Source organism: Gluconacetobacter takamatsuzukensis (assembly GCF_014174275.1).
GTDB lineage: Bacteria > Pseudomonadota > Alphaproteobacteria > Acetobacterales > Acetobacteraceae > Gluconacetobacter > Gluconacetobacter takamatsuzukensis.
The window spans coordinates 55,191-109,673 of sequence record NZ_JABEQK010000003.1 but is presented as its reverse complement, the minus strand read 5'-3'; the positions used below and the strand labels follow the sequence as shown (position 1 = coordinate 109,673).

Sequence of the window (54,483 nt, the reverse complement as noted above, 5' to 3'; positions counted from 1 at the left end):
ATCTTCGCCATCGGCGACGTGACGAACCGGCTGAACCTGACGCCGGTTGCCATCGCCGAGGGCCATAGCCTGGCCGATCGCCTGTTCGGGCACGGGCATCCGCGCGAGTGGTCGCTGGAGACGACGCCCAAGGCCGTGTTCTTCTCGCCGCCGCTGGCGAGCGTGGGCCTGACAGAGAGCGAGGCCGCGCGCGAGGGGAATGTCGATATCTATCTGGCGCGCTTCACGCCGATGCGCCACACGCTCAGCGGCCGGGCGCGCAAGACGGTGATGAAGCTGGTGGTGGATCAGGCGAGCCAGAAGGTCGTGGGCGCCCACATGCTGGGCGACGACGCGCCGGAGATGATGCAGGGGCTGGCCATTGCCGTGACGGCGGGGCTGACCAAGCAGGATTTCGACCGCACGGTCGGCATCCACCCGACCTCGGCCGAGGAATTCGTGACCATGCGCACCCGCACGCGGGTCACCGAACGTTCGAGCGACTAGGCCGGGCCCTCAGGCTCTGTCCCGAAAAACGCGTCGCTCCGAGGCTGCCTGAAAAGTCGGCCTGCCGAGCGAGAGTGCCGCAAAGCGGCACGCCCGGCAGGTGTGTTTCCAAGCATCGGAGCGGAGCGGCCTTGATGGCCGCGAGCACCGAAGTACAGGAGAGGCGCGTCGGATTGCCGGCAGGGTGGCTTCGCAGGTCGCCTCAGCGGGGAGTGACCCAGCCGTTGCCGGTGGCATCGCCGAGTTGGCCCTGGCCGTAGGGGCTGCTGCTCTGATAGGCGCTGCCGAAGCGCGAGAGATCGGTGCCGGTGACGGAGTCACGATGCACGCCGGCCTCGTGGTCCGGGTCCGCGCCGTGGGTGATGTCCATCGACGGGGCGTCCTGATATCCGGGCGGCAGGCTGCGGCGGCCCTTCACGGTCATGTCTTCGCCATGCTGGGCCTCGACCCCGTCCTGGTCCTGGGTGGGCTGCCGCTTGTCGTCGGGGGCGGCGAGGGCAGGGGCGGCAAGCAGGCAGAAGCCGGCCAGGAGCGGAAGCAGGCTGGTGCGGAATGTGGCCGGCATGGGGAATCCTTCCATTTATATGGAACGCAGCATGTCACGCGCACCGTGGCCCGTTAAGGCCCCCGCGCCGCATTGCGGACGGGATAGGGGGGCCTGGCCGGGGCAGTCCGCGTCATCGTGTCGAAGCGTCCCTGTATCAGCCGGGTCTAGCCGATTGCGGCGCTTCGTTGCACGCCCGAAAAACATGGCAGGCAGGCATGGAAAGCGGTGCATCCCTGTGCGGGGCGCACGAATATGTCGCCCGATCGGGATCAGGCAACGTTCCTCTTTGCGTTGAGGGGCGATTTTCGACATAAAGGCTGCCCCTTTGCAAGGCCGGCCATCGGGGCTCGGGCTGGGGAAGATGGCGGCGCGCATCGCTGGGATGTCGCGACCGGACGATCAGAGGAATTTTAGGAACCGACCATGAGTGCGACGCACAGCCACGACAAATCTTCCCGGCAGGCCTGGACGCCGGAAAGCTGGCGGTCGTTTCCCATCCGTCAGGTTCCCTCCTATCCCGACGCGACCGCCTTGCAGGCGGTCGAGGACCGGCTGCGCCGCTATCCGCCGCTGGTCTTTGCGGGCGAGGCGCGGCGCCTGAAGGCCAGCCTGGCGGCGGCATCGCAGGGCAAGGCGTTTGTGTTGCAGGGCGGCGCGTGCGCCGAGAGCTTCAGCGAATTCACCGCCGACATCGTCCGCGACACGTTCCGCGTGCTGTTGCAGATGGCGGTGGTGCTGACCTTCGGCGCCAAGGTGCCGGTGGTGAAGATCGGCCGCATGGCCGGCCAGTACGCCAAGCCGCGCTCGTCGGATTCCGAGACGATCGACGGTGTCAGCCTGCCATCCTATCGCGGCGACATCATCAACGGCGCCGCCTTCACGCCCGAGGCGCGGATACCCGACCCGACGCGGATGGAAACCGGCTATTTCCAGTCGGCGGGGGTGATGAACCTGCTGCGCGCCTTCGCCGGCGGCGGCTATGCCAACCTGCACCAGGTGCATCGGTGGAACCTGGGCTTCGTCGAGCGGTCGCCCCTGGCCCAGCGCTATGGCGTGCTGGCCGAGCGGATCGACGAGACGCTGGCCTTCATGGCGGCCTGCGGCGTGAACGGCGCGACCAGCCGCCAGTTGGACGAGACCGAATTCTATACCTCGCACGAGGCGCTGCTGCTGCCCTACGAGCAGGCGCTGACGCGCATCGATTCCACCAGCGGCGACTGGTACGATTGTTCGGCGCATTTCATCTGGATCGGGGATCGGACCCGCCAGCCGGATGGCGCGCATGTCGAGTTCCTGCGCGGGGTGCGCAACCCGATCGGCATCAAGGTCGGGCCGACGACGACGATCGACGATCTGGAGCGGCTGCTGGAGATCCTGAACCCCAAGGACGAGCCGGGCCGGATCTCGCTGATCTCGCGCATGGGGGCCGAGGGCGTGACGCGGCACCTGCCGGCGCTGCTGCGCAAGGTCGTGGCCTCGGGGCGCACGGTCACGTGGTTGTGCGATCCGATGCACGGCAACACGATCTCGACCGTCAACAAGGTCAAGACCCGGTCGTTCGATGCGATTTTGACCGAGATTCGCGGCTTTTTCGACGTGTTCCAGGCCGAGAACGCCCACCCCGGCGGGGTGCATGTCGAGATGACCGGGCAGAACGTGACCGAGTGCGTGGGGGGTGCCCACCGCTTGACGGAGGCCGATCTTGGTGAACGGTATGAGACCTTCTGCGATCCGAGGCTGAACGCCGAGCAGTCGCTGGAGATGGCATTCCTGCTGGCCGAGGAATTGACGGCGCGCCTGCGCGGCGGGGCCGGCACGAAAGGCACGGAGGCCGCGTAACGGGAAGACCATCGGAGGAACGATGTCGGCAGTCCAGTCCCCTACGGCATTCGGTCCCTACCAGGCGCTGGATGACGCGACCATCCGGGCCCGGACCGATGCCTATTTCAACCGGACGCGCGACATCGTCACCCGCTTCGGCGACCGGCGGGTGACCTATGCCCTGTTCGTCCGCCGCCCGGTCCTGTCCGCGACGCGGCTGATGACCGAGTGGCTGGACAATGTGGCGCAGGCGCGGGGGATCGAACTGTCGCACGAGGTGATGTTCCCCGAAGGCGCCTGGGTCGGTGCAGGGGAGCCGCTGGTCTATATCACCGGTTCGTTCGCGGCGCTGGCCGACCTGGAGACGCTGCTGTTGCAGAAGCTCGGCCCGCCCTGCGTGGCGGCGCTGAATGCCTACCAGATGGCGATGGCGCTGCCCAAGGTGCGCTTCCTGGCCATGGAGGCCCGCCATTGCGCGGGCTTCGAGATGCAGGAACAGATGGCCTATGCCGCCTCGGTCGGCAGCCTGGCGGCCCGCAACGAGGATGCGCTGGGCTTTGTCGGTGGTGCGAACGACGCCACGGCGGGCTATTTCGGCAAGACGGCCGGGCTGGGCACCATGCCTCACGCCCTGATCGGCTATGCCGGGTCGACCCTCCGTGCCGCCGAGATGTTCCACGAGGCATTTCCCGAATCCGACTTGGTGGTCCTGACCGATTATTTCGGGCGCGAGATCACGGACGGGCTGGCGGTCTGCCGCGCCTTTCCCGAACTGGCCGCGGCGGGGCGGCTGGCGGTGCGGCTGGATACCCATGGCGGGCGGTTTCTCGAAGGGCTGGACCCGCAATTGTCCTACGCCGCGCTGGAGCGCAATACGCCGGGCACTATCCGGCGCTACCGGTCCGAGACCGAGTTGCGCAACCTCGTGGGCACCGGCGTTTCCGCCGCCGCGATCTGGCGCATGCGCGAGGTGCTGGACGAGGCCGGTTTCCCCCGGGTGCGGATCATCGTCTCGTCGGGATTCAACGTCGAGAAATGCCTGGCGATGGCCGACGCGCATGCGCCGATCGACGTTGTCGGCACCGGCTCCTTCATCCCCGACCGGTGGTCGGAGACCTATGCCACCGCCGACATCGTGTCGTATGACGGCGAGCCGCGCGTGAAGATCGGGCGCGAGTTCCTGCTGCGCCGCGCGGGGGCCCGGACCGCCGGCGGCACTTGATCCCACGCGCCCGACGGGGCATGCCCCTTCGGGCATCATCACAGGGAATTGCGCATTTGACCGATACTCCCCCCATTTCCGATTCCACGGCCGACTCCGACGAGTCGGGCTGGCGCGTCCGGATCCTGGATCTGTCGGGCGGCGCCGAGGACGGAATCGTCGAGGAGGTCGGCGGTTTCGTCGACCTGTCCCATGCCAATGCCTTCGCGCGCGCCTATGTCCGCGACAGTATCGAGCGCTGCCGGGTGCCCGGTGCCTCGCCGCGCGAGGTGCTGCAATCCTGGCTGTCGTTCGGCGAGGATGCCGAGATCCAGGATGTGGGCGACGAGGGCTGGCGCTCGGCGAACGAACTGGACGATTTCACGGCCAACCCGGCCACGCCCATGGAGCGGGACTGGCGGGCGCTCGATCCGCGCCGGCTGGTCGAGGATGAGGACGACGACGTCGACGAATAAGGGGCCGACGAATAAGGGATAGCGTGCGGCGGCGTTCCGGCTGGTCTTTCCGGTGCGCCCGACGCATATAGGCGGCATGAAACTCCGCTTCGCGCCCAGCCCGACGGGCCTGCTCCATGTCGGCAACGCCCGTCAGGCGATTGCCAACGCCCTGTATGCGCGCCGCCATGGCGCCACGTTCCAGTTGCGCATCGACGATACCGACCGCGAGCGCTCGCGCGAGGACTATGCCGATGCGCTGCGCACCGACCTGACATGGCTCGGGATCGGCTGGGACGAGACGTTCCGCCAGTCGGACCGGCTGGACCGCTATGCGGCGGCGATCGAGACCCTGAAGGATACCGGCCGCCTGTATCCCTGCTTCGAGAGCGAGCAGGAACTGGCCGCCAAGCGCGAGGCGCGCATCCGCATGCGCAAGCCCCCGGTCTATGACCGCGCGATGCTGCGCATGACGGCCGAGCAGCGCGCCCAGGCCGAGGCGAACGGCAAGGTGCCGTACTGGCGCTTCCGCCTGTCCGACGGGATGGTGGCGTGGGACGACCTGGTCATGGGCCGGTCGCAGGTCAAGCTGCCCTCCATTTCCGACCCGGTTCTGGTCCGCGCCGACGGCACGGTGCTGTATACGCTGGCCTCGGTGGTCGACGATCTGGAAACCGGCGTGACGCATATCCTGCGGGGCGAGGACCATCTGACCAATACTGGCGTGCAGATCGACATCGCCGAGGCGCTGGGCGCCCGGCCGGGGCGCTTTACCTTCGCGCACCTGCCGCTGCTGCTGGACGAGGGCGGCGGCAAGCTGTCCAAGCGGTTCGACGGGCTGTCGCTGCGCGCGCTGCGGCAGGACGGGATCGATCCGGGCGCCGTCGTGTCCTATCTTGCGCGGCTGGGCAGTTCGGACGATCCGGCGCCGCTGTCTTTCGAGGAGCTGGCGGCGACCTACGACGTGCGGCGCGTCTCGCGCTCGGCCGCGCGGTTCGACATGCGGCAGTTGCTGGCGCTGAACCGCAAGGTCATGCACCAGAAGCCGTTCGCCGACATGCGCGACCTGCTGCCGGAAGGTGCGACCGAGGCGTTCTGGCTGGCCGTGCGCGGCAATGTCGACCTGCTGTCGGAACTGCGTCACTGGTGGGACGTGGTCGCCGGCACCATCGTGCCGCCGGTGCAGGACGATGAGGGCGGTTATCTGCTCCAGGCCCTGTCGCTGCTGCCTGACGACCCGTGGGATTCCGAGACCTGGAAGACATGGACCAGTGCGATCCGCGCCGCGAGCGGCCGCAGCGGCAAGGCACTGTTCCACCCGCTGCGCGTCGCCCTGACGGGCGAGGAGAAGGGGCCGGAAATGCGCGATCTGCTGCCGCTGATGGGCCATGCACGCGTGGCGGAGCGGCTGCGCATCGCCGCACGCTGACGGGCCGGCTCCGCCCCGGGTCGCTTTGCCCGGGGCGGCGGACCTCATGCGACAGGACTATCGCCGGAGGGGCGCGATGGCGGCATCGGCGACCACGGCAGGAAAGACGGGGACGGCGCGCAGCAGACGGACAGGCCGAAGGGAAAAGATCCTTCTGGCACTGCTGGACCGGATCGGCGGCGACAGGGCGGAAGAACTGGCCGAGCGGCTGCTGAAGGAACCCGAGACCCGGCACCATTCACCATGCGCTGGAGATCAGGTCCGTGCGGCCGCTGATCGGGCTCGGGCGGGAAGGGACTGATCGTGGACCAGTTCCTGCACACGATCCGCGCCGAGAATGCTGCATGCGGGCGACCAGGAGCTCTGGCCGATCCCACGGCTAGGAGTTCGCGGGCCCGGTCGCGCGTGCCTTGCGCCCGCGGGCCAGTTCGGTCACCACGCCATGCAGGGTGCGCAGTTCCTGTTCCGTGACTTCGCCCCGGGTGAAGAAATGGCGCAGGTTGCGGACCATGCCGGCGCGCTTCTGCTGGTTGCGCAGGAAGCCGCATTCGTCGAGCTGGCCGATCAGGTTGCGCATGAAATTGTCCAGTTCGCCCTTGGTGGCGACATGGGTTTCATTGGTCATCAGCGCGCGCGGCGGGGTGGCGTCTTCGGCCATCCACCATTCATAGGCCATGATCATGACCGCCTGCGCCAGGTTCAGCGACATGAAGGCCGGGTTGAGCGGGTAGCGGATCAGCGCGTCGGCGCGGGCCATGTCCTCATTGTCCAGCCCGGCGCGCTCGGGGCCGAACATCAGGCCGGTACGCAGGCCGCGGCTGCTCATCTGCCGCAGTTCGGCAGCGCCGCCACGGGCGGTCAGCACCGTCTTGACGATATGGCGCGGGCGGGGGCAGGTGGCGAAGACATGGTGCAGGTCGGCCACCGCGTCATCGACCGTTTCATGCACCGTCGCGGCTTCGAGAATCCGGTCGGCGCCGGAGGCCGCGCGCCAGGCGCGTTCCAGCGGCCAGCCGTCGCGGGGGGCGACCAGGCGCAGGTGGAACAGGCCGCCATTGGCCATGGCGCGCGCCGTGGTGCCGATATTCTCGGCCATCTGGGGGCGTACCAGGATCACGACCGGGCTGTTGCCGATCGGGCCGATATCGGCCCCGCCGTCGCGGCCGGTCATGCGCGCCTCCAGATCGTGCCGGTGGCACTGTCTTCCAGCAGGATGCCGCGTGCCGCCAGGTCGGTGCGGATGGCGTCGGCGCGGGCGAAATCGCGGGATTTGCGGGCGGCCAGCCGCTCGGCGATCAGGGATTCGATCTCGGCCTCGTCGACCCCGGCGCCGGCGCGGAACCATGTGTCGGCCGATTGGCCCAGCAGGCCCAGCAGGCGGCCGGCCGCACGCAGGCCGGCTGCGGCGGCGCGGTCGCCGGCCAGGGCGCGGTCGGCCAGGCCGTGCATCTCGGCCAGGGCGCGGGGGGTGTTGAGGTCGTCGCACATCGCGGCCAGAACCTCGTCGGGCACCGGATCGGTGCTGTCGGCCGGCAGGTCGCCGATGGCGCGATAGAAGCGGTTCAGCGTCTGCTTCGCCTCGTCCAGCCCGGCGCGGGTGAAGTTCAGCACCGAGCGGTACTGGGCATGCAGCAGCAGCAGGCGCAGGGCCTCGGCGGGGGTGTCGGACAGCACGTCGCGGATGGTCAGGAAGTTGCCCAGCGATTTGGACATCTTCTCGCCATTCACCAGCAGCATCGCGTTATGCACCCAGTGGTTGGCGAAGCGGCTGTGGGGGAAGCAGCACTGGCTCTGCGCCCGCTCGTTCTCATGATGCGGAAACAGCAGGTCGCTGCCGCCGCCATGGATGTCGAAGCTCTCGCCCAGATAGCGGTGCGACATGGCCGAGCATTCGATATGCCAGCCCGGCCGGCCCCGGCCCCACGGGCTTTCCCAGCCCGGCAGGTCGGGTTCGGAGGGTTTCCACAGCACGAAATCGCCGGCATCGCGCTTGTAGGGCGCGACCTCGACCCGCGCGCCGGCCAGAAGATCGTCGGGCGAGCGGCCGGATAGCGCGCCGTAATCGGGGAAGTGGGCGACGGCGAACAGGACATGGCCCTGGGCCTCGTAGGCATGGCCGCTGGCGATCAGGCGCTCGATCAGCGCGATCATCTCCGCGACATGGTGGGTGGCGCGCGGCTCCACGTCGGGCGGCAGCACGCCGACGGCGGCCAGATCGTCGTGGAAATCGCGGATCGTGCGGGCGGTCAGGGCGTCGATCGGCTCGCCGTTCGCGCGGGCGCGGGCGTTGATCTTGTCGTCGACGTCGGTGATGTTGCGGACATAGGTGACGCGCGGATACAGGTGCCGCAGCAGGCGCACCAGGATGTCGGCCGTGATCATGGCCCGCAAATTGCCGATATGCGCCAGGTCATAGACCGTGGGGCCGCAATAATAGACCCGTACATTCCCCGGATCGAGGGGCGCGAAGGGAACCGTCGAGCGGCTGCTGCTGTCGTGCAGGGTCAGTTGCGGCATGGAATCGGGCATGATGGCGCCTAGATGCGACAGGCAAGGGGCGGACGCAACACCCTTATGCGTGGCGGCGGCCGAATAGCGGGGTGCGGCGCGCGGCATCTGGTCTTTCCGGGGCCGATCTGCTCTGGATGCGCCCATGCCGGACCCAGCCTTGCCCCCTTCGGAACTTCGTCTCCTCCTGCGCGTCGCGGCCCCCATCGCGCTGGCGCAGATCGCGCAGATGGCCATGGGCGTGACCGACAGTGTGCTGCTGGGCGGGCTGGGGGCGGATGCGCTGGCCATCGGCGGCCTGTCCACGACCCTGTTCTTTACCGTGATCGCGGTGTTGCAGGCCATGCTGGGGGCCGGCGGGGTGCTGATCGCGCAGGCGCGCGGGCGCGGCGATCCGGCGCGCATCGCCCCGATCCATGCCATGCTGCTGGTGGTGGCGCTGCTGCTGTGCCTGCCGTGCCTGGCGATCCTGGACCAGGCGGGCACGCTGCTGCGGCTGATGCACCAGCCCGAATCCTTTGTCGGCCCGGTTTCGTCCTTTACCCATATCCTGATGTGGGGCGTGCCGCCGGCCCTGATCGGGACAGGGGTGGTGGAGGTGGTGCTGCCGGCGCTGGATGCGCAGATCATCCTGCTGCGGGTGATGCCGGTGGTAGCGGTGGTGAACGGCGTGCTGAACGCGGCGCTGATCCATGGGCTGTTCGGCCTGCCGGCACTGGGGCTGCGCGGCTCGGCACTGGCCACCACGCTGACCATGTGGGGCAGTGCGCTGGTCCTGCTGGCCATGGTGCATTCCCGGCCGCATCTGCGCCTGCTGCTATGGCCCCTGCGGCCGCTGGCGGCCGACATGGCGGTGCTGCTGCGGCTGGGCCTGCCGATGTTCGCGGCGGCGGGGGCGGAGATCATGCTGTTCGAGGTCACGGGATTACAGGCGGCGACGCTGGGGCCGCACGCGCTGGCGGCATTCCAGATCGTGCTGAGCGTGACCGCGACCACCTACATGGTGACGATGGCGCTGGGGCAGGCGGCCAATGTGCGGGTGGCCTACTGGACCGGTGCGGCGCGGCCCGAGCGGGTGCGGCGCGCGGCCCGGGTGGCAGTGGGGACCGCGATCACCGGCATGGGAATGGTCGGCTGCCTGATCTATCTGTTCCGCGCCCGGATCGTGGCCTTCTACCTGGACCCGTCGGTGCCGGCCAATGCCGACAGCGCGCGCATCGCCACGGCGGCGCTGCTGCTGGCCGCGATCTTCCAGGTGGCCGACGGGGCGCAGGCGGTGCTGGTCGGCGTGCTGCGCGGGCGGGGCGATGCCGTGGTGCCGATGGTGCTGGCGATTGCCGGCTATTGGGGCGTGGGCTTTCCGCTGGCCAACTGGCTGGCCTTTCACCGCGGACTGGGCGTGGTGGGGCTGTGGGGCGGGGTGGCGAGCGCGCTGGTGGTCGTGGCCCTGATGCTGGCGGTGCGGGCGGTGTATACGCTGGGCCGGGGCCGGCGGGCGGCAGCGGCGCCGCCCGAGGCTGAAATCAGCGGCTTTCCACCCCGATCTGCTTGATGTCGTGGAAGGTCAGGTCGGGGTTCATCTCGGCCGTGCGGCGCATCATGAAGGCCGATCCGGCCAGGAAGACCGGGTCGCCGTCCAGGTCGTCGGCCATGGCCGACCGGTTGGCCATGGCGAACAGTTCCAGCTTCGCCTTGTCGCCCACAACCCAGCGGGCGAGGTTGTAGGGGGTGGATTCGAAGCCGATGCTCACCCCGTACTCGCCGCCCAGGCGCGCCTGGAGCACGTCGAGCTGGAGCGTGCCGACCACGCCGACGATCGGCGGCGCGCCGTCCTGCGGGCGGAAAAGCTGGACCACGCCTTCCTCGGCCAGTTCCGTCAGGGCCTGACGCAGCTTCTTGGCCTTCATCGCGTCGTCCAGCCGGACGCGGCGCAGGATTTCCGGCGCGAAATGCGGCACGCCGGTAAAGCGCAGGTCCTCGCCTTCGGTCAGCGTGTCGCCGATGCGCAGCGTCCCGTGGTTGGGGATGCCCACCACGTCGCCGGCAAAGGCTTCCTCGGCCAGCTGGCGGTCGCGGGCGAAGAAGAATTGCGGCGTGTGGAGCGCGAACTGCTTGCCGGTGCGCGTGTGCTTCAGGCGCATGCCGCGCTCCAGGCGGCCCGAGCAGATCCGCGCGAAGGCCATGCGGTCGCGATGGTTCGGGTCCATGTTGGCCTGAATCTTGAAGACCAGCGCGGTCAGGCCGGTCTCGTCCGCGCGGACGGTGCGGTTTTCGGTGGCCTGGTCGCGCGGCGGCGGGCCAAAGGCCACCAGCGCGTCCAGCAGGTCGGTCACGCCGATTTCCTTCATCGCGCTGCCGAAGAAGACGGGCGTGAGGTGCCCGGCATTGAAGCTCTCGCGGTCGAAGGTCGGCAGCGCGGCCTCGGCCAGTTCCAGCTCCTCGGCCAGTTGCACCATGCGCGGGTCGGACTGGTCCAGCGGTGTCGAGACATGGAGCTTGCGCTCGCGCAGGTCGTAGGTGCCGACGAACTGCGCGGCACGGCCGACCGGCCAGGTGGCCGGCGCGGTGTCCAGGGCCAGCGCGGACGAGATTTCGTCGAGCAGCGTGAACGGGTCCTGCGCCTCGCGGTCCATCTTGTTGATGAAGGTGACGATCGGGATATCGCGCAGGCGGCAGATTTCGAACAGCTTGCGGGTCCGGTCCTCGATGCCCTTGGCGGCGTCGATCACCATCACCGCGGAGTCCACGGCCGTCAGCGTGCGGTAGGTATCTTCCGAGAAATCTTCATGGCCCGGCGTGTCCAGCAGGTTGAAGATGCAGCCGCCATACTCGAACGTCATCACCGAGGTGACGACCGAGATGCCGCGATCACGCTCGATGCCCATCCAGTCCGACCGCGTGCGGCGGCGCTCGCCCTTGGCCCGCACGTTGCCCGCCATCTGGATCGCGCCGCCCGCCCGCAGGATGCGTTCGGTCAGCGTGGTCTTGCCCGCGTCGGGATGCGAGATGATGGCGAAGGTGCGCCGCCGGGCGATTTCCCGGGCGATGGTCGGGGCGAGGTCGGAAGAGGGCTCGGCGTTCACGGCAAAATCCATGCGGGCTTGGAGGCTGTTTGCAAAGTCGCGTCGGGTCGCCGGCAAGGTGACTTTGCAAACAGTCTCTTATGGTTCGGGCGGCAGGTCCCATAAACGCAGACGCCGGGCGTGGGGGTTGTCCCCACGCCCGGCGCTGCGGTCGTTGGCCTGGAAGACCGGATCAGCGCGAGTAGAACTCGATGACCAGGTTCGGTTCCATCTGCACCGGGTAGGGAACGTCCGACAGCTTCGGCGCGCGCACGAAGCGGCCCTTCATCTGGCGATGATCGACTTCCACATATTCCGGCACGTCGCGCTCGCCGCTCTGCGCCGCGTCGAGGACGATGGCGAGCTGCTTGGACTTCTCGCGAACCTCGATCACGTCGCCATCACGCACCAGGAAGGACGGGATGTTGACCTTGCGGCCGTTGACCGTGATGTGGCCATGGCTGACGAACTGGCGGGCGGCGAACGGCGTCATCGCGAACTTCAGGCGATAGACGACCGCGTCCAGCCGGCGCTCCAGCAGGTCGATCAGGTTCTCGGAGGTGTCGCCCTTGCGGCGGACGGCCTCGTCATAATACTTGCGGAACTGCTTCTCGCTGATGTTGCCGTAATAGCCCTTCAGCTTCTGCTTCGCCATCAGCTGGACCGAGAAGTCCGACGGCTTCTGCTTGCGGCGCTGGCCGTGCTGGCCGGGGCCGTATTCCCGCTTGTTGACCGGCGACTTCGCGCGGCCCCACAGGTTGACGCCAAGGCGGCGGTTGATCTTGTATTTGCTCTCAAGGCGCTTGCTCATCGCGCGCAATCTTCCATCGTCGACGGGCGGCATCGTGGCCCGAAGGCCGGGCGCCGCCCTGTATTGCACCGGTAGGCCCTGTTCCGCATGAACAGGGCGGGCGCGAACCGCATTACCGGTGCCGGGGAGCAATCACCCGATCAGGCACCGGCCGGTCCGTCCACGTTCCCGGCAGTGGGGCTGGCCTATAGGCGGTTCGGCCCCGGCCTGTCAACCGGATGGCGCGGGGCGGCGGGGGCGAAAAAAGCCGGTGTCGCGGGCAGGGAAGTCCGTATACTCCACAATATCTTCTGTTTTCGGCATTGAGGAGAGGCCATGGCCACCCCGTTCACGCAGCGCTGGGGACTGTTCGTCCTGCTGGGCCTGCTGTCCATCGCGCTGGGCATCGTCGCATGGATCGATGCGATTTCCGTCACCCTGGCCAGCACCGTCATCATCGGCATCGTGCTGGTGATCGCCGGTTCGGCGCAACTGTTCCACGCCTTTGCGGTGCGCGACTGGGGCGGCTTCGTCCTGTCGCTGCTGGGCGGCGCGCTTTATATCCTGGGCGGCATCTCGCTGATGTACGAGCCGGTCACCGGTTCGATCGTGCTGACGCTGTTCATTGCCGCCTGCCTGATCGTGTCGGGGACCATGCGCATGCTGATCGCGGCGCGCCATCGCGAGCTGAACGGCTGGTGGATCATCCTCGGTGCCGGGCTGATCAGCCTGCTTGTCGGTGTGTGCCTTTACATGACGCTGCCCTGGTCGGGATTGTGGCTGATCGGCACCTTCATCGCGGTGGAACTGATCGCCGCCGGCGTGGGCTGGCTCCAGTTCGGCCTTGCGTTGCGTCAGGCGAACAGTTTGACGTCTCCCTGAAGCCCAGGGCAGCCGGGTGGACGACGGAAGCGGGGAGCATGGCCCCCCGTTTTCATGTCCGGGGCAGACCCAGGCGGGCGCGCAGGTCCGGGGCCGTCAGGCTGGCCTCGAACCCGTCGGAGCCGGGCTGGAACAGGCGCGCGCTGGCCAGCGGGCCGACCGCGACCGGGTCGAACCCGGCCTCGGCGATCAGGGTGCCGACCGTGCGCATGGCCGCCGGATCGTCGCCGGCATAGGGAATGCCCAGCAGCGGCGGCGCACGGTGGGCCTCGGCGGCAATGGTCGACATATCCTCGGAATTGAAGGCGCGGACGACATGCGCGCCCGGAAAGAACGACTGGGTGACGAGGCCCGCGCCCTGCTGCCGGGCCGTGCGGGCGACGCTGCCGTCGCGCCACGGATAGGGGTTGCAGGCATCGATCACGATCTTGCCCGCCAGCAGCCCGTGCAGGCTGGCACCCACGGCAGGCAAGGCGCCGTAGGGGACGGCCAGCAGGACGACATCGCCGAACCGGGCGGCATCCTGCGGCGTGCCGGCCTGCGCGTTTCCGCCCAGCGTCTCGGCCGCCGCGCGGGCCGAGCCGATATCGCTGGCCGAGAGCATGACCGGATAGCCGGCGCGCAGCCACAGGCCCGCCAGGGTACTGCCGACATGGCCGGCGCCGATAGTGCCGATCCGCAGGGGTTGCGCCGCCAGGGCAAGGCGGGCGGGCAGCAGGGCGCACAGCCCGGCCAGCAGGGTTCGACGGCGCAGGGGGCGGTTCATGCTTGGTGCCACAGGGCGGTCAGCGGACCACCCGCGCCTTTTGCCGGGTCGCTGGCGGGAAAGGGGACATGGTTCATGCGTGCGCGTTCCTCGGCCGAGAGCGCACTGCGGCGCAGGTCGAAATGCTGGTCGGGCGGGTAGGCGCCGACGACAAGGAAATCCTCATCCGATCCCAGGTTGCGGTGCCCGGTGCCAGCGGGCAACAGCACGACGTCGCCGGCCCGGACATCGACCACCCGGCCGCCGGGGCCGCCCAGCATCAGGCGCGCCGAGCCCGAGGCGACGCCCAGCACTTCGTGCGCCGTGGAATGGAAATGGTGAAAATCATAGACCCCCCAGCGCCATTGGGGCGGCCAGCCATTGGCGGTGAACAGGTCCTCGAACGCCGAAGCCGGATCGTGGGCGGGCAGCGCCAGCACGTTGCGGTAATACAGCACCGGTAGGTGGTCGTTGTTCGGCACCCAGTCATTGCTGGGCAGCATGAACGAATCGACGTCGTGATCGCCACCGCCCGCGGCATGTACCTCGGTCCCGGCCAGGGACAGGCCAATTCCGGCCAGGAAGGTCTGGAAAGCGCGTCGCGAGACGGTCATGTCCGGTATCCTCCAGCAGCGGGTGGAGGGGTCAGTATGTCCCGCCCGCGAAACGGGCGAACAGTGAAAAGCAGTTTATGAACCGGCCGGCGGCGCGTTCGCCGCGCTCAGCGCAGGGGCAGCGGGATGTGGTTGACGGTCAGGATGCCGCCTGCCCATTCGACATCCCAGGCCGTCTCGGCACTATCGGTATGGTGTCCGACCAGATTGGCCAGGATCAGGGCGGCAGCGGGACGGGTCTGGCCGGCGGCGCGCAGGGTTTCGATCAGTTCCGGCAGGTTGCGCATGCTCATATGGCCGCTGGCCGAGGCTGCGTCGGGGCTGCCGGTCAGTTCCGCCGAGCCGCTGCCTTCGAGCTGCATGTCGCCCCTTCGTGCCCGCAAGGTCCGGATCGTGACGGGCACGGCGACGCTGCGCGCCGGACGGCCGGCAGTCGCGGCCAGCAGAGGCCCCAGGGCCTGGGCCGGGATGGCGAAGTCCGATCGGGCGTCCTGCGGCAGCAGGGCCGCCAGCACCGTGTCGCCGTTCATGCCCGCGCCGCGCAGGTCCAGCGAAACGGCGATGGGCTGCGCGCCGCTGCCGCCGGACAGATGCAGGTGCATGGCGCCGAAGCGGATCTGTTTCGCACCGGTGCGCGCGACCGGTGCCGACCAGGAAATATCGTATGATGTGCCGGCCTGCAGCCCCGCCAGGACCGGCTGGAGCGTCGAGAGGAAATAATCCGCCGTGCAGCCGGCGCCATGATGGTTCACCAGCGCGCCCAGCAGCACCACCGATGCGGCGTCGATAATATCGCGCATGTCGCGCGCGCTGCCGCCGGCCCCGCTGACCGTGACCGATGCGGCATGCAGGGACGGGCCGCCCGCGTCGGGCAAAAAATGCAGCGCGTAATTGCGGGCGGTGGCTTCGGCCGGCGCGGCCGACAGGCTGCCGGCCGCGCCGACGGCGCAGGCCGGGGGTAGGGGCGCGGCATGCGCGCCCGACCCGGCTGCGGCCATCGCGAGAGCGGCGCCGAGGAGAGCCGGCAGACCGGGAATGCGCATGATCATCGACTCGCCCCGTGGATTGCGATCCTGTACCGTTCTTTCTTGGCACGGGATCGTGACCGAGGCGAGGCACGCTGCGATATTCCGGCGGCCATCGCGCCGGTCCATGGTGCGGACCGCCACATTCGTCCTTCATCCAGCGTCAGCGGACTCTTTCCGATGCTCAAGCCCGATCCGTTCCTGATCAGCCTTATCTGTACCGTGATCCTCGCCACCATCCTGCCCTGCCACGGGGCCGCCGTGCCGGTCTTTCAGGATCTGGCGATCGCGGTCATTGCCGTGATGTTCTTCATGCAGGGCGCGCGGCTGTCGCGCGAGGCCGTGGTGGGCGGCATCGTCAACTGGCGGCTGCACCTGGCCATCCTGCTGTGCACCTTCGCGCTGTTTCCGCTGCTGGGGCTGGGCCTGCGCGCGCTGTTTCCGCACCTGCTGCATCCGTCGGTCTGGCTGGGCATCCTGTTCCTGTGCTGTCTGCCTTCCACGGTGCAATCGTCGATCGCGTTCACCTCCATCGCCCGCGGCAACGTGCCGGCCGCCGTGTGTGCCGCGACCACATCCAATATCCTGGGCATCTTCATCACCCCGATCCTGACCGGGCTGGTGCTGGAGCGGCACGGCACGGCATCGGGCTCGGGCGGTGTGGTCGCCATCATGCTGCAATTGCTGCTGCCCTTCGTGCTGGGGCAGGTGCTGCAACCCTGGCTGGGCAAATGGGCGCATCGTAACAAGCGCCTTCTGTCCATGACCGATCGGGGGTCGATCCTGATCGTGGTTTATACCGCGTTCAGCGAGGCCGTGGTCCAGGGATTGTGGCACACGATGCCGCTGTCGCAGATCGGGCTGATTCTGCTGGCGGACAGCGTCTTGCTGGCCTGCGTCCTGCTGATCACCACGCTGGGCAGCCGGGTCCTGGGCTTCCCGCGCGAGGACGAGATCGCGATCGTGTTCTGCGGTTCGAAGAAGACGCTGGCCTCCGGCGTACCGATGGCGAACGTGCTGTTTCCGTCTGCCACCGTCGGCTTGGTGGTGCTGCCGCTGATGATCTTCCATCAGGTGCAGCTCTTCGTGTGCGCGGTGCTGGCCAGGCGCTATGCGCACGCCTGGGAGCGCCGGCAGGAGCCCGAGGCGTTGCAGAAAGCGTCCTGACCCGGGGCGGTCAGGACGTCAGGAAGGCCGAAAGCGCATCCAGAAGCGGCTGGGGCGCTTCCTCGGGGATGTAATAGCCGCACGCGATCTCGGCCTCGTCGAGCGGGCCGGTCGCGTAGGAGCGCCACAGGTCGGCGGGGTTGTACCACCCGCCCAGCCGCCCGTCGCGCGACCAGGCCACCAGCAGCCTGCCGGCGATGCGCAGGTCCCCCGGATAGGGGGGGATCCGGTTATGGCCGTTCGCGCCCGGGGTCTCGCCGGCCGGCATGGTTTGCAGATAGTCGGCCACCGCCGGCCGGCTGAACGGCGCCACGGAATGCGGCGCGGGCCGCGTCCATTCCTCGGGAACCGCCATCGTGGCCGATTCGGGTTTCGGATGAAGCTGGGCGAACCAGCAGCTGCTGTAGCGCGACAGTTCGAAGGCCAGGTCGGCGCGGCCGTAATGGCCGGGTGAGGGGATACATTCGATGGCGGCCATATGGGTCACGCGCTCCGGCGCCAGCCAGGCGGCGTAGGCGGCGATATGCCCGCCCGTGCCGTGCCCGGCCACGGCCAGATGCTCGTACCCCAGACCCTGCGTCAGGCGCAGCAATTCTTCCGCCTGGCGCCGGAAATCCAGGTCGCGCGGCAGGTCGGGGCACAGCACGGTATATGTGTCGGCCAGATCCGGCGCGACGGCATGCCAGGCCGCGTGGCTTTGCATCTGGCCATGCAGCAGGACCAGCAGCTTGCCGTGCCCCCCAAGTCTCGCCCGGCGCGGGCCGTCGCCCCACGCCACTTCCGTCAATTCGAGTTTGCCGAAGAACATGCAGGTTCCATTGAAGACTAGGTGCGCCCGATGGCACACATATAGGCACGCATCGTATTGTTCGACAGATTATCGGACAGAACCGGGCGACTGGCCAGCCCGCCGGCCGCCGACAAAAAAGGAAACGGACGCGCCCATGACCGGCCTGGACCCCGATAATTGGGACGAACTGCGTCGTCTCGGCCACCGGATGATCGACGATATGGTCGACCGGCTGGCGACCCTGCGGGATGGGCCGGTCTGGCGCCCGATGCCCGACGGGGTGCGCGACGCCCTGCATGAGACGCTGCCGACCGGCCCGACCTCGCCCGAGATCCTGTACGAGCGCTTTCGCGCCCTGATCGCCCCCTATGCCACCGGCAACACGCATCCGGGCTTCATGGGCTGGGTCCATGGCGGCGGCACCGGGATCGGCATGCTGGCCGAGCTGCTGGCGGGCGGCCTGAACGCCAATTGCGGCGGCCGCGACCATGCGCCGGTCGAAATCGAGCGCGCCGTGATCGGCTGGGCGGCCCGGATCATGGGCTTTCCCGACGATGCCACGGGCCTGCTGGTCACCGGGTCGTCGATGGCGAACATGATCGCGGTCGTGACCGCCAGCCGGGCGGCGCCGGACGGGCTGGGCCTGCGCCGGGCGGGCGTGGGCGGGCGCAGGCTGGTCGGCTATGCCGCCGCCACGGCCCATGGCTGCATCGCCCGCGCCTTCGACCTGACAGGGCTGGGTACCGATGCGCTGCGGGTGCTGCCGGTGGATGCCGACCACCGCATGGATCCGGCGGCGTTGCAGGCGGCGATCGCGGCCGACCGGGCGGCGGGGCTGGAGCCGTTCATCGTGATCGGCACCGCCGGCACGGTCGATACCGGGGCGATCGACGATCTGGACGCGATTGCGGATATCGCGGCGCGCGAGGGGATCTGGTTCCATGTCGATGGCGCCTTCGGCGCGCTGGCCATGCTGTCGCCCACCCGCCGCCCGGCATTGCGGGGGCTGGAGCGGGCGGACAGCCTGGCGTTCGATTTCCATAAATGGGCGCAGGTTCCCTACGATGCGGGCTGCATCCTGGTCCGCGCGCCGGGGTGGCAGGCGGCGGCGTTCGCGCAGTCCCTGGCCTATCTGTCGCGCGAGGATCGGGGGCTGGCCGGCAATGCGCCCTGGTTCTGCGACCTGGGGCCGGACCTCTCGCGCGGCTTTCGCGCGCTCAAGGTGTGGATGACGCTGGGCACCTACGGCACCGACCGGATGGGGCTGATGGTCGATGAATGCTGTGCCGTGGCGCAGCATCTGGCCCGACGGGTGGATGCCGAGCCGCTGCTGGAGCGCCTGGCGCCGGTGGGGCTGAACATCGTCTGTTTCCGCGTGCGCGTGCCGGGCGTGGATCTGGACCGGCTGAACGGCGAACTGGTCAAGGACCTGCACGAATCGGGCGTCGCCGCACCGTCCACGACCATGGTGGACGGCGTGCGGGCGATTCGCGCGGCCATCGTCAACCACCGTACGGTGGCGGCGGACGTGGACGACATGGTCGACACGCTGCTGCGGCTGCTGGCGGACCGGCTGGAGACGGTGGCGTAACGAAGCGGCGCCCGCCGCGCCCGTCAGCCGTCCCTCTCAGGCGCGGCGGCGGGCGGGGGTGAGCGCGCGTTCGTCGAACAGGTCGGAGAGTTCCTGCATCATCGTGCCGCCCAGTTCCTCGGCGTCCGAGATCGTGACCGCGCGCCGGTAATAGCGCGTCACGTCATGGCCGATGCCGATGGCCACCAGTTCGACGCCGCTGCGGTTTTCGATCTGGCTGATCACCTGGCGCAGATGCGTCTCCAGATACGAGCCCGGATTGACCGACAGCGTGCTGTCGTCGACCGGGGCGCCGTCGGAGATCACCATCAGGATCTTGCGGCTTTCCGGCCTTCCTTGCAGGCGCTTCCACGCCCAGAGCAGGGCCTCGCCGTCGATATTCTCCTTCAGCAGCCCCTCGCGCAGCATCAGGCCCAGATTCTTGCGCGACCGGCGCCACGGCATGTCGGCCGATTTGTAGATGATGTGCCGCAGATCGTTCAGCCGGCCGGGATTGGGGGGCTTGCCCTGTGCCACCCAGCGCTCGCGGCTCTGCCCGCCTTTCCACGCGCGGGTCGTGAAGCCCAGCACCTCGACCTTCACCGCGCAGCGCTCCAGCGTGCGGGCCAGGATGTCGCCGCACATCGCGGCCACCGAGATGGGGCGGCCGCGCATCGACCCCGAATTGTCGATCAGCAGCGTCACCACCGTATCGCGGAAATCGGTATCGCGCTCGTGCTTGTAGGACAAGGAGAGGGTGGGGTTGACCACGATCCGCGACAGGCGGCCAGCATCGAGGATGCCTTCCTCCAGGTCGAATTCCCACGCGCGGGTCTGCTGGGCCAGCAGGCGGCGCTGCATGCGGTTGGCCAGGCGCGACACCACGCCCTGGAGGCTGAGCAATTGCTGGTCGAGATGCTGGCGCAGGCGCGTCAGCTCCTCGGGGTCGCACAGATCCTCGGCCGCGATCTCTTCGTCGAATTGCGTGGTAAAAGCGTGGTAGGCGTTCGCCGGGTCCTCGGCCGGGGGCATGTCGGCGCCGCGCGGGCCGCCGGCCTCTTCCGATCCTGCGGCCTCGCCGGGTTCGGAATCGTCGGCATCCTCGTCGCCCATGCCGGTACCCTGCGCCAGCTGGGGCTGGAGGCCGGATTCGTCCTCTTCCAGTCCGGACGAATCCTCCTTCTTCTGCTGCTTCTGCTCCTCGGACGAGTCCGAGGGCTGGTCTTCGGATTCGTCGGACGATGCGTTGTCGCTGCCGTCCGGGTCCTCTTCGATCTCGGCCTCGCCCTCGATCAGTTCGCAGGCCACCAGCAGCCGGCGCGCCGCGCGGGCGAAGGCCCGCTGGTCGTCCTGGGCCGCTGCCATGTCGTCGAGCGCGCGCTGGGCAGACGGGCCCAGATGCTCGCGCCATTTGTCGGCTATGGCGCGCATGGAGTCGGGCACCGGTTCGCCCGTCAGCGTCTCGCGCGCCAGCAGCGACAGTGCGACGGGCAGCGGCATCTGGTCGCGCCGGTCGGCACGGTCATAGCCGCTGTCGCGATATTCGCGTTCGGCCTTGTGCTTCAGATTGGCCGCGACGCCGGCCATGTGGCGGGCACCCACGCTTTCCACGCGCGCCTGTTCCAGCGCCTCGTAGGCCGCCCTGGCGTCGGCCGGTTCGGGCCGGGTGGCGGCATGCAGCGCGGCATCGTGATGGCGCAGCCGCAGCGCCGCCGCGTCAGCGGCACCGCGAACGCGATCGATGTCCGCGTCCTGCAGGGTCGAACCCGGCTGGGGCAGGCGTACATGCTCGCCACTGACGGCGGCGGCGGCCGGGATCGGACCGCTCTGGAAGATCACGTCGGCGTTCGCGCGGCCGCCCAGCGCGCGCAGGACGCCGACGGTCGCGCGCTTGAACGCGTCCGTCCGCTCGGCGGCGGCCTGGCGGGCGGACAGGATGTCGTTCTTGCGGTCGCGCATGGCGGCTGGCCGATCAGCGCGCGCGCGGCGCGGCGCCGGTGGGGTCGACGTTGAAGCAGCGCTGGTAATATTCCGCCACCGTCTGCCGCTCCGCCTCGTCGCACTTGTTGAGGAACGTGACCCGGAACGCGAATTCCAGGTTCTGGAAGATCCGGTAATTCTCCGCCCAGCTGATGACCGTGCGCGGCGACATGACGGTGGAGATATCCCCCGCGATGAAGCCCGCGCGCGTCAGGTCGGCCAGCGCCACCATGCTCTCGATCCGCTTGCGGGCCGGCGCATCCTTGGGGTCGACCGCCATCTTGGCCATCACGATGGCGGTTTCCTGCGCGTGGGGCAGGTAGTTCAGGGTGGTCACGATGTTCCAGCGATCCATCTGGCCCTGATTGATCTGCTGGGTGCCGTGATACAGGCCCGTCGTATCGCCCAGGCCGACCGTGTTGGCAGTGGCGAACAGGCGGAAATACGGGTGGGGGCGGATGACGCGGTTCTGGTCCAGCAGCGTCAGGTGGCCCTCGATTTCCAGCACGCGCTGGATCACGAACATCACGTCGGGGCGCCCGGCATCGTATTCGTCGAACACCAGGGCGCAGGGGCGCTGCAGGGCCCAGGGCAGCAGCCCCTCGCGGAATTCCGTCACCTGCTTGCCGTCGCGCAGCACGATCGCGTCCTTGCCGATCAGGTCGATGCGAGAGATGTGGCTGTCGAGGTTGATGCGGATGCAGGGCCAGTTGAGGCGCGAGGCCACCTGCTCGACATGCGACGACTTGCCGGTGCCGTGATAGCCCTGGATCATGACCCGGCGGTTGAACGCGAAGCCGGCCAGGATCGCCAGCGTGGTGTCATGGTCGAACCGGTAGGTCGGGTCGGTATCCGGCACATGGTCGGTACGGACCGAGAAGGCCGGGACCTGCAGGTCGCTGTCGATGCCGAATATGTCGCGGGCCGAAACCATCAGGTCGGGGACATCGGGCAGGGCCGAGATCGGCGGCAGCGCCTCTCCTTTTTCGTCAACGGCTCCGGCTGTCAGGGTGGCGAGGTCATTCATAGGGGGTGCATCCGTCACGGCTGTTGGGTCCGGACACGCCACGATGTGGCGTCGTCCCGCATCCTGTTCTGGTCTGTGGCGTCCTGTCTTCGGCGCCCGGTTCGGGGTGCCTGCGGCGTTCTCTCGACGTTTCCGGTCTTACTATAGACGCTATCGCCGGCAAGGCCATGCCTACGCGGTACGTTCCAGGTCCGCCTCCCGCGCCGAGGCCAGGTGGGCGCGCAGCGTGGTGTAGGCGACATTGATGCTCTTGAGCAGTTCCTCCGACTGGCGATCGCCGCCATTGGCGTCGGGATGGTGTCGCCGGGCCAGGTCCTTGTAGCGCATCTTCAGCGTGTCCATCGACAGCGGCCACTCCAGCCCCAGCATGTCCAGCGGCTGGCGCAGGGCCTCGGGCATGTCGGGGCGGGCGGGAGTGCCGGCCCTGGGACCGGGACGGCGCGCGCCGTCCATCAGGTCCATCGGGTCGATGAAATCGTCCGGCCCAAGGCGGCCGGCGCGCTGGCCCAGCCGCCAGGAAGGGCGGTTCCACGACACGTCGTCGCGGATATGCGCCTCGATCTGGCCGGGGGACATGCCTTTATAATAGTCCCACCGCGCGTTGTATTCGCGCACATGGGGCAGACAGAACCAGAAATACTCGTTCAGCGCGTCGCGGGATTTCGGGGCGCGGTAGCCGGCGGTTTCGTCACATCCGGCCATGTCGCAGCACCGCGCCGGCGCATCCGGATCGGGGTCGAAAGCCCGGTGACGTGTGTTCTTTCGGGTCATCATCTGGCGTTATGTGCGTTCGAACCGTATTCGTGCAAGAGCCAAGAGAGACAGTCAGCAAGAGGGAACGGGAACAGTGAACAGCAGAGAGCACGCGCATGCGGCACCGCCTCTGGCGGAGGAGAGAAGGGTGGACCGGATCGGCCGGGCGATCCGCGCCCATCTTTCCCCCAGCCTGATCGAAATCGAGGACGACAGCGGCCGCCATGCCGGCCATTCCGGCATGCGCGGCGCCGCCGCGGGGGGCGAGACCCATTTCAATGTGCTGGTGGTCAGCACCGCGTTCGACGGGCTGGCGCGGGTGCAGCGGTCGCGGCTGGTGCATGACCTGCTGGCGCCCGAATTCGCCTCCGGCCTGCACGCGCTGTCGCTGACATTGCGCACCCCCGCCGAGCAGGCCCGGATCGCGGGCGCATGAGCCGTCGCGGAACGCTTTCGCGCCGGCTGTTCCTGGCCGCCCCCATGGCCGTGGCGGCCTGCCAGGCATCGCCCGGCGGGGTGGACCGGCATGACGTGGCGCGTGTCGAACGGTACCTGAACACCACGCATGGCCTGACGGCGCAGGTCGTGCAGACCTGGCCCGATGGCGGCGTGGGGGACGGCACGCTTTCCTACGAGCCGGGCAGCCTGCGCCTGGATTACCGGACGCCGCACCCGATGCGGCTGGTCGCGGCGGGCGGGCACCTGGTGTTCCGCGATGCGCAGCGCCAGTCGGTAACGCGCATGAACCTGTCGCACCAGCCGCTGGGGCTGCTGCTGGCCACGCCGGTGCATCTGGGCGGTGCGGTGGTGGTCACGGCGGTCCGGCACGGCGCCAATGTGTTGCAGATCTCCATGGCGCGCAGCGACAACCCCTCGCAGGGTCTGCTGACGCTGGGATTCGCCGATTTCGCCGGGCAATTGTCGCTGGTGGCGATCGACCTTGTCGATGCGCGGCGCAACCGCACCCGCCTGCATCTGACAGGGGTGCAGACGGGCGCGGATTTCCCGCCCGGTTTCTTTTCGCTGGACGCGCCGCTGTAGCCGGCGCGTCCCATCGATCAGGTTTCCTCGATCGGGGTCGGGACGCTGCCGAACAAAGGCTGCCAGCTGGCGCGCAGGGCCTCGTCCACCGTTGCCATGTCCACGTCGTGGCCCAGGGCGTGTAGGCTGGTCACGCCATGCTCGCGGATGCCGCAGGGCACGATGCCCTCGAAATGGCTCAGGTCCGGCGCCACGTTCAGCGCCACCCCGTGCCAGCAGGTCCAGCGCGTGACCCGGACGCCGAGGGCCGCGATCTTGCTCTCGCGCCCCGTCACCGGGTCGACGACCCAGACGCCGATCCTGTCCGCCCGCCGTTCGCCCGTGACATCGAACCGGCGCAATGTCCGGATCAGCCATTCCTCCAGCGCATGGACATAGGCCCGCAGGTCGCGCGCCGGCACCGTGCCCTGCTGGCGGGTGAGGTCCAGCATCACATAGGCCACCCGCTGGCCGGGCCCGTGATAGGTCCATTGCCCGCCCCGCCCGGCGGCGTGTGTGGGGAACCCGGACGGGTTGAACAGGTCCGCGTCCCGGGCCGACGTACCGGCCGTATAGGTGGGGGGATGTTCCAGCAGCCAGACCCGCTCGGGCAGGCTTCCGTCGCGGATTCCCGCCACCTGCCGCTCCATCCCCGCGATTGCCTCGGGGTAGGGAATGGGTGCCTGGCTTGAATTCCACAGAATTGTCTTTTCGGTCATTGCCCCTCGAACCTGCATCGTCTATACGGCCTTCCGTCAACACGGTATCGCTCAGGCGATGACCGATGTCACGGTGCGGTCGTGGCGGAATGGTAGACGCGCAAGCTTGAGGTGCTTGTGGGGGCAACCCCGTGGAAGTTCGAGTCTTCTCGACCGCACCAATCGACATGCCGGCATGCTCGGCACGATTGGCTTTATGCTGAAAATCAGGACAAACAGGATGCTTTCCCTGCCGTCAGGGCAAGGCTGCTCGCGTTAATTTTATGCGTTCGACAGCAGTGATGGCGGTGGTCCCGAGAGACTGCAATGCCGGCATCCTTTTGACCAAGCATCTTATTTTGCCACAGATATGTCATTTTTTTTTCGTCGTGTATCCCTTAGAACGAAATGCGAGCCCGGCCGTTTTCCCTGTACCGCAACCGTTCGTCGATGAGTTCGAACGTCCTGACTTCTAACGATGGATCGAAGATGACGCGTGTAATCAAACCCTTGAGAAAAGCCGTGCTTCCCGTAGCCGGCCTTGGTACCCGTTTTCTTCCGGCGACCAAAGCAATGCCCAAGGAGATGCTGACAGTCGTCGACAAACCATTGATCCAGTATGCGATTGATGAAGCCCGCGCCGCCGGTATCGAGGAATTCTGCCTGATTACCGGTCGGGGCAAGGATTCGCTGATCGATTATTTCGACGTTGCGTTCGAACTGGAAACGACGCTGCGCGAGCGTAACAAGCAGGATGCCCTCGCGGCCCTGGCGCCCAGCAGCATCGAGGCCGGTGCGCTGATCGCCGTCCGCCAGCAGGAGCCCATGGGCCTGGGCCATGCGATCTGGTGCGCCCGCAGCTTTATCGGCAACGATCCGTTCGCGATCCTGTTGCCCGACGATCTGGTCAAGAGCAACGTGCCGTGCCTGAAGCAGCTCGTGGAGACCTATAACGAAACCGGCGGCAACGTCCTCGCCGTGACCGAGGTCCCGCGTGAGCATACCAGCCGCTACGGCATCCTGAAGACTGGCAAGGATGACGGCCGCGTCGTCGAGGTGACGGGACTGGTCGAGAAGCCAAAGCCCGAGGAAGCACCCTCCAACCTGTCGATCATCGGGCGCTATGTCCTGACAGCCGACGTCATGCCCCATCTGGCCAAGCTGGAGCGCGGCGCGGGCGGCGAGGTGCAGCTGACCGACGCGATGGCCAAGATGATCGGGAACGTTCCCTTCCACGGCCTGCGCTACGAGGGGCAGCGTTTCGACTGCGGCAACAAGCTGGGCTATCTGGAAGCGCAGATCGCGATGTCGATCGACCGGCCCGACCTCGGGGACGCGGTGCGCGAATTCCTGAAAAACTATACTGGCGATTGATGGTGACGTTCGCGCACGGTTTCGAGCCGACGAGCCTGCGCGAATACGACATCAGGGGAATCGTGGGGAAGACCCTGCATCCTCGTGATGCCTATGCGATCGGGCGGGTCTTCGGCAGTGTGGTGGCCCGCCAGGGCGGCCGCACCGTCGCGGTCGGGTATGACGGTCGACTATCCTCGCCCGAACTGGAGGCGGCCCTGGTCGACGGGGCCGTCGCCTCGGGGGTGGAGGTGCTGCGCATCGGGCGCGGCCCGACTCCGATGTTGTATTTTGCGTCCGCCACCCTGAAGGCCGACGGCGCGATCATGGTGACCGGCAGCCACAATCCACCCGATCATAATGGGTTCAAGATGCTGCTGGCGGGCCAGCCCTTCTTCGGTCCGCATATCAGGGAGCTGGGGGAGAGCGCGGCACGCGGCGACGTGGTGCCGGAAGCCGCCGGCAGCGTGCGCGATGTCGATATCCGGCAGGCCTATGTCGCCCGTCTGGCACAGGACTGGGATGGTGGCGCTCGCCGGCTGAAAATCGTCTGGGATAACGGCAACGGCGCTGCCGGCGAGGTCCTGGCCGAACTGGTGCGGCAGATCCCCGGCGAGCATACGATCCTCAACGGTGCGATCGACGGCCGTTTTCCGGCGCATCATCCCGACCCGACCATTCCCCGGAACCTGGCGCAACTGATCGCCGCCGTGCGGGACACGGACGCCGATATCGGGATTGCTTTCGATGGCGATGCCGACCGGATCGGCGTGGTCGACGACCAGGGCGAGATCCTGTGGAGCGACCAGCTTCTGGTCCTTCTGGCGCGCGACGTGCTGCGTGCCCTGCCTGGCAGTACGATCATCGCCGACGTAAAGGCCAGCCAGATCCTGTTCGACGAGGTCGGCAGGGCCGGCGGACGGCCGCTGATGTGGCGCAGCGGCCATTCGCCCATCAAGTCCAGGATGGCGGAAACCGGCGCCCCTCTGGCCGGCGAGATGTCGGGCCATGTCTTCTTCGCCGACAGATGGTTCGGGTTCGACGATGCGCTGTATGCGGCGGTTCGCCTGCTGGGTATCGTCGCGCGGATGGATACGACACTGTCGGCGGCACGCGAGGCGCTGCCGATAATGGTCAGTACCCCCGAACTGCGTTTCGACTGCCCCGACGCCCGCAAATTCGCGGTGATCGAGGAGGTCGCGGCGCGGCTGGCCGAAGAGGGCGCCGACATGGTGACCATCGATGGCGTGCGGGTGAACAGTGCGGACGGATGGTGGCTGCTCCGCGCCTCCAACACCCAGGCCATGCTGGTGGCACGGGTGGAAAGCGCTGGCCATGAGGGGCTGGAACGCCTGAAGGCAGCCCTGACCGCGCAACTGGCACGCTCGGGGGTGACGGCGCCCGATTTCTCGGGCGAGGGGCACTGACAGGCGACCCGGGCTTTGAATATTCCGGCGCAGGCTGATATCCTGTACGGCCGTTTTCGTCGCCGTGCAGTGTGCCCGGGGCACGGCGGGGCTGGTTTCCGGAGGCTTCTGCCGCATGTCCGATGCGCTGCCTTTCCGTTCGTTCCTGGAGCCGGGGCAGTTCGTCCGCCATCCCGATCATCCGGAATGGGGACTGGGCCAGGTGCAGTCGGCCGTGGCCCATCGGGTGACGGTCAATTTCGAGGATCAGGGCAAGGTGCTGATCGATGCGTCTGTCATTCTGCTGACGGTTGTTTCCTGAAGGGTAGGCATGGGTACGCCATTCCTGGACTCGCTCGGCCGGGCCGTGACCTATCTGCGGGTTTCGGTCACCGACCGATGCGACATGCGCTGCGTGTATTGCATGGCAGAGAACATGTCCTTCCTGCCCAAGGCAGAGATCCTGACCTATGCGGAACTGGAGCGGCTGTGCGCCGCCTTTATCCGCAGCGGGGTCACGCGGCTGCGCGTGACGGGGGGCGAGCCGCTGGTACGGCGGGATATCGGCAGTTTTTTCCAGACGATGGGCCAGTGGCTGAACCGGACGGGCGATGGCGGCCATCTGGACGAGCTGACCGTGACGACCAACGGGTCGCGGCTGGAGGAGCATGCCGACATGCTGGCGCGGTCGGGTGTACGGCGTGTCAATATCAGCCTGGACTCGCTTGATTCTGAAAAATTTCATCGCATCACCCGGCGCGGCGATCTCGATCGGACCTTGGCGGGTGTCCGCGCGGCGCGGGCGGCGGGGCTGGCCATCCGCATCAATACGGTGGCGATGGCCGGGGTGAATGACGACGAATTCGATACGCTGCTGGCCTGGTGCGGCGAAATCGGCGCCGATCTCTGCCTGATCGAGACCATGCCGATGGGCGAGACGGGCGAGGATCGGTCCGATCGCTACCTGCCGCTGTCGGCCGTGCGCGCCGACCTGTCGCGGCGCTGGACGCTGGAGCCGCTGGCCGAGCGTACGGGCGGCGGACCGGCCCGCTATCTGCGCGTGCGCGAAACCGGGCGCAGGCTGGGGCTGATTACCCCGATGACCCATAATTTCTGCGAAAGCTGCAACCGCGTGCGCCTGTCCTGCACCGGGCAGCTTTACCCCTGCCTGGGGAATGAGGGCGCGACGGACCTGCGGCAGCCCCTGCGGGACGGGGCCAGCGATGCCGATCTGCTGCACCTCGTCCAGTCGGCCCTCCTGCGCAAGCCGAAGGGCCATGATTTCGTCATCGGCCGCCGCGCGGACGATCCTGCCGCCATCCGACGGCACATGAGCGTCACCGGCGGCTAGCCGGATTGGCAATGCGCACTGGCGGCGATCCGACGCACGTTTTCTGTGCTCCGATGCTCACGGTCATGAAGGCCGCTCCGCTTCGGTGCTCAAAATAGGAATTATTTTTATATTCAGATAATTATTCTATTTTCTTGATCGCATCCTCAAGCGATATCGAAAAGGCACCGGGCTGGAGCGGCTGGGGCTGGGTCTCCGCCGGGGCCCAGCCGGTCATGACAGCCACGCGCAGCGGAACGGACAGGGGGGTGTCGTCGGCACCGGGCATCAGGCCGGCGAGGGCGGCGGGGAACAGGTCGGGCCACGGGGTCTGCCGGCTGCGCAGCCGCAGGGCATTGGTCTCGCCGGCGGCGCGCAGGTCGCGTAGCAGGCCCATGGCGGAGCGATAGGCCAGCGTCAGCGTCTCTCCATCCGCGACCGGCAGGGCGAAGCCCGCGCGCTGCAACAGCGACGCACAGTCCCTGATGTCGGGAAAGGGCGAGACACGGGGCGCCGCGCCGCCGGTCAGCGCACATTCGGCCTCGGTGAGGGCGCGGCGCAGGTCCGCCAGGGTCGGCAGGACCGGCATGCTGGCCAGGAACAGCCCGTCCGGCTTCAGCGCGTGGCGGATCTGCGCCAGCGCGCCGGGCAGGTCGTTGACCCAGTGCAGCGACAGGTTGGCCACGACCAGGTCGAACGTGCCGGGGCCGAAGGGCAGCCATTCCTCGTCCGCGCACAGGACGGTGCCACCATTCACCCGCGCCATTTTCGGCGACAGGTCGCACGACACCACGCTGTCGATCCCGCGCGCGCGCAGCTGGGGGGCGACCACGCCACGGCCGCCGATATCCAGCGCCGCAGCGAAGCGATAGGTCGTGTCGTCCAGCCGATCCAGCAGCCGGTCCGCGACCTCCTGCAAAACGGGTGCGACGTCATGCACCAGCGGGGCGGCGCGATCGCGATGACGGCGCACGGCGGCGCGGTCGAAAATCACGGGATCGTTCATGGCTCGCATGTGCCCTTCCGGATGGACGGTGCCAATGGCACCTTTGCGTGATGGCTGGCACGACACGGAACGCGACGGAAACCCGATCGGCGCAGGGCAGGGCGGGTGGCCTGCCCTGGCGCATGGCCGCGCGCATGCTCGATCTTCTTCTGCCACCCGACTGCCCCGCCTGTCACCAGCCGGTCGACCGGGCCGGCCTGCTGTGCCCCGATTGCTTTCGCGGCATGAGCTTTATCGCCGACCCGTGCTGCGCGCGGTGCGGCCAGCCCTTTGCGGCGGCAATCCCCGGCGGTGCGGGCCGCGTCTGCGCCCCGTGCCTGGACACGCCCCCGCCCTGGCAATCGGGGCGGGCGGCGCTGGTCTATGACGAACGGTCGCGCGCCCTGGTCCTGCGCCTGAAATATGCCGATCGCATCGATCTGGCCCCGCTGCTGGCCGGGCATATGGCGCGCGCGGGCCGCGCGCTGCTGGCGCAGGCCGATCTGCTGGTGCCGGTGCCGCTGCACAGGGCGCGCCTGTTCCGCCGCCGCTACAACCAGGCCGGATTGCTGGCGGCGGCGATCGGACGGATCGCGCATCTGCCGGTCCTGCCTGATGCCCTGGTCCGGGTGCGCAGGACGCAGGCGCTGGCCCGCCTGGGGGCGGGTGCGCGCCACGACGTATTGCAGGGTGCGATCGTCGCGCGCGCGTCGCGCCGGGATGATCTTGCGGGGCGCCGGATCGTGCTGGTCGACGACGTGATGACGACGGGGGCGACATTGGGGGCCTGCGCGCGGGCCGTGATGGCGGCCGGGGCGGCATCGGTGAACGTGCTGGTCGCCGCCCGCGCGCCGGACCCGGCACGGTCCAATCGGGATGGTTGGAGACCGCCGGTCGGCTAACGGTATAGTGCCGGCGCACAAATGCGCTATGTCTTCAGAATCGGTTACTTTCCTTCTTCGGGGATCGGAATGCCCAGCATCGAAATCTATACCCAGCCAGGCTGCCCCTATTGCGTCCGCGCGGTGCGCCTGCTGCAACAGAAGGGCGCGCATTTCACCGAAATCCGCGCCCTGCACGGCACGCCCGAGCGCGTCGAGGCCCGGGAGCGCTCGGGCGGGCGTACGACGGTGCCGCAGATCTTCATCAACGGACAGCATATCGGCGGCTGCGACGACCTGATGGCGCTGGAACAGCGGGGCGCGCTCGATCCGCTGCTGCGGGCGGCCTGACAGGGAATCGGGGGCTGGCGTGATTTGTTATCAGCTGCGATGCGATGCGGGGCATGAGTTCGAGGGCTGGTTTCCCGGCAGCGAAGCGTTCGACGACCAGGCGCGCCGAAACCTTCTGTCCTGCCCGCAATGCGGCACCGTCAACGTCGTCCGTGCCCTGATGGCGCCGGCCGTGCGCACCGCACCGGCCCGCGTGCCCGAGGCCGCGCGACCGGGTGCGGAGGCAGGGGTTGCCATGCCCGCCGCGCTGATGGCCGCGATGCAGCGCCTGAGGCAGCATGTCGAGGAACGATGCGAGAATGTCGGCGATAAATTCGCCGACGAGGCGTTGAAGATCCATCGCGGCGATGGCGAACAGCGCGGCATTTACGGCCGGGCGTCGGAAGAGGATTGCGACCGCTTGGCCGATGAGGGGATCGAGATCATGGCCATACCATGGGTCCCACGTGCCGACGGTTGATCGCACGCAGGGAAGGGGACCGGACCCCCGGGGGCTGGAATCAAGGTGGAACGCATGGATGACAGAACAAGCCGAGGGGCCGGCATGATCCCACTCCCGCAGGGCCGGCGCCATGGCGTGCGGTCGCTGGCGGCCCTGGGCGTGCTGGCCCTGCTGGCCACGAACCCCAGGCCGGCGGACGCGGCGCAGGCCGCCCCCGCGCGCGATGCCTCGCCCGTGCTCGGGCAATGGGAAACCCGGGAGCATGACGGCGTATTCGAGATCAAGCCCTGTGGCGACGAACTGTGCGGCCGCCTGGTCGGCATGCGCTATACCGGCGAGATTCCGAAGGCCAAGGACGGGACTTCGGAATGCGGGCTGCTGATGCTGACCGGATTCGTGCCCGATTCGGACGATGCCGGCCGCTGGAACGGACACATCCTCGATCCCGACAGCGGGAAGGTCTACCAGGCCCAGATCTGGTCGCCACGCGACGGGGTCCTGAAACTAAGAGGCTATGTGGGCATTCCTCTGTTTGGAGAAACCCATACGTGGACACGCTATGGCGGCACGATCGGAGCGCGTTGCCAGATGCCGTGAGCCGCCCCTTTCAACTGAATTCGTGAGCGACATGAACCCACTTCTCTCGCGACGCGGCCTGCTGACCGGGCTGGCCGTGTCGGGTATTCCCTTCGCCGCCTCGCGGCCCGCCCTGGCCGCGATCCCGGCCAGGGCGCGGACATTGTGCTATATCGGCGGCTACAACAAACATGCGCCGCCCGGAGGGGCCGGAAACGGGCAGGGCATCGCGCTCTTCGAGATGAACCCCACGACCGGCGCGCTGGCCCCGGTTTCGACCTTCACCGACATTGCCAGCCCATCCTTCATCACCCTCTCGGCCGACAGCCGCTTCCTGTATGCGCTCAGCGAGATCGACGATTTCAACGACCAGCATGACGGCAGCGTCACGGCGTTTTCGGTCGACCGGCTGTCGGGCGAGCTGACCCGGCTGAGTGTCGTCTCGTCGGGCGGGGCGGTTCCGGCCCATCTCAGCATCCATCATTCCGGCCAGTATGTTCTGGTCGCCAACTATGTCGGCGGCAGCGTAGGCGTGCTGCCCGTGCGTCCCGACGGCAGCCTGGGCGAGCCCACGGATATCGTGCACAATTCCGGGCCGCGCATGCCGGAACGGGCGCAGGACAACCCGCCCGGCAATTTCGCGGTCAGCGACCATGCCGGGCCGCATGTGCACATGGTGGCCAGCGACCCATCGGGAAACTTCGTTGTGGCCTGCGATGCGGGGCTGGACCGGCTCTATGTCTGGTCGCTGGATCTGGCGACGGGCAAGCTCAAGTCCGCCGCGAAGCCTTTCCTGTCGCTGATGCCGGGATCGGCGCCACGCCATTTCGCCTTCAGCCACGATGGGCGGACGCTCTATATCCTGTGCGAGCAGGATTCCAAGGTCGTTGTGGCCAGGTTCGATCCCGCGACCGGCGCGATCACGCCGCAGCAGCGGGTCAGCACCGTCACGTCCTATTTCCAGGGCAGCACGCTGGCGGCTGAAATCCTGCTGTCACCCAATGGCCGCTATGTCTATGCGTCCAACCGGCTGGGCGATTCGCTGGCCGTCTTCCGTGTGGGCCCCGACGGATTGCTTACCCTGATCGACGAGGTCTGGATGCATGCGGATTACGGGCGGGCCATGATGTTCGACCCGTCCGGCACGTTCCTGTTCTGCGCCAACCAGCGCAGCGATTCCGTCACGTCGTTCCGCGTCGATCCCGAGACCGGCGCGCTGGACTTCACCTGGCATTTCACCGCCATCGGCAGCCCCACCACCTTCGCCTTCCTCCAGCTCTGACAGACTGGGCGGACATGCGCGCGGGTGGCGATCCGGCGCATGTCCGGGTCGGGCTCTGGACAGAAGCCGGCAGGAGCAGGGGCAGGGGCAGTTACCCCGGCACCGCCAGGCTGGCGATGTAGTTGACGCCCAGGTCGCGGCTTTCGCGCCAGCCGCTCAGGCCGGGCATCATGCCGGCGATGTCGGACACCCGCAGGCCGGCCTGGCCCGCAAGGGTGCCCAGTTCGGCGGGAGTGATGAATTTTCGCCATTCGTGGGTGCCCACCGGCAGCAGGCGCAGGATGTATTCTGCCCCGATCTTGGCCGTCGCCAGCGAGCGCAGGGTGCGGTTCAGGGTCGAGACGATGATGACGCCGCCCGGCTCCACCATCCCGGCCAACAGGCGCAGGAAGGCGGCGGGGTCGGCAACATGCTCGATCACCTCCAAGGCCGAGATCGCATCGAAGCGCGCGCCCTCGGCCCGCAGGTCCTCGGCACTGCCGGCGCGATAGGCCAGCGGGCCCGCGCCTGGCGGCAGCGGGTGGGCCAGCGCGTGGGCACGGGCGGCCTCGATCGCGGCATCCGACGCATCCAGCCCCAGCACGTCGTAGCCCATGCGGGCCAGACCCTCGCTGGCCAGGCCCGCGCCGCAGCCGATATCCAGCAGGCGCGTCACGGGCGCGGATTCGCCCGCACGCGGCGCCGGCAGATGGCGCCGGGCCCAGTCCAGGCGCAGGCCGTTCATGGCATGCAGCGGCCGCATCGGGCCCGACGGGTCCCACCACCGGTCGGCAAGGGCGCTGAAGCGGGCGATTTCGTCCGGAACGACGGACGGGCCGTCCGAATGGACCGAATCGTTGACCTGCATGGCTTCACCCCCTCCACATCTGGCTTCTCCCGCTGGACGGCACAGCGGGGGAAGGGTATGTGACGCGCCTTGCAGATAACCGCAATGCCCCGTCCGATGCCCCAGCGGCCCCAGACGGGCTGGAACGGCCCCCGCGCCGAACTGGAGAGCCCTTTCGATGTCCCGTCCCACTCCGCGGATCGTCATGAAATTCGGTGGCACCTCTGTGGCCGACCTCGACCGAATTCGCGCGGTGGCGGAAAAAGTCCGCAAGCAGGTCGAGGCGGGGTGCGAGGTCGCGGTTGTCGTCTCGGCCATGTCGGGCGTCACCAACCAGCTGGTCGGCTATTGCCAGTCGCTGTCGCCGCTGCACGATGCGCGGGAATATGACGCGGTCGTCGCGACCGGCGAGCAGGTCACCAGCGGCCTTCTGGCCATCGCGCTGCAGACCATCGGGGTCGAGGCCCGGTCGTGGCTGGGCTGGCAGATCCCGCTGCGCACCGATGCCGCGCACGGCAAGGCCCGCATCGCCTCGATCGACGGCGAGGCGCTGATCGAGCGCATGCGGGCCGGCCAGGTGCCGGTCATCGCCGGCTTCCAGGGCGTGGCCAATGACGGGCGCATCACGACGCTGGGGCGCGGCGGGTCCGATACCTCGGCCGTGGCCATCGCGGCCGCCATCGGGGCCGACCGGTGTGATATCTATACCGACGTCGACGGGATCTACACCACCGACCCGCGCATTGTTGCGAGGGCGCGGAAGCTGGATAAGATCACCTACGAGGAAATGCTGGAACTGGCGTCGGTGGGGGCGAAAGTCCTGCAGACCCGCAGCGTCGAACTGGCAATGAAGGAACGGGTGCGCGTGCAGGTGCTGTCGAGCTTCGTCGACGGCCCGGCCCCGTCGGAAGACAACCTGCCCGGATCATTAGTGGTGGATGAGGACGAGATCGTGGAAAAGGAACTGGTCGCCGGCATTGCCTATTCGCGCGACGAAGCGAAGCTGTCGGTCCGGCGCATTCCGGACCGTCCCGGAATCGCGGCCGCGATCTTCGGCCCGCTGACGGCGGCCAACGTCAATGTCGACATGATCGTGCAGAGCACCGGCGCCGACGGGCTGACGAACATGACCTTCACCACCTCCAAGAGCGACCTGGCCCGCGCCATCCAGTCGCTGGAATCGTCGCGGGACGTCATCCAGTACGGCGAGCTGGTGACGGATGACGACGTGGTGAAGATCAGCGTGGTCGGGATCGGCATGCGCTCGCATGCCGGGGTGGCGAACCTGATGTTCCGCACCCTGTCCGACCGCAACATCAATATCCAGGTCATCTCGACCAGCGAGATCAAGGTCTCGGTACTGATCGCGTCGGAATATACCGAACTGGCCGTGCGGGCGCTGCACACGGCCTATGGCCTCGACGCGGCCTGATGGCGATGGAGACGCTCGTTACGCAGCCGCCGGGTGACGCCACGCAGCGGGCCGCCGCCCGCGCCCGCCTGGGCCGGCTGTGGGCCGCCGGCACGGATTTCCTGGGCAGCGAGGTCGCGATCCTGGGCGGCGCCATGTCGTGGGTCAGCGAACGCAACCTGGTGTCGGCCATCTCCAACGCTGGCGGCTTCGGCGTGCTGGCCTGCGGCGCGATGGAACCCGACCGCCTGGCCGAGGAAATCGCCGCGACCCAGGCCCTGACCAGCCGCCCCTTCGGCGTCAACCTGATCACGATGCATCCGCGCCTGGACGATCTGGTCCAGGTCTGCCTGGCGGCCGAGGTGTCGCATGTGGTGCTGGCGGGCGGCATCCCGCCCGGCCCGGCGATCCGGGCGCTGAAGGATGGCGGGGCAAAGGTCATCGCCTTTACCCCGGCGCTGGTGCTGGCCAAGCGGCTGGTCCGCATGGGCGTCGACGCGCTGGTGATCGAGGGTGCCGAGGCCGGCGGGCATGTCGGGCCGGTCTCGCTGACCGTGCTGGCGCAGGAAGTGCTGCCCCATATCCGCTCGGTCCCCGTCTTCGTGGCGGGCGGGCTGGGGCGGGGCGAGGCCATCCTGTCCTATCTGGAACAGGGGGCGGCCGGCGCGCAGCTGGGCACGCGTTTCGCGGCCTCGGCGGAAAGCATCGCCCATGACCGTTTCAAGGCCGCCTTCGTCCGCGCCAATGCGCGCGACGCGGTCACGTCGGTACAGCTCGACGAGCGTTTTCCTGTCATTCCGGTGCGCGGCCTGTCGAACGAGGGCGGGCGGGCGTTCCTGCGTCATCAGGCGGAGATGATCCGCCGCTATCTGGACGGCGAACTGACGAAAGAAGCCGCCCAGCTCGATATCGAACATTTCTGGGCCGGTTCGCTGCGCCGGGCGGTGATCGAGGGCGACGTGGAAAACGGCTCGGTCATGGCCGGGCAGTCGGTCGGCATGATTACTTCCGTCCAGCCGGTCGCCGCCATCATTGCCGAGCTGGTGGAGCAGGCCGTCGATGCGCTGGTCCGGCGCGACATGGTAACGGGTGAGTCGTGAGTGACGAGTCCGCCCGGACTACGCTGAACGATTCCGGCGCCAGGGCGCTGGCCGGCGGCGTCGGGCCGGCCCTGCGGGCGCGGCGCGAGCAGCTGGGCTGGGCGCTGCCCGACGTGGCGACCTGGCTGCGGATACGCCTGGCCTTTCTCGAGGCGATGGAAGACGACCGGGTCAAGGACCTGCCGGGGAATGTCTACACGCTGGGCTTCCTGCGCACCTATGCCCAGGCGCTCGGCCTGGATGCCGAGGCCCTCGTCGCGCGCTTCAAGGCCGAGGCGCGGGGCAGCATCGACTGCAAGCCCGAACTGTCCTTTCCCGCACCGGCCTCCAGCGGTGCGATGCCGGTCGGCGTCATGGTGCTGCTGGGTGGGGTCATCATCATCCTGGCCTATGTCGGCTGGTATCGCATGACCGGCGGGCAATCCACGCCGCCGCAGCCCGTGCCCTCGGTTTTCTCGGCCATTCCGGGCATGACGCGCCAGGCCCCGACCTCGCCGCAGGTTGCCTCGGTCCTGCCGCCGGAACGCGCACCCATTCCGCCACGGCCCCTGTCGGAGCCCGAGAAATCGGCGATCACCGAGGGGGATATTCCCGCCGAGCCCACGCCGGCACCGGGTAGCCATGCCGAACCGGATGGCCAGCCCACCCTGTCGGCCGACGGCAGCGATGCGCCCGCCGCGCCGGCCGGGGCGCCGGCTCCTGCCCAGCCCGCGGTGCCGGGCACGGCACCGGCTGCCGTGGCGACCGCGCCTGTGCCGGCGCCGGTTGCCGCTCCGGCGGCTGCCGCGCCGGCGGGCCAGATCGTGCTGACGGCATCGGCCCAGACCTGGGTGCAGGTCAGGGTTGCTGGCGGATCAGTGATTTATGACCATATCCTGCAAGCGGGCGAGAGCTGGACCGCACCGCAGGACAAGGCCGACCTTCTGCTGACGGTCGGCAATGCCGGCGGCCTGGTGGTCAGCGCCGATGGGGTGACGACGCAGCCGTTGGGGCGGAATGGCGCGGTGCGGCGCAACCTGCCGCTGACCCGCGAGGCCATCCGCAGCGGCGGTATCGTGGCTCCAGCGCCTGCGCCGTCGGTGCGGCCGGTGCCGCAGGCGGTGCCGGAGCGGGTGGAGGGCACGGGGCATCCGCCTGTCGCCGTGCCGCCCGCACCGGTGGAAAGCGGGCATTGAAAGGACCATGGCCGGTCGCGCCCGCTCTGGCCAAACGGAACGGTTTTTGGCAGGAAGCAGGCACGGAAAGGCGGCGCGCCGTCATGCCGGCGGATAGAACAATGTTATCATCGCCTCATCCGGAGGGCAGACAATGAGCAGCTATCGTCCCTATCAGTATATCGAACGGCGCAAGTCGCGGCAGATCCATGTCGGCAAGGTGGCGGTGGGCGGCGACGCGCCGATCTCCGTCCAGACCATGACCAACACGCTGACGACCGACGCCGAAGCGACGATCGCGCAGATCCGCCGGGCCGAGCTGGCCGGCGTCGACATCGTCCGCGTATCGTGCCCCGACGAGGAAAGCACCGCCGCGCTGGCCGAGATCGTGCGCGAGGTCAACGTGCCGATCGTTGCCGACATCCATTTCCACTACAAGCGCGCGATCGAGGCCGCACAGGCCGGCGCGGCCTGCCTGCGCATCAATCCGGGCAATATCGGCAGCCCCGAGCGCGTGCGCGAGGTGGTGAAGGCGGCCAAGGATCATGGCTGCTCGATCCGCATCGGCGTGAATGCCGGTTCGCTGGAAAAGCATCTTCTGGAAAAATACGGCGAGCCCAACCCCGAAGCGCTGGTCGAAAGCGCGCTGGAGCACGCCAAGATCCTGGAAGATCACGATTTCCACGAATTCAAGATCAGCGTGAAGGCGTCGGACGTCTTCATGGCCGTCGCCGCCTACCAGCAACTGGCCGAGGTCTGCGACCACCCGCTGCATATCGGCATCACCGAGGCGGGCAGCAAGCGGGCCGGCACGGTCAAATCCTCGATCGGCCTGGGCAACCTGCTGTGGGCCGGCGTGGGCGACACGATGCGCGTGTCGCTGTCGGCCGAGCCGGAAGAGGAAGTGCTGGTTGGCTGGGATATCCTGAAGTCGCTGGGCCTGCGCCATCGCGGCGTGAAGATCATTTCCTGCCCGTCCTGTGCGCGGCAGGGCTTCAATGTGATCCAGACCGTGCAGACGCTGGAAGATCGGCTGGCGCATATCCAGACCCCGCTGACGCTGTCGATCATCGGCTGCGTGGTCAACGGGCCCGGCGAGGCGCTGATGACCGATATCGGCGTGACCGGCGGCGGCTCGGGTCGCCATATGGTCTATGCCGCCGGCCGGCAGGACCACACGATCGCGGCGGATTCGATGATCGAGCATATCGTCGAGATGGTCGAGAAGAAGGCCGAGATCCTCCGCGCCGAGGAAGAGGCCGCAAAGGCCGCCGACGCGGTCGTCGCGGCCCAGTAAGGCCCGCTTCGACCCGTGCGTTTCGCCCCCTTCGGGGCGAAACGCCATGAGATTTCACAGGCTGTCCTCTCGAACATGCCGACGCAGAGCAGGAGCGGCCCGGTCGGGCCCCGATTGCCGGCGGCGCTTTTCAGGGCGGCCTCGCAGAACAGGAACATCGATCCGTGAGCAGCCTGCAACCCGTCCGTGGCACCCATGACCTGATCGGCGAGGAGCAGCGGCGCCATGCGCATGTGGTGGATACCGCGCGGCGCATCGCGGGCCTGTACGGCTTCGATGAATGGTCGACCCCGATTTTCGAGGATACGCGGGTCTTCGCGCGCTCGCTGGGCGATACGTCCGACGTGGTGTCGAAGGAGATGTATTCGTTCGAGGACCGGGGCGGCGAATCCCTGACCCTGCGGCCCGAGGGCACGGCGGGCGTCTGCCGCGCGCTGGTGACCAACGGCCTGACCCAGTCCCTGCCGCAGAAAGTGTTCTATGCGGGGCCGATGTTCCGCTACGAGCGCCCGCAGAAGGGCCGGTACCGCCAGTTCCACCAGATCGGCGCCGAGTTGATCGGCGCGGCCGAGCCCCTGGCCGATGCCGAGGTGATCGCCATGGGGCGGGACATCCTGAAGGCGCTGGGCATCGCCGACGACGCGGTGGTGGAACTGAACACGCTGGGCGATACCGAGAGCCGCGCCGCGTGGCGCGCCGCGCTGATCGCCTATTTCACCGAATGCCGGGACCAGCTGTCCGAAGACAGCCGCGCCCGGCTGGAGCGCAACCCGCTGCGTATCCTCGACAGCAAGGCGCCGCAGGACCGGGCCCTGGTGGCCGACGCGCCGCTGATCGGCGCCTTCCTGACCGACGAGGCCCGGACTTTCTGGGACGACCTGCGCAGGGCGCTGGACCTGCTGGGCGTGCCGTTCCGCGAAAATCCGGGCATCGTGCGTGGCCTGGATTATTACGGGCACACGACCTTCGAATTCGTGACCGACAAGCTGGGTACCCAGGGCACCGTGCTGGCCGGCGGCCGGTATGACGGGCTGGTGGCCGAAATGGGCGGCCCGCGCACACCGGCCATCGGCTGGGCCGGCGGGATCGAACGGCTGGCCCTGCTGCTGGACAGCGCGCCGGCGGCCCCGCGCCCCGTGGCCGTGGTGCCGCTGGGCGAGGGCGCGACGGGTGCCGCGGTCACGCTGTTGCAGGCGCTGCGCGCCCACGGCGTGCGGGCGGAAATCGCCTATCGCGGCAATGCCAAGCGCCGGATGGAACGGGCCAACCGAATCGGCGCCACCCATGCGGTGCTGATCGGCGATGACGAAGTGGCGCGCGGCGTGGCCCAGGTGAAGGCGCTGGACGAAGGGTCGCAGAGCGAACTGGCGCTGGACGCCATCGCGCCCTATCTGGCCGGGGCGGCCGGCCGCTAAGCCATGGGTCTCGACGACAGGCTGGACCGGATCGTAGGCCGGTCGGAAGAATTGCAGGACATGCTCGCCCAGGGGCTGGTGGGCGAGGCCTTCAGCAAGGCATCGCGCGAATATGCCGAGCTGGAGCCTATCGTCAGCCGGATCGGCGCGCTGCGCCAGGCAGAGCGCGAGGCGATGCAATCCGAATCGCTGCTGGCCGATCCGGAAATGCGCGAACTGGCCGAGGCCGAACTGGGCGAATTGCGCGACCGGATTACGGAGCTGCGCCACGATATCCGCATCGCCATGCTGCCGCGCGACGAGGCCGATGAACGCAGCGCCATCCTGGAAATCCGCCCCGCCGCCGGCGGGGACGAGGCCGCCCTGTTCGCGGCCCAGCTGTTCGATGCCTATCGCCGCTACGCCGCCCTGCGCGGCTGGCGTTTCGAGGTGATGGAATTCGACGAATCGGAACTGGGCGGCCTGCGCGAGGGGATGGCCACCATCGCCGGGCGCGGCGTGTTCGCCCGCCTGAAATACGAATCGGGCGTGCACCGGGTGCAGCGCGTGCCGGCTACCGAAAGCCAGGGCCGCATCCATACCTCGACCGTGACGGTCGCCATGCTGCCCGAGGCGGGCGAGGTCGACGTCCAGATCAACGACAGCGACCTGCGCATCGATGTCTACCGGGCCTCGGGCGCCGGCGGCCAGCATGTCAACAAGACCGAAAGTGCCGTGCGCATCACCCATCTGCCGACCGGCGTGGTGGTGGCGATGCAGGAAGAGAAGAGCCAGCACAAGAACCGTGCCAAGGCGATGAAGATCCTGATGGCGCGGCTGTACGAGCGCGAGCGTGCCACCGCCCATGCCAGCCGCGCCGCCGACCGCAAGTCGCAGGTCGGCACCGGCGACCGGTCGGAGCGCATTCGGACCTACAATTTCCCGCAGGGCCGGGTGACGGACCACCGGATCAACCTGACGGCCTACAAGATCGACCGGGTGATGCTGGGCGAGTTCGACGAATTCATCGACGCCCTGATCCAGGACGAACAAGCCACTCTGCTGGCCGCCGAGGGCCTTTAACGCGGCCCGTGTCTTACGATGTAGGGACCGAGCAGACCGACGACCGGCCCGGCTGGCGCTCGACGACCGACGGGTCGTCCGGGTCGGCCAGGTAGAATTCGGTGAAATTCCGGGTGCCCAGCGCATTGAGCGTGCGCCCTTCGGGATGATGCAGCACGCCTCCGCCATTGACCTCGTGCATTTCCGTCCGGCCCTCGGGGGTGCGTATGGTAATTTCGCCGCACAGCGCATAGGTGTGGTTGACGCCGCCGGCGGCGGTCTCCACGCGGATGGCACGCTGCGGCACCGTCGCATCGAGCTTGATCGTGGCGGCAAGCTGATCGTCGATATACAGCCGGGAGATCTCGGAAATCTCGTTGTCCGCCCGACCGTCGACCACCGTGAAGGTACCGGCGCAGGCGGGAAGGGCGGTGGCGGCCAGGGCCGTGCCCGACCCCAGAAACACAAGGATTTTCCATGAACGAGCGTGCGGCATCATGGGGCCAGAGTAGGACGGAATTCGCCTGAAATGAAAGAGGACGCGCCGGCCGGGCCGGACGAGGGGGCAGACCTGCGGGCATGCCTCGGCTGGGGCGGGACGCACCTGCGCGATGCCGGTGTGGACGATCCGCGTCGCGAAGCGCGGCTGCTGATGGCCCATATTCTGGGTACCGACCTGGCCGGCCTGCTGGCACGGGCGCAGATCGACAATTTCGGGCGGGACGCCTTCGCGGCGGCGGTGCGGCGCCGGGCGGCGCGCGAGCCGATGGCGCATATTACCGGGCGGGCCGGGTTCTGGTCGCTGGATCTGGAAACCTCGCCCGCGACCCTGATCCCGCGCGCCGACAGCGAGACCCTGATCGAAGCCCTGCTAGCCTGTCGCCCCGACCGCGCGCAGGTGCGCAGCGTGCTCGACCTGGGCACGGGGACCGGCTGCCTGCTGCTGGCGGCGCTGAGCGAGTATCGCGCGGCATGGGGGGTGGGGGTGGATATCGCGCCCGATGCCGCCCGCCTGGCCGCCCGCAACGCCCGGCGCGCGGGGCTGGACGATCGCTGCGCCATGCTGGCCGGCGACTGGGCCGCATCGATTCGGGGCGTGTTCGACGTCGTGTTCAGCAATCCGCCCTATATTCCGCAGGGCGACCTGGCCGGGCTGATGCCGGATGTCCGCGATTACGAACCCGCCCGCGCGCTGGATGGCGGCGCGGACGGGCTGGATGCCTATCGAGCGCTGATCGACGCCTTGCCCCTGCTTCTGGCGCATGACGGGGTTGCCGTTTTCGAGATCGGGATCGGGCAGGAGCGCAGCATGCCGGCCCTGGCGGAGCGATCCGGGCTGGAAATCGTGGATATACGCGCCGATCTTGTGGGTATTCCGCGCGCCGTGGTGATGCGGCATCGGCAGGGGTGAGAAGCCGTTCTGCCGTGTCGGCGGCATGGTGATTATGCGTCTGCGCGCCGTGTGAGGCGGGACGCGCGTGCAGGTGCCCCGGTAGAGCGGCTGCGCAAACAGGGGCGGAGTAAAAAACCATTTGGCAGACCGGGTATAAGGGCATAGATTACCGGCGGAATGCGGACGGGGGTTTTTACCTTTCCGAGATGCCGCATACCGATCCTGAATGCATGAAAACTAAAATGACCGCACGGGTGCGTGCAGGGACCTGGGTCGTTGCATCATGCCGCAGGATCAGATGCCGGGCTGCACGCCAGGCGCTCAGAATGACAATAGGGGATGGTTGGCCCCGGCGGTCGCACGCAAATGGCGGCCGTTAACAGGAAAGTGCTGCGACAGCTTATGAACATGAAACGCATGCGGGGCCGGCACCATCGTTCGGGCGGCAGCAATGGCGGAAGTGTACGCCAGCAGAACGGCCAGATCCCCCTCAATCGTAACCATGTGTTCGACAGTAATGGGCCGGATCTGCGCATTCGCGGCACCGCCCAGCAATTGTTTGAGAAATACCTTCAGCTTGGGCGCGATGCCAGCGGCGCGGGCGACCGCGTGATGGCCGAGGCCTATTTCCAGCATGCCGAACATTATTTCCGCATCCTGAACGCCATGACCCAGGCGGCGCAGCAGAACCAGCAGGAACGTCAGGAACGGCAGGTTCGCCAGCGCCCGGTGGCGGTCAGCGAGGGTGATGATGCGGCCGAGGAAGGCAGCGAGGAAGCGACGGTCGAAAAGAACCGCCCAGGTTCGGACTCGGAACTGGCTCCGGTCGAAGCCTGACCCGTTGCGGGACCGGCGTTTCGCGCCGGTCCCGCACGGTCCTACGGGGCGTCGGCCAGAACGGTGCGGATCGCGCCCGTCAATTTCGCCAATTCTTCCTTCGTCACCGTAAAAGCCGGCGTCAGATAGACGATCGAGCGGAACGGGCGCACCCACACGCCCTGTTCGACCAGCCTGGCCTTCAGGCGGTTCATGTCGTCAATCCGCTCCAGTTCGACTACGCCGATCGCGCCCATCACCCGTACATCCCGCACGGCGGGCAGGTGGCGGCATGCTTCCAGCTCGTCGCGCATCTGCGCCCCGATCGCCGCGACCTGTTCCAGGCGCGGCTCGCGCGCGAACAGGTCCAGCGAGGCGTTGGCGCAGGCGCAGGCCAGCGGATTGGCCATGAAGGTGGGCCCGTGCATCAGCGCATGCATCGGGTCGTCCGACAGAAACGCCGCAAAGACATGGCGCCGCGCCACGGTGGCGGCCAGCGGCACCGTCCCGCCGGACAGGGCCTTCGACAGGGTGACGATGTCGGGCACGATATCCGCCTGCTGGCATGCGAACATGGTGCCGGTGCGGCCGAATCCGGTGAAGATCTCGTCCAGGATCAGCAGCACGCCATGCCGATCGGCAATGTCGCGCAGGCGCCGCAGGGTTGCCGGGTCATGGAACAGCATCCCGCCCGCGCCCTGTACCAGCGGCTCGACCAGAATCGCCGCCACGCGCTGCCCTTCGGCCTCCATCAGCCGTTCCAGCGCGGCCGTAGAGGGCTCGTCGCGCGGCAGGTCGGTGATGAAATGCCGGGGCAGGATGCCGGCGAACAGGCTGTGCATGCCTTCCTCGGGGTCGCACACCGCCATGGTCGCCAGCGTATCGCCGTGATAGCCGCCACGAAACGCCACCAGGCGGGTCCGCCCCGGCTGGCCCCGGTTCAGCCAGTATTGCATCGCCATCTTGATCGCGACCTCGACCGCGACCGAACCGGAATCGGAAAAGAAGACGCGTTCCAGATCGCCCGGCAGCAGATCGGCCAGCCGCCGCGCCAGGCGCAGCGCGGGCTCGTGCACCAGCCCGCCGAACATGACATGCGGCATGCGCGAAAGCTGGTCGATGGCCGCCTGGCGGATATACGGGTGGTTATAGCCGTGGCAGGCGGTCCACCAGGACGCGATTCCGTCCACCAGTTCCCGCCCGTCGGCCAATTGGATCCGGCATCCGTCGGTCGCGGTGGCGGGCAGGGGGGGCGATACCGTCTGCATCTGGGTGTAGGGCAGCCAGATATGCGGCAGTCCGGCTTCGAACCAGTCCGGTCCGGTCATGGGCGTGGCTCTCCTGGCGGGGACGGGACTTCAGACTGGAATTGACCGGGTTCATGGGGTCCGGCACAAACCATCGCTTCATGACCCGTTTCGATGAATTTTTCCAGACCGCGCTGGAGGGACTGTCCCGCCGGCATCTGCGGCGCGACCTGCGGCCGCTGGAACGCGACGGGCCGGTGACCGTCCGGCGCGACGGCGCGACGCTGCTGAATTTCTCGTCGAACGATTATCTGGGCCTGTCCGTCCATCCGGCGCTGAAGGCGCGGTCCAGCGAATGGACGCAGCGTTTCGGCACCGGCAGCGGGGCCTCGCGGCTGGTCACGGGTACCAGCGAACAGCACCGGCTGGTCGAGGAAAAACTGGCGCGCTTCAAGGGCACCGAGGCGGCGTTGCTGCTGGCATCGGGCTGGCAGGCCAATGCCGCGGTCCTGCCGGCCCTGTTCCGCCTGTCGGTGGAGGCCACCGGCGCGCCGGCGGTGGTCTTTACCGACCGGCTGAACCACGCCAGCCTGCATCACGGCTGCCAGGCGGCCGGCATCCGCCAGATCCGCTTCGCCCATAACGATCTCGCCCATCTGGAGCAGGCGCTGGAGCGCCATCGCGACCAGAAGGGCCTGCGCTTCATCGTCACCGAGAGCGTGTTCAGCATGGACGGCGACCGGGCGGATGTCGCGGCCCTGAAGGCGCTGGCCGAAAGGCACGACGCGTTCGTGTATCTGGACGAGGCGCATGCGACCGGCGTGCTGGGCCCCCAGGGCCGGGGCCTGTCCGCCGAATGCGGGGGCGTGGACCTGGTGATGGGCACGTTCAGCAAGGCGCTGGGCGGGTTCGGCGCCTATGTCGCGGGCTCGCGCGCGCTGTGCGACTGGCTGGTCAGCACCTGCTCGGGCTTTATCTATACCACCGCGCTGCCGCCCGCCCTGCTGGGGGCCATCGACGCGGCGCTGGACCTGGTGCCGACGCTGGATGCGGAACGCAGCCATCTGGCGTCGCTGGCGGCGCATCTGCGGACCGAACTGGGCAACCGGGGCTGGTCCACGGGCTTATCCTCCACGCAGGTCGTGCCGGTCATGGTCGGGGACGCCGGACAGGCGCTGGCACTGGCCCGCACGCTGGCCGCGCAGGGCATATTGGGGGGTGCGATCCGGCCGCCGACGGTGCCGCCTGGCACCGCGCGCATCCGCCTTGCGCTGAATGCGGCGCATGATGCCGGAATGCTCGACCGGCTGCTGCGGGCACTCGACGAGGGGGCACGGGAGCATGGCATTGTCCGGTGATCCGGCGCCGCCGGCGCTGTTTCTGGTCCATGGCTGGGGCTTCACGCCCGATTTCTGGCAGCCTGTCCGCGCGCGGCTGGGCGGGGTGGAGGCGACGGCGCTGGATTTCGGCTTCTTCGGACCCGAGCGCATGACGGCGCGGCCGGCCGGGCGCCATGTGGCGGTCGGCCATTCGCTGGGTGCGCTGTGGCTGCTGCTGAATCCGCCGGCCGATTGCGCCGGCATGCTGCTGATCAACGGTTTCGCCCGGTTTGGCGCCACCACCGATTATCCGCAGGGCATTCCGCCCCGCGTGATCGAACGCATGGCACGCGGGCTGGAGCATAATCCGGACGATGTGGTCGCCACCTTTCGCGGCCGCGCGGGCATTGCGACCCCGGCACCCGGCCCGGCCCGGGCGGAGCGGCTGGCGCGGGCGCTCGAATTGCTGCGGGATGCCGACGCGCGCGGCGCGTTGGCGGCGGAGGCCGGCACCGGCCTGCCGCCCATCCGCGTGCTGGCCGGCGGGCAGGACCCGATCGCGCCGCCTGCGATGACCGAGGCCAGTTTCCGCGACCGCGTGCCGGTCGAATGGGTCGAGGATGGCGGCCACCTGCTGCCGCTGACCCATCCCGACCGATGCGCCGCCGCGATTGCCCGCCTGATCGCGGAATCGGGCCGGTCATGACCATGCGCAAGCAGCACATCGCCGCCCGTTTCGGCGCCGCCGAAACCTATGACGACGCAGCGCGGGTGCAGCGCCTGGTTGCCGGCCGGCTGGCCGAGCGGATTGCCGCCACCGGCGTCAGGCCCGCGCGCATCCTGGAAGTGGGATGCGGCACCGGCTTCCTCAGCTCGCATCTGCGCCGCCTGTTTCCGGACGCGGAACTGACGGTAAGCGACCTGGCACCGGAGATGCGCGACCGCGCCCGCCGCCGGCTGGACGGCATGCCGGGGCAGGGCGCCCTGCACGCACTGGTGCTGGATGCCGAAGCCCCCGAAACAGCGGGCGGGGGCTACGACCTGATTTGCTCCAGCCTGTCCATGCAATGGTTCACCGACCGCGCGGCGACTCTGGCGCGACTGGCCGCGATGCTGGCGCCCGGCGGAATGCTGGCCTTCTCCACCCTCTGCGCGGGCAGCTTCGCCGAATGGCGGCGCGTGCATGCAGCGGCGGGCCTGGATTGCGCGATCCCGCCTTATCAGGCCCCGGCGCAATTAGAAGAGGAATGGCCCCGCGCGGGGCAGGGGCTATGGCAGGAAGAGACGATTCTCGACCGGCCGGAGACGGCGCTGGCCTTCGTGCGCGAACTGCGCCAGATCGGTGCGTCGCTGCCGCGCGAAGGCACGCGCCCGGTCGCGCCGGGCACCATGCGCCGCCTGCTGCGCGCGTTGGAAACGCCATCGGGCGTGACGACGACCTACAGGGTCGGGTACGGCCTTTTTCATACGCCCGCTCGCCCGGGCGTCTTCGTGACGGGCACCGATACCGGGGTCGGCAAGACACTGGTTTCGGCCTGTCTGGTCCGCGCCTGGGCGGCGGAATACTGGAAGCCCTTCCAGACCGGGATTGCCGAGGACATTGCGGACAGTGTGACGGTCGCGGAACTGGCCGGGCTGGACCCGGCCCGCATCCACCCTCCGGCCGCCGTGCTGTCGGCCCCGCTCTCGCCCTTCGACGCCGCCGAGCGGGAAAATACGGTGCTCGACACTGCCGGGCTGCGTCTCCCCGCCCGGCGGGGCGCGCAGCCGCTGGTCGTGGAAGGGGCGGGCGGGGTGATGGTGCCCGTGGCGCCGGATTGCATGATGATCGACCTGATTGCCCGCTTCGCGCTGCCGGTGGTGCTGGTCGCACGCAGCCAGCTTGGCACCATCAACCATACGCTGCTGACCTTGCAGGCCCTGCGCCAGCGGGGAATCGCCATTGCCGGCGTGGTGCTGAACGGCCCGCCATCCGCCGAGGCAAGACGGGCGGTCAGCCTGTTCGGCGGCGCGCGGGTACTGGCGGAATTTCCGCACCTGGACGAAATCGGCCCGGCGCAGGTCGATACGCTGGCCCGGCTTCTGCCGTCCTTCGCGAACCTGTCGGATCAGAGGTAGTTTCAAAAGCCCCGCTAGCGGCGGCCCGACGGCGGTTTTTGAACCACCTTTCAGTAGCGGCGCAGCAGCCCGACCAGGGAGCCCTGGATACGGACCCGGTCGGAGGGCACGATGCGCGATTCGTAACGCGCATTGGCGGGTTCCAGCGCGATGGTGCTGCCGCGCCGGCGGAGCCGTTTCAGCGTGACTTCCTGATCGTCGATCAGCGCCACCACGATCTGCCCGTTATCGGCGGTGTCGCCGCGGCGGATGATGACGGTGTCGCCATCGAGAATCCCGGCCTCGATCATCGAATCGCCGGCGACTTCCAGCGTGTAATGATCGCCACGGCCCAGCAGGTTCATCGGCACGGCGACCTGCGCCCCGGTCTCGCGCAATGCCTCGATCGGCTGGCCGGCGGCGATGCGCCCGTAGAACGGCAGGCTGACCGCCTCGGCATCGGTCGCGATGGGCGCGCCCGCCAGCCTGCCGGCGAAATCGCCCTTGATGACGTTGGGCACGAAGGCATGATCGGCCGAAGCAGGCGCGGCGGCCGCAAGCACGCCGATAGGCTCCTGAGAGGGGGAAGAAGACCCCATCTCAGGCAGGCGCAGCACCTCCAGCGCGCGGGCGCGATGGTGGCGGCGTTGCAGGAAGCCGCGTTCTTCCAGTGCCGAAATCAGCCGGTGGATACCCGATTTCGACCGCAGGTTCAGCGCATCCTTCATTTCGTCGAAGGAGGGCGAAAACCCGGTCTGCTTCAGGTGCCGGTCGATGAACAGCAGCAGTTCATGTTGCTTGCGCGTCAGCATTGGCACCCCGTGACCCAATCGTTCCGTCAGCCGGCCGATCCGTTCTCAGCAGAAGGGAACAAACAGGAAACCGCCTTGTTGCGTTCTATATTGGTTCCCGCCCGGCCGTCAATATCAATGCCGTAACCGATATGGGGGTGTCGGGCTTTTCAGATCGCAAGCGTGTCCAGCCTGACCACCCGGCAGGTTTCGCCCGCCCGGGCCGGGGGCGCATGGGGGGCGCGCATGATCAGGGCCTGGCTGCGGGCCAGGGTTTGCAGCATCGCCGAATCCTGGCGGTTGAAGGCGGTCGCGACCAGCCCGCCATCCGGGGCGCGGGACAGGGTGGCACGCAGGAAATCGGCCCTGCGGTCATTCTCAGGCAGGTTGCCGCCCAGGGTCGCCAGATCCTCGGGCAGGGTCCGTTCCGCGTGCCCGGCCAGCGTGCGGATGGCCGGCAGGGCGAACATCAGGCCGCAGACCAAAGCCGCCACCGGGTTGCCCGGCAGGCCCAGCACCGGCACCCGGCCGATCCGGCCATGCATCAGCGGCTTGCCGGGGCGCATCGCGATCTTCCAGAAATCGACCGCGAGCCCGATCCGCTCCAGCCCCTGCTGCACCAGGTCGTAGCGGCCGACGCTGGCGCCCCCGGCGGTCAGCAGCAGGTCGGCAGTCTCGATTCCCTGTGCCAGGCGGGCAATGTCCGCCGCGCTGTCGCGGGCGGATGGCAGCATGACGGGCACGCCGCCGCAGGCACGCACCAGGGCGGCGAGCATCGGAGTGTTGGAGTTGGCGATTCCGCCCGGCGCGATCGGGTCGCCGGGCAGCGCGATTTCATCGCCGGTGGACAGGATGACCACGACCGGGCGGCGGCGCACGGCAACCCAGGCATGGTTGGCGGCGGCGGCCAGCCCGATATCGCGCGCCGTCAGCGCACGCCCGGCGGGGACGACGACCTGGCCACGGGCGAAATCCTGCCCAAGCCTGCGGATATGCTGGCCGGCGCCGGGCGGAACGGCGACCGTGACGGCGCCCCCGGCTTCCTGCGCGTTTTCCTGGATCAGGATCGCGTCGGCACCCTCGGGCACCACGCTGCCGGTATAGATCCGTACCGTCTCGCCGGGTCCGACCCGGCCGGGGAAGGGGTGGCCGGCCGGGCTTTCGCCCACCAGCGACAGCACGCCGCCGGGCGCGCAATCGGCCGCCCGCACCGCATAGCCATCCATGGCGGACACGTCGGCCGGCGGGTTGTCCAGCCGCGCCGCGATGTCGGCGGCGGCGATTCGGCCCCAGGAATCGGCCAGCGGTACCAGCTCCGGCCCCGTGGGCACGAGGTCTGCCAGGATACGCGCCTGGGCTTCGGCGACACTCAGCATCGGTCCCAATTCTCCCCAATCGACGGTCGCGCGCACATATCTGCTCGATTCGTGCGACTAACGCTTGACCTGAGGGCTCTGTATGCGCATTTTCCGCCGACTTGAACCACTGCTGCACCTGATTGTTCCAGCAGCGGCGGAGCAGTGCTGAGGATTCCATGGCCAAGACCAACACCATTCAGATCAAGCTCGTCTCGTCGGCAGACACCGGGTATTTCTACGTCACGAAGAAGAATGCCCGTGCGCAGACCGGCAAGCTCGAAATGCGGAAATACGACCCCGTTGCGCGCAAGCACGTGGCCTTCCGCGAAGCGAAGATCAAATAATCCACTCTGCCCCGCGCGTTTCGTGCGGGGCAGGTGCAGAAAAGGCCGGGCATCCCACGGGATGCCCGGCCTTTTCTGTTTCGGGCGCGATCACGCGGCCGGTCAGAACAGCCGGTCGTGCGGCCCGTAGGGAATGACCAGTTCGCCCGGCCGCGCCAGGTTCAGCATGGCGCGCGACCGCTCGTCCAGCGTGTCGCGGTCCAGCGCCTTTTCCTTGAGTCCGCTCACCCTGCGGGACCAGGCATTCTGCTCCGAGACCGCGTCCACCTGGGCGGCGCGGGCCTCGTCCAGCAGCCGCAGCTGCGCCTGGTAGCTGTGAATGCCGTGGTCGCCCTGCATGGCGTTGACGCCGAAATAGGCGGTCAGGCCGATGAACAGGGCAGGGGGGATGACCATACGGAGGGCCCGCCGCACAATCCGGCCGATCTGCATGGTCAGTCTCTCTCCCATCCCAACAGGTTATCGAAAGGCAGCCCGTACTATTCCCGATTCGGCGACGGTGGGAAACTGTTTTCCGCGCCACGCCGCCGAATCGGATCGCACCGGGCGATCAGGCCGTCTTCAGGATCGTCCGGCCAGCATAGCGGGCGGCGGTCGCCAGCTCGTTCTCGATACGGATCAGCTGGTTGTATTTCGCGGTCCGGTCGGAGCGCGACAGCGAACCGGTCTTGATCTGCCCGCAATTGGTGGCCACGGCCAGGTCGGCAATGGTCGAATCCTCGGTCTCGCCCGAACGGTGGCTCATCACGGCGGTGTAGCCCGCGCGATGCGCCATCTCTACGGCTTCCAGCGTCTCGCTCAGCGTGCCGATCTGGTTCACCTTCACCAGCAGCGAATTGGCGACCCCGGCCTTGATGCCGCGACGCAGGCGCTCCGGATTGGTCACGAACAGATCGTCACCCACCAGCTGGACCGTCTTGCCCAGTGCGGAGGTCAGGGCGGCCCAGCCCTCCCAATCGTCTTCCGCCAGTCCGTCCTCGATCGACACGATGGGATAGCGGGCGACGAGGTCGGCCAGGTAGCCGATCATGCCGGCCGAATCCAGGCTCTTGCCCTCGCCCTCCATGACGTAGCGGCCGTCGCGGTAGAATTCGGTCGCGGCGCAGTCCAGCGCGAAGGTCACATCCTCGCCCGGGCGATAGCCGGCGGACTCGACGGCCTTGGTGATGAAGCCCAGCGCCTCGTCGGCCGATTTCAGGCCGGGCGCGAAGCCGCCTTCGTCACCGACATTGGTGTTGTGGCCGGCCGCCGACAGGTTCTTCTTGAGCTGGGCGAAGATCTCCGACCCCACGCGCACCGCGTCGGCCAGCGTGGGCGCGCCCACCGGCTGGATCATGAATTCCTGGATGTCGATCGGGTTGTCGGCATGCTGGCCGCCATTGACGATATTCATCATCGGCACCGGCAGGGTGCGCGCATACACGCCGCCGACATAGCGATAGAGCGGAACCTGCAATTCCTCGGCCGAGGCCTTGGCCACCGCCAGCGACACGGCCAGGATCGCATTGGCGCCCAGCCGGGCCTTGTTGGGGGTGCCGTCCAGGTCGATCATCGCTTCGTCGATCGCGACCTGATCCGCCGATTCGGCGCCGTGCAGGGCTTCGCGGATCTCGCCCTCGACATTCTCCAGCGCCTTCAGCACGCCCTTGCCGCCGTAACGGGACTTGTCGCCGTCACGCAGCTCGACCGCCTCGTGCGCGCCGGTCGATGCCCCGGACGGGACAGCGGCGCGGCCCTTGGCGCCGGACGCCAGCTCGACATCGACCTCCACGGTCGGGTTGCCGCGACTGTCCAAGATTTCACGGGCGACGATATCGACGATAGCACTCATGGATCTGCTTCCTCGGTTTATGACTATTGGGCCCGTTGCAGTCTGGCCGCGACATGCAACGGCGACCGGGGCGTCCTTTCGGCCATCCCGACATGCCAGGCAAAATTCTCCTGCCGCCTGTGATCGGTATCATGGGCAGGCGGCGAGCCAAGCGATAATAGCAGGGCAGGAGGAAGATGAACATGAAACGCCTGCCCCTTCCAACGGTTCTGATGGGAATTGTCAGCCCGGTTCCGGCCGTCATCTTGGCGGTGGGGGGCCTGTTTTCCTCCGCCGCCGTGCCGGGCATGACCATGGGCCTGGTGGAATATGCCGCCCTGCTGCTGGCCTTCAGCGGCGCCGTCCATTGGGGGCTGGCGCTGGACCGGCCGACGCTGATCACGGGCGGCCGCCTCGACGCGCGGCGCGACAACCGGCGATTGATGATCGGCGCCCTGCCGCTGCCGGTCGGCTGGCTGGCCTGCCACATGACCTTCCTCGGCCATGTCCCGGTCGGGCTGGCCATCCTGCTGGCGGGCTTCTTCGGGCTGTTCCTGGCGGAGCGCGCGGCATGGCGCAGGGGTGAACTGCCCTCGGGCTATCTGGCCCTGCGGCTGTGGCTGACCGCGATCTTCATGGCCTGCCTGGGGCTGGCGCTGCTCGTAAGTCTCGCCTGAGAAGCTGTTTGCAAAGTCACCCCGCCGGCGATCCAGCGTGCATTTTCTGCGCTTCGGTGCTTACGGCCAACAAGGCCGCTCCGCTCCGATGCTCAAAAATACACGCCGCGCGTGCTGCTGCGCGGCACTCTCGCTCGGCGGGCCGACTTTTCAAACAGATTCTGAGTCTCTGAGGCTGTTTTGAAAAGCCAATCCGCCGCCAGCGCGGCCTTTCAGACAGCCTGTCAGAGGTCCTTGGTCAGGCAGTCGTATCGGGACAGCCGCTCGACCAGCGATTTCATCTCGTGGATCGGGATCATGTTCGGGCCGTCGCTGGGGGCGTGGTCCGGGTCCTGATGCGTCTCGATGAAGACGGCCGCCACCCCGATCGCCAGCGCCGCGCGGGCCAGGACGGGGGCATATTCGCGCTGCCCGCCCGACGACCCGCCCAGGCCGCCCGGCTGCTGGACCGAATGGGTGGCGTCATACACCACCGGGTAGCCGGTCCCGGCCATGATCGGCAGGCCGCGCATGTCGTTGACCAGTGTGTTGTAGCCGAAACTGGTGCCGCGCTCGCACAGCATGATCCGCTCGTTGCCGGTCGAGGCGATCTTGGCCGCGACATTCTGCATGTCCCACGGCGCCAGGAACTGCCCCTTCTTGACGTTGATGGCGGCCCCGGTCTCGCCCGCCGCCAGCAGCAGGTCGGTCTGGCGGCACAGAAAGGCCGGGATCTGCAACACGTCGACGGCCTCGGCCACCGCCGCGCATTGTTCGGCCGCATGCACGTCGGTCAGCACCGGCACGCCGAAGCGCTCGCGCACCCGGGCCAGGATTTCCAGCCCTTTCGCCATGCCGACGCCGCGCGCCGCACCGATGCTGGTGCGGTTCGCCTTGTCGAACGAGCTTTTATAGATCAGCCCGACCCCGGTCTCGCGCGCGATCGTCCACAGCGCCTCGGCCATTTCCATAGTGTGGGCTTCGGATTCGATCTGGCACGGGCCGGCGATCAGGACGAAGGGCTGGTCGTTGCCCACCGTCAGGTCCCCGATCGTGATCGGACGGGGCGCGGTCATACCAGGCGCATCTTCTTCACGGCCGCGCCGACGAAGCCGGAGAACAGCGGGTGCGGATCGAACGGCTTGGAGAGCAGCTCGGGATGATACTGCACGCCGATGAACCAGGGATGATCGGGATATTCGACCACTTCCGGCAGGATATCGTCAGGCGAC

The 54,483-nt window shown here is 68.1% G+C and carries 56 protein-coding genes and 1 tRNA gene (2 of these 57 running past the window's edge); 34 read left to right on the top strand and 23 right to left on the bottom strand.

The genetic code is table 11. From position 1 onward, the window contains the following. Positions 1–486, top strand: the 3' end of a protein-coding gene (gene gorA / locus HLH27_RS04970; protein ID WP_182948359.1) for a glutathione-disulfide reductase. It extends 912 nt beyond the left edge of the window; the window shows 486 of its 1,398 coding nt (coding positions 913–1,398); its start codon lies beyond the left edge, outside the window; the stop codon is at positions 484–486. Positions 487–688: 202 nt separating this feature from the next. On the opposite strand, the gene HLH27_RS04965 is transcribed toward gorA, so the two are convergent. Next, entirely contained in the window at positions 689–1,051 is a 363-nt protein-coding gene (locus tag HLH27_RS04965; RefSeq protein WP_182948358.1) for a hypothetical protein, read from the bottom strand. Between the two features lie 405 nt (positions 1,052–1,456). On the opposite strand from HLH27_RS04965, the gene HLH27_RS04960 reads away from it, so the two are divergent. The 4 genes from HLH27_RS04960 to gltX all read left to right on the top strand — a co-directional run bounded on the left by HLH27_RS04960 (position 1,457) and on the right by gltX (position 5,939). Next, positions 1,457–2,872: a class II 3-deoxy-7-phosphoheptulonate synthase gene (locus tag HLH27_RS04960; protein WP_182948357.1), complete on the top strand. Its 1,416-nt coding sequence runs from the start codon at positions 1,457–1,459 to the stop codon at positions 2,870–2,872. Between the two features lie 22 nt (positions 2,873–2,894). Beyond that, entirely contained in the window at positions 2,895–4,076 is a 1,182-nt protein-coding gene (locus HLH27_RS04955) for a beta/alpha barrel domain-containing protein (RefSeq protein WP_182948355.1), read from the top strand. A gap of 56 nt (positions 4,077–4,132) precedes the next feature. Next, positions 4,133–4,531 carry a hypothetical protein gene (locus HLH27_RS04950; RefSeq protein WP_246375490.1) on the top strand — a complete coding sequence of 133 codons (399 nt, stop codon included), beginning with the start codon at positions 4,133–4,135 and terminating at the stop codon, positions 4,529–4,531. Between the two features lie 76 nt (positions 4,532–4,607). After that, positions 4,608–5,939: a glutamate--tRNA ligase gene (gltX, locus tag HLH27_RS04945; RefSeq protein ID WP_182948353.1), complete on the top strand. Its 1,332-nt coding sequence runs from the start codon at positions 4,608–4,610 to the stop codon at positions 5,937–5,939. A gap of 379 nt (positions 5,940–6,318) precedes the next feature. Here the strand turns inward: gltX and HLH27_RS04940 are convergent, their stop codons facing one another. Next, positions 6,319–7,110 carry an RNA methyltransferase gene (locus tag HLH27_RS04940; protein ID WP_182948351.1) on the bottom strand — a complete coding sequence of 264 codons (792 nt, stop codon included), beginning with the start codon at positions 7,108–7,110 and terminating at the stop codon, positions 6,319–6,321. Continuing rightward, positions 7,107–8,468 (bottom strand): cysteine--tRNA ligase, encoded by a 1,362-nt coding sequence (gene cysS, locus HLH27_RS04935; protein ID WP_182948760.1) that lies wholly within the window; start codon positions 8,466–8,468, stop codon positions 7,107–7,109. The genes HLH27_RS04940 and cysS overlap by 4 nt, the downstream gene beginning before the upstream one ends. Positions 8,469–8,592: 124 nt before the next feature. On the opposite strand from cysS, the gene HLH27_RS04930 reads away from it, so the two are divergent. After that, positions 8,593–9,999, top strand: a complete 1,407-nt coding sequence (locus tag HLH27_RS04930) for an MATE family efflux transporter (protein WP_182948349.1) — start codon at positions 8,593–8,595, stop codon at positions 9,997–9,999. Here the strand turns inward: HLH27_RS04930 and HLH27_RS04925 are convergent. Both HLH27_RS04925 and rpsD read right to left on the bottom strand, forming a co-directional pair. Continuing rightward, the gene (locus HLH27_RS04925; RefSeq protein ID WP_182948347.1) at positions 9,971–11,542 is read right to left on the bottom strand and encodes a peptide chain release factor 3; all 1,572 of its coding nucleotides are present in this window, start codon (positions 11,540–11,542) and stop codon (positions 9,971–9,973) included. The two genes, HLH27_RS04930 and HLH27_RS04925, sit on opposite strands and share 29 nt — an antisense overlap. Before the next feature lie 160 nt (positions 11,543–11,702). Then, positions 11,703–12,320: a 30S ribosomal protein S4 gene (gene rpsD / locus HLH27_RS04920; protein ID WP_114726960.1), complete on the bottom strand. Its 618-nt coding sequence runs from the start codon at positions 12,318–12,320 to the stop codon at positions 11,703–11,705. A 315-nt stretch (positions 12,321–12,635) separates the two neighbouring features. On the opposite strand from rpsD, the gene HLH27_RS04915 reads away from it, so the two are divergent. Continuing rightward, positions 12,636–13,181: an HdeD family acid-resistance protein gene (locus tag HLH27_RS04915; RefSeq protein ID WP_182948345.1), complete on the top strand. Its 546-nt coding sequence runs from the start codon at positions 12,636–12,638 to the stop codon at positions 13,179–13,181. 52 nt (positions 13,182–13,233) lie between these two features. On the opposite strand, the gene HLH27_RS04910 is transcribed toward HLH27_RS04915, so the two are convergent. The 3 genes from HLH27_RS04910 to HLH27_RS04900 all read right to left on the bottom strand — a co-directional run bounded on the left by HLH27_RS04910 (position 13,234) and on the right by HLH27_RS04900 (position 15,583). Then, positions 13,234–13,947 (bottom strand): NADPH-dependent F420 reductase, encoded by a 714-nt coding sequence (locus tag HLH27_RS04910; protein WP_182948342.1) that lies wholly within the window; start codon positions 13,945–13,947, stop codon positions 13,234–13,236. After that, the gene (locus HLH27_RS04905) at positions 13,944–14,540 is read right to left on the bottom strand and encodes a cupin domain-containing protein (protein WP_182948340.1); all 597 of its coding nucleotides are present in this window, start codon (positions 14,538–14,540) and stop codon (positions 13,944–13,946) included. Before HLH27_RS04905 ends, HLH27_RS04910 begins: the two co-directional genes overlap by 4 nt. A 107-nt stretch (positions 14,541–14,647) precedes the next feature. Further along, positions 14,648–15,583, bottom strand: coding sequence for a hypothetical protein (locus HLH27_RS04900; RefSeq protein WP_182948338.1), 936 nt, complete (start codon positions 15,581–15,583; stop codon positions 14,648–14,650). A gap of 162 nt (positions 15,584–15,745) precedes the next feature. Between HLH27_RS04900 and HLH27_RS04895 the strand changes: the two genes are divergently transcribed. Beyond that, a complete protein-coding gene (locus tag HLH27_RS04895; protein ID WP_182948336.1) occupies positions 15,746–16,732 on the top strand; it encodes a bile acid:sodium symporter family protein in 987 nt (328 codons plus the stop codon). Between the two features lie 10 nt (positions 16,733–16,742). Here HLH27_RS04895 and HLH27_RS04890 read toward each other — a convergent pair whose 3' ends face one another. Continuing rightward, a complete protein-coding gene (locus tag HLH27_RS04890) occupies positions 16,743–17,540 on the bottom strand; it encodes an alpha/beta hydrolase (RefSeq protein WP_182948334.1) in 798 nt (265 codons plus the stop codon). Positions 17,541–17,676: 136 nt separating this feature from the next. On the opposite strand from HLH27_RS04890, the gene HLH27_RS04885 reads away from it, so the two are divergent. Further along, positions 17,677–19,113, top strand: a complete 1,437-nt coding sequence (locus HLH27_RS04885; RefSeq protein ID WP_182948332.1) for a pyridoxal phosphate-dependent decarboxylase family protein — start codon at positions 17,677–17,679, stop codon at positions 19,111–19,113. 36 nt (positions 19,114–19,149) lie between these two features. On the opposite strand, the gene cobT is transcribed toward HLH27_RS04885, so the two are convergent. The 3 genes from cobT to HLH27_RS04870 form a co-directional block, all read right to left on the bottom strand. Next, positions 19,150–21,051: a cobaltochelatase subunit CobT gene (gene cobT / locus HLH27_RS04880; RefSeq protein ID WP_182948330.1), complete on the bottom strand. Its 1,902-nt coding sequence runs from the start codon at positions 21,049–21,051 to the stop codon at positions 19,150–19,152. A 13-nt stretch (positions 21,052–21,064) separates the two neighbouring features. Next, positions 21,065–22,099, bottom strand: a complete 1,035-nt coding sequence (gene cobS, locus HLH27_RS04875; RefSeq protein WP_182948328.1) for a cobaltochelatase subunit CobS — start codon at positions 22,097–22,099, stop codon at positions 21,065–21,067. Positions 22,100–22,270: 171 nt separating this feature from the next. Then, positions 22,271–22,873, bottom strand: coding sequence for a J domain-containing protein (locus HLH27_RS04870; RefSeq protein WP_182948327.1), 603 nt, complete (start codon positions 22,871–22,873; stop codon positions 22,271–22,273). A gap of 73 nt (positions 22,874–22,946) precedes the next feature. Here HLH27_RS04870 and HLH27_RS04865 point away from each other — a divergent pair, with 73 nt between their 5' ends. Both HLH27_RS04865 and HLH27_RS04860 read left to right on the top strand, forming a co-directional pair. Next, the gene (locus HLH27_RS04865) at positions 22,947–23,288 is read left to right on the top strand and encodes a BolA family protein (protein ID WP_408870794.1); all 342 of its coding nucleotides are present in this window, start codon (positions 22,947–22,949) and stop codon (positions 23,286–23,288) included. After that, positions 23,285–23,893, top strand: coding sequence for a LolA family protein (locus tag HLH27_RS04860; protein WP_182948325.1), 609 nt, complete (start codon positions 23,285–23,287; stop codon positions 23,891–23,893). Before HLH27_RS04865 ends, HLH27_RS04860 begins: the two co-directional genes overlap by 4 nt. Before the next feature lie 17 nt (positions 23,894–23,910). Here the strand turns inward: HLH27_RS04860 and lipB are convergent, their stop codons facing one another. Further along, positions 23,911–24,609: a lipoyl(octanoyl) transferase LipB gene (gene lipB, locus HLH27_RS04855; RefSeq protein ID WP_182948324.1), complete on the bottom strand. Its 699-nt coding sequence runs from the start codon at positions 24,607–24,609 to the stop codon at positions 23,911–23,913. Between the two features lie 57 nt (positions 24,610–24,666). On the opposite strand from lipB, the gene HLH27_RS04850 reads away from it, so the two are divergent. The 5 genes from HLH27_RS04850 (at position 24,667) to moaA (ending at position 28,680) form a co-directional block, all read left to right on the top strand. After that, positions 24,667–24,752 (top strand) — tRNA-Leu (locus HLH27_RS04850). A 307-nt stretch (positions 24,753–25,059) separates the two neighbouring features. Beyond that, entirely contained in the window at positions 25,060–25,944 is an 885-nt protein-coding gene (galU, locus tag HLH27_RS04845) for a UTP--glucose-1-phosphate uridylyltransferase GalU (protein WP_182948323.1), read from the top strand. A 2-nt stretch (positions 25,945–25,946) separates the two neighbouring features. After that, complete coding sequence (pgmG, locus tag HLH27_RS04840; protein ID WP_182948759.1) at positions 25,947–27,350, top strand: phosphoglucomutase/phosphomannomutase PgmG; 1,404 nt, start codon at positions 25,947–25,949, stop codon at positions 27,348–27,350. A 115-nt stretch (positions 27,351–27,465) separates the two neighbouring features. Further along, positions 27,466–27,651: a DUF3553 domain-containing protein gene (locus tag HLH27_RS04835; protein WP_182948322.1), complete on the top strand. Its 186-nt coding sequence runs from the start codon at positions 27,466–27,468 to the stop codon at positions 27,649–27,651. A 9-nt stretch (positions 27,652–27,660) separates the two neighbouring features. Continuing rightward, positions 27,661–28,680 carry a GTP 3',8-cyclase MoaA gene (gene moaA, locus HLH27_RS04830; RefSeq protein ID WP_182948321.1) on the top strand — a complete coding sequence of 340 codons (1,020 nt, stop codon included), beginning with the start codon at positions 27,661–27,663 and terminating at the stop codon, positions 28,678–28,680. A 121-nt stretch (positions 28,681–28,801) separates the two neighbouring features. Here the strand turns inward: moaA and HLH27_RS04825 are convergent, their stop codons facing one another. Beyond that, positions 28,802–29,674: a methyltransferase domain-containing protein gene (locus HLH27_RS04825; protein WP_182948319.1), complete on the bottom strand. Its 873-nt coding sequence runs from the start codon at positions 29,672–29,674 to the stop codon at positions 28,802–28,804. Positions 29,675–29,715: 41 nt separating this feature from the next. Here HLH27_RS04825 and HLH27_RS04820 point away from each other — a divergent pair, with 41 nt between their 5' ends. From HLH27_RS04820 to HLH27_RS04800, 5 genes are all read left to right on the top strand, one after another. Next, a complete protein-coding gene (locus HLH27_RS04820) occupies positions 29,716–30,546 on the top strand; it encodes a ComF family protein (protein WP_246375488.1) in 831 nt (276 codons plus the stop codon). Positions 30,547–30,615: 69 nt separating this feature from the next. Next, on the top strand, positions 30,616–30,876 hold the full coding sequence (gene grxC / locus HLH27_RS04815) for a glutaredoxin 3 (protein WP_182948317.1): 261 nt from the start codon (positions 30,616–30,618) through the stop codon (positions 30,874–30,876). A gap of 19 nt (positions 30,877–30,895) precedes the next feature. Continuing rightward, positions 30,896–31,336 carry a DUF1178 family protein gene (locus tag HLH27_RS04810; RefSeq protein ID WP_182948315.1) on the top strand — a complete coding sequence of 147 codons (441 nt, stop codon included), beginning with the start codon at positions 30,896–30,898 and terminating at the stop codon, positions 31,334–31,336. A 54-nt stretch (positions 31,337–31,390) separates the two neighbouring features. Further along, positions 31,391–31,915 (top strand): DUF2147 domain-containing protein, encoded by a 525-nt coding sequence (locus HLH27_RS04805; protein ID WP_246375486.1) that lies wholly within the window; start codon positions 31,391–31,393, stop codon positions 31,913–31,915. A gap of 31 nt (positions 31,916–31,946) precedes the next feature. Beyond that, the gene (locus HLH27_RS04800) at positions 31,947–33,176 is read left to right on the top strand and encodes a lactonase family protein (protein ID WP_182948313.1); all 1,230 of its coding nucleotides are present in this window, start codon (positions 31,947–31,949) and stop codon (positions 33,174–33,176) included. Between the two features lie 91 nt (positions 33,177–33,267). On the opposite strand, the gene ubiG is transcribed toward HLH27_RS04800, so the two are convergent. Then, positions 33,268–34,023: a bifunctional 2-polyprenyl-6-hydroxyphenol methylase/3-demethylubiquinol 3-O-methyltransferase UbiG gene (ubiG, locus tag HLH27_RS04795; RefSeq protein ID WP_182948311.1), complete on the bottom strand. Its 756-nt coding sequence runs from the start codon at positions 34,021–34,023 to the stop codon at positions 33,268–33,270. 157 nt (positions 34,024–34,180) lie between these two features. On the opposite strand from ubiG, the gene HLH27_RS04790 reads away from it, so the two are divergent. From HLH27_RS04790 to prfA, 6 genes are all read left to right on the top strand, one after another. Next, on the top strand, positions 34,181–35,434 hold the full coding sequence (locus tag HLH27_RS04790) for an aspartate kinase (RefSeq protein ID WP_182948309.1): 1,254 nt from the start codon (positions 34,181–34,183) through the stop codon (positions 35,432–35,434). Between the two features lie 5 nt (positions 35,435–35,439). Further along, positions 35,440–36,513: an NAD(P)H-dependent flavin oxidoreductase gene (locus HLH27_RS04785; RefSeq protein WP_182948307.1), complete on the top strand. Its 1,074-nt coding sequence runs from the start codon at positions 35,440–35,442 to the stop codon at positions 36,511–36,513. After that, complete coding sequence (locus tag HLH27_RS04780) at positions 36,510–37,688, top strand: RodZ domain-containing protein (protein WP_182948298.1); 1,179 nt, start codon at positions 36,510–36,512, stop codon at positions 37,686–37,688. Before HLH27_RS04785 ends, HLH27_RS04780 begins: the two co-directional genes overlap by 4 nt. 133 nt (positions 37,689–37,821) lie before the next feature. Continuing rightward, positions 37,822–38,964, top strand: a complete 1,143-nt coding sequence (ispG, locus tag HLH27_RS04775) for a flavodoxin-dependent (E)-4-hydroxy-3-methylbut-2-enyl-diphosphate synthase (RefSeq protein ID WP_182948296.1) — start codon at positions 37,822–37,824, stop codon at positions 38,962–38,964. A 164-nt stretch (positions 38,965–39,128) separates the two neighbouring features. After that, a complete protein-coding gene (hisS, locus tag HLH27_RS04770) occupies positions 39,129–40,379 on the top strand; it encodes a histidine--tRNA ligase (protein ID WP_182948294.1) in 1,251 nt (416 codons plus the stop codon). 3 nt (positions 40,380–40,382) lie between these two features. After that, positions 40,383–41,441 (top strand): peptide chain release factor 1, encoded by a 1,059-nt coding sequence (prfA, locus tag HLH27_RS04765; protein WP_182948279.1) that lies wholly within the window; start codon positions 40,383–40,385, stop codon positions 41,439–41,441. A 13-nt stretch (positions 41,442–41,454) separates the two neighbouring features. Here the strand turns inward: prfA and HLH27_RS04760 are convergent, their stop codons facing one another. Then, positions 41,455–41,919: a hypothetical protein gene (locus HLH27_RS04760; protein ID WP_408870793.1), complete on the bottom strand. Its 465-nt coding sequence runs from the start codon at positions 41,917–41,919 to the stop codon at positions 41,455–41,457. Positions 41,920–41,949: 30 nt separating this feature from the next. On the opposite strand from HLH27_RS04760, the gene prmC reads away from it, so the two are divergent. Beyond that, positions 41,950–42,831, top strand: coding sequence for a peptide chain release factor N(5)-glutamine methyltransferase (gene prmC / locus HLH27_RS04755; RefSeq protein WP_182948277.1), 882 nt, complete (start codon positions 41,950–41,952; stop codon positions 42,829–42,831). A gap of 384 nt (positions 42,832–43,215) precedes the next feature. Then, positions 43,216–43,650, top strand: coding sequence for a DUF4167 domain-containing protein (locus HLH27_RS04750; RefSeq protein WP_182948275.1), 435 nt, complete (start codon positions 43,216–43,218; stop codon positions 43,648–43,650). Between the two features lie 41 nt (positions 43,651–43,691). On the opposite strand, the gene HLH27_RS04745 is transcribed toward HLH27_RS04750, so the two are convergent. Beyond that, complete coding sequence (locus HLH27_RS04745; RefSeq protein ID WP_182948273.1) at positions 43,692–44,957, bottom strand: adenosylmethionine--8-amino-7-oxononanoate transaminase; 1,266 nt, start codon at positions 44,955–44,957, stop codon at positions 43,692–43,694. 53 nt (positions 44,958–45,010) lie between these two features. Here HLH27_RS04745 and bioF point away from each other — a divergent pair, with 53 nt between their 5' ends. Genes bioF through bioD form a run of 3 tightly spaced genes read left to right on the top strand, consistent with a single transcriptional unit; the run spans position 45,011 to position 48,313 of the window. Then, the gene (bioF, locus tag HLH27_RS04740) at positions 45,011–46,234 is read left to right on the top strand and encodes an 8-amino-7-oxononanoate synthase (protein ID WP_408870792.1); all 1,224 of its coding nucleotides are present in this window, start codon (positions 45,011–45,013) and stop codon (positions 46,232–46,234) included. After that, entirely contained in the window at positions 46,218–46,901 is a 684-nt protein-coding gene (locus tag HLH27_RS04735) for an alpha/beta fold hydrolase (protein WP_182948271.1), read from the top strand. The genes bioF and HLH27_RS04735 overlap by 17 nt, the downstream gene beginning before the upstream one ends. After that, the gene (gene bioD, locus HLH27_RS04730; RefSeq protein WP_182948269.1) at positions 46,898–48,313 is read left to right on the top strand and encodes a dethiobiotin synthase; all 1,416 of its coding nucleotides are present in this window, start codon (positions 46,898–46,900) and stop codon (positions 48,311–48,313) included. The genes HLH27_RS04735 and bioD overlap by 4 nt, the downstream gene beginning before the upstream one ends. 50 nt (positions 48,314–48,363) lie before the next feature. Here bioD and lexA read toward each other — a convergent pair whose 3' ends face one another. After that, positions 48,364–49,104, bottom strand: coding sequence for a transcriptional repressor LexA (gene lexA / locus HLH27_RS04725; protein ID WP_182948267.1), 741 nt, complete (start codon positions 49,102–49,104; stop codon positions 48,364–48,366). 149 nt (positions 49,105–49,253) lie between these two features. After that, entirely contained in the window at positions 49,254–50,459 is a 1,206-nt protein-coding gene (locus HLH27_RS04720) for a molybdopterin molybdotransferase MoeA (protein WP_182948265.1), read from the bottom strand. Between the two features lie 158 nt (positions 50,460–50,617). Between HLH27_RS04720 and rpmG the strand changes: the two genes are divergently transcribed. Continuing rightward, the gene (gene rpmG, locus HLH27_RS04715; RefSeq protein WP_114728317.1) at positions 50,618–50,785 is read left to right on the top strand and encodes a 50S ribosomal protein L33; all 168 of its coding nucleotides are present in this window, start codon (positions 50,618–50,620) and stop codon (positions 50,783–50,785) included. A gap of 102 nt (positions 50,786–50,887) precedes the next feature. On the opposite strand, the gene HLH27_RS04710 is transcribed toward rpmG, so the two are convergent. Both HLH27_RS04710 and eno read right to left on the bottom strand, forming a co-directional pair. Next, positions 50,888–51,217: an FtsB family cell division protein gene (locus HLH27_RS04710; protein WP_182948263.1), complete on the bottom strand. Its 330-nt coding sequence runs from the start codon at positions 51,215–51,217 to the stop codon at positions 50,888–50,890. A gap of 118 nt (positions 51,218–51,335) precedes the next feature. Then, positions 51,336–52,616, bottom strand: a complete 1,281-nt coding sequence (gene eno, locus HLH27_RS04705) for a phosphopyruvate hydratase (RefSeq protein ID WP_182948261.1) — start codon at positions 52,614–52,616, stop codon at positions 51,336–51,338. A 182-nt stretch (positions 52,617–52,798) separates the two neighbouring features. Here eno and HLH27_RS04700 point away from each other — a divergent pair, with 182 nt between their 5' ends. Then, complete coding sequence (locus tag HLH27_RS04700) at positions 52,799–53,272, top strand: DUF3429 domain-containing protein (RefSeq protein WP_182948260.1); 474 nt, start codon at positions 52,799–52,801, stop codon at positions 53,270–53,272. A 224-nt stretch (positions 53,273–53,496) separates the two neighbouring features. On the opposite strand, the gene kdsA is transcribed toward HLH27_RS04700, so the two are convergent. Beyond that, a complete protein-coding gene (gene kdsA / locus HLH27_RS04695; protein WP_182948258.1) occupies positions 53,497–54,327 on the bottom strand; it encodes a 3-deoxy-8-phosphooctulonate synthase in 831 nt (276 codons plus the stop codon). Next, positions 54,324–54,483, bottom strand: partial view of a CTP synthase gene (locus HLH27_RS04690; protein WP_182948257.1) — the 3' portion only. Its footprint extends 1,472 nt past the window's final position; only the last 160 of its 1,632 coding nucleotides appear in the window; its start codon lies off the right edge, out of view — the gene reads right to left on this strand; its stop codon occupies positions 54,324–54,326. The genes kdsA and HLH27_RS04690 overlap by 4 nt, the downstream gene beginning before the upstream one ends.

What these genes read in the sequence shown, in the direction of transcription:
- HLH27_RS04965 (WP_182948358.1), bottom strand. Translation starts at nt 1,051, where the DNA reads ATGCCGGCCACATTCCGCACCAGCCTGCTTCCGCTCCTGGCCGGCTTC.
- HLH27_RS04960 (WP_182948357.1), top strand. Translation starts at nt 1,457, where the DNA reads ATGAGTGCGACGCACAGCCACGACAAATCTTCCCGGCAGGCCTGGACG.
- HLH27_RS04955 (WP_182948355.1), top strand. Translation starts at nt 2,895, where the DNA reads ATGTCGGCAGTCCAGTCCCCTACGGCATTCGGTCCCTACCAGGCGCTG.
- gltX (WP_182948353.1), top strand. Translation starts at nt 4,608, where the DNA reads ATGAAACTCCGCTTCGCGCCCAGCCCGACGGGCCTGCTCCATGTCGGC.
- HLH27_RS04940 (WP_182948351.1), bottom strand. Translation starts at nt 7,110, where the DNA reads ATGACCGGCCGCGACGGCGGGGCCGATATCGGCCCGATCGGCAACAGC.
- cysS (WP_182948760.1), bottom strand. Translation starts at nt 8,468, where the DNA reads ATGCCCGATTCCATGCCGCAACTGACCCTGCACGACAGCAGCAGCCGC.
- HLH27_RS04930 (WP_182948349.1), top strand. Translation starts at nt 8,593, where the DNA reads ATGCCGGACCCAGCCTTGCCCCCTTCGGAACTTCGTCTCCTCCTGCGC.
- HLH27_RS04925 (WP_182948347.1), bottom strand. Translation starts at nt 11,542, where the DNA reads ATGGATTTTGCCGTGAACGCCGAGCCCTCTTCCGACCTCGCCCCGACC.
- rpsD (WP_114726960.1), bottom strand. Translation starts at nt 12,320, where the DNA reads ATGAGCAAGCGCCTTGAGAGCAAATACAAGATCAACCGCCGCCTTGGC.
- HLH27_RS04915 (WP_182948345.1), top strand. Translation starts at nt 12,636, where the DNA reads ATGGCCACCCCGTTCACGCAGCGCTGGGGACTGTTCGTCCTGCTGGGC.
- HLH27_RS04910 (WP_182948342.1), bottom strand. Translation starts at nt 13,947, where the DNA reads ATGAACCGCCCCCTGCGCCGTCGAACCCTGCTGGCCGGGCTGTGCGCC.
- HLH27_RS04905 (WP_182948340.1), bottom strand. Translation starts at nt 14,540, where the DNA reads ATGACCGTCTCGCGACGCGCTTTCCAGACCTTCCTGGCCGGAATTGGC.
- HLH27_RS04900 (WP_182948338.1), bottom strand. Translation starts at nt 15,583, where the DNA reads ATGCGCATTCCCGGTCTGCCGGCTCTCCTCGGCGCCGCTCTCGCGATG.
- HLH27_RS04895 (WP_182948336.1), top strand. Translation starts at nt 15,746, where the DNA reads ATGCTCAAGCCCGATCCGTTCCTGATCAGCCTTATCTGTACCGTGATC.
- HLH27_RS04890 (WP_182948334.1), bottom strand. Translation starts at nt 17,540, where the DNA reads ATGTTCTTCGGCAAACTCGAATTGACGGAAGTGGCGTGGGGCGACGGC.
- HLH27_RS04885 (WP_182948332.1), top strand. Translation starts at nt 17,677, where the DNA reads ATGACCGGCCTGGACCCCGATAATTGGGACGAACTGCGTCGTCTCGGC.
- cobT (WP_182948330.1), bottom strand. Translation starts at nt 21,051, where the DNA reads ATGCGCGACCGCAAGAACGACATCCTGTCCGCCCGCCAGGCCGCCGCC.
- cobS (WP_182948328.1), bottom strand. Translation starts at nt 22,099, where the DNA reads ATGAATGACCTCGCCACCCTGACAGCCGGAGCCGTTGACGAAAAAGGA.
- HLH27_RS04870 (WP_182948327.1), bottom strand. Translation starts at nt 22,873, where the DNA reads ATGATGACCCGAAAGAACACACGTCACCGGGCTTTCGACCCCGATCCG.
- HLH27_RS04860 (WP_182948325.1), top strand. Translation starts at nt 23,285, where the DNA reads ATGAGCCGTCGCGGAACGCTTTCGCGCCGGCTGTTCCTGGCCGCCCCC.
- lipB (WP_182948324.1), bottom strand. Translation starts at nt 24,609, where the DNA reads ATGCAGGTTCGAGGGGCAATGACCGAAAAGACAATTCTGTGGAATTCA.
- galU (WP_182948323.1), top strand. Translation starts at nt 25,060, where the DNA reads ATGACGCGTGTAATCAAACCCTTGAGAAAAGCCGTGCTTCCCGTAGCC.
- HLH27_RS04835 (WP_182948322.1), top strand. Translation starts at nt 27,466, where the DNA reads ATGTCCGATGCGCTGCCTTTCCGTTCGTTCCTGGAGCCGGGGCAGTTC.
- moaA (WP_182948321.1), top strand. Translation starts at nt 27,661, where the DNA reads ATGGGTACGCCATTCCTGGACTCGCTCGGCCGGGCCGTGACCTATCTG.
- HLH27_RS04825 (WP_182948319.1), bottom strand. Translation starts at nt 29,674, where the DNA reads ATGCGAGCCATGAACGATCCCGTGATTTTCGACCGCGCCGCCGTGCGC.
- HLH27_RS04820 (WP_246375488.1), top strand. Translation starts at nt 29,716, where the DNA reads ATGGCTGGCACGACACGGAACGCGACGGAAACCCGATCGGCGCAGGGC.
- grxC (WP_182948317.1), top strand. Translation starts at nt 30,616, where the DNA reads ATGCCCAGCATCGAAATCTATACCCAGCCAGGCTGCCCCTATTGCGTC.
- HLH27_RS04805 (WP_246375486.1), top strand. Translation starts at nt 31,391, where the DNA reads ATGGATGACAGAACAAGCCGAGGGGCCGGCATGATCCCACTCCCGCAG.
- HLH27_RS04800 (WP_182948313.1), top strand. Translation starts at nt 31,947, where the DNA reads ATGAACCCACTTCTCTCGCGACGCGGCCTGCTGACCGGGCTGGCCGTG.
- ubiG (WP_182948311.1), bottom strand. Translation starts at nt 34,023, where the DNA reads ATGCAGGTCAACGATTCGGTCCATTCGGACGGCCCGTCCGTCGTTCCG.
- HLH27_RS04790 (WP_182948309.1), top strand. Translation starts at nt 34,181, where the DNA reads ATGTCCCGTCCCACTCCGCGGATCGTCATGAAATTCGGTGGCACCTCT.
- HLH27_RS04785 (WP_182948307.1), top strand. Translation starts at nt 35,440, where the DNA reads ATGGAGACGCTCGTTACGCAGCCGCCGGGTGACGCCACGCAGCGGGCC.
- ispG (WP_182948296.1), top strand. Translation starts at nt 37,822, where the DNA reads ATGAGCAGCTATCGTCCCTATCAGTATATCGAACGGCGCAAGTCGCGG.
- prfA (WP_182948279.1), top strand. Translation starts at nt 40,383, where the DNA reads ATGGGTCTCGACGACAGGCTGGACCGGATCGTAGGCCGGTCGGAAGAA.
- HLH27_RS04760 (WP_408870793.1), bottom strand. Translation starts at nt 41,919, where the DNA reads ATGATGCCGCACGCTCGTTCATGGAAAATCCTTGTGTTTCTGGGGTCG.
- prmC (WP_182948277.1), top strand. Translation starts at nt 41,950, where the DNA reads ATGAAAGAGGACGCGCCGGCCGGGCCGGACGAGGGGGCAGACCTGCGG.
- HLH27_RS04750 (WP_182948275.1), top strand. Translation starts at nt 43,216, where the DNA reads ATGAACATGAAACGCATGCGGGGCCGGCACCATCGTTCGGGCGGCAGC.
- HLH27_RS04745 (WP_182948273.1), bottom strand. Translation starts at nt 44,957, where the DNA reads ATGACCGGACCGGACTGGTTCGAAGCCGGACTGCCGCATATCTGGCTG.
- bioF (WP_408870792.1), top strand. Translation starts at nt 45,011, where the DNA reads ATGGGGTCCGGCACAAACCATCGCTTCATGACCCGTTTCGATGAATTT.
- HLH27_RS04735 (WP_182948271.1), top strand. Translation starts at nt 46,218, where the DNA reads ATGGCATTGTCCGGTGATCCGGCGCCGCCGGCGCTGTTTCTGGTCCAT.
- bioD (WP_182948269.1), top strand. Translation starts at nt 46,898, where the DNA reads ATGACCATGCGCAAGCAGCACATCGCCGCCCGTTTCGGCGCCGCCGAA.
- lexA (WP_182948267.1), bottom strand. Translation starts at nt 49,104, where the DNA reads ATGCTGACGCGCAAGCAACATGAACTGCTGCTGTTCATCGACCGGCAC.
- HLH27_RS04720 (WP_182948265.1), bottom strand. Translation starts at nt 50,459, where the DNA reads ATGCTGAGTGTCGCCGAAGCCCAGGCGCGTATCCTGGCAGACCTCGTG.
- rpmG (WP_114728317.1), top strand. Translation starts at nt 50,618, where the DNA reads ATGGCCAAGACCAACACCATTCAGATCAAGCTCGTCTCGTCGGCAGAC.
- HLH27_RS04710 (WP_182948263.1), bottom strand. Translation starts at nt 51,217, where the DNA reads ATGCAGATCGGCCGGATTGTGCGGCGGGCCCTCCGTATGGTCATCCCC.
- eno (WP_182948261.1), bottom strand. Translation starts at nt 52,616, where the DNA reads ATGAGTGCTATCGTCGATATCGTCGCCCGTGAAATCTTGGACAGTCGC.
- HLH27_RS04700 (WP_182948260.1), top strand. Translation starts at nt 52,799, where the DNA reads ATGAAACGCCTGCCCCTTCCAACGGTTCTGATGGGAATTGTCAGCCCG.
- kdsA (WP_182948258.1), bottom strand. Translation starts at nt 54,327, where the DNA reads ATGACCGCGCCCCGTCCGATCACGATCGGGGACCTGACGGTGGGCAAC.